The following is a 56,919-nucleotide window of genomic DNA, read 5'->3' as shown; positions in this document are numbered from 1 at the left end:
GCGGATGGTATAGCTAGCCTGACTGTATATATGTTCAAATCCCAATCTGATAACAGTGTCTCGCAGCGCATCATAGTTTTCTAACCTCGGAATGAAGCCCATGTCGGCATGAAAGTCGGTAGGAACGGAGATATAGTCTGCGAACAGAGACCAGTGCCTGTCGTCATACCCGGCGGTATAGTGTTGTGAATAAGAAACACCGGCACCTGGCTTTTCAGATACGCTTACGAGGGCTGTGCCCGTTATGGACCCCGGAATATTGGAGTAGTCGAACCCAATCCCCCCATTTCGCCCATAATTGGTTTTATCGGTTCCCGCTCCAGCAACAAAGCTTTGCCTGTTATGAAAATAGCCTTTGATGAGCGACCTGCTAAAAACACGTTGGTTAACGGCGACGGCTGTGTAATTCTGTGCTTCGGTGTCGTCTGTTTCCCTGGTTTGAATGTTCATAACGCCTACTCGCATGCGCTGTGTGAGGTTACCACTCAATCTGGCACCTGCCAGGATGGGGATCGGCCGGGCGTTTTCGTCGAGCCCTATTCGTCGGGAAAAAAAGGGACGATTCGGGCCACCACCGAAACCGGAAAACAGATCTGCATTTTCCAGAAAGAAGGTTCGCCTTTCAGGATAATTGAGACTAAAACGGGTCAGGTTGGTTTGTTGCACGTCGACCTCAATCTGGGAGAAGTCGGGCAATACAGTAAGGTCCAGGTTGAGGGAAGAGGTAATGCCAATTTTCGCATCCAAACCGCCCGCCAGGTCAGCTGAGGTGACAGGTACTTCGTCTTCCCGGTTGTTGTTGATGCCTCCAGTGACAAAGGGGATCACCGATAAGTTGGTTTTTACAGGGTCTGGGGCTTTGTCCCATACCATCGATCCGGTATAGCCCAAATCATAGCCGTCGAAGTTGATTGGGATATTGGTCCAGGCGTGGTATTGATTAGCTTTCACATCGTTGCGGATGAAGTTGATGCCCCACTCATCATTGTTGGCTTCAAATCGAAGCGTTTTGAAAGGGATGGCCATTTCTACTATCCAGCGGTCTTCATGCCTGGTTACTTCTGAGAACCATTTGTTGTCCCAGCTAAAATTGAGGTTGTTGGAGCTCGAGGCCAGCAGGTCTTCGGCCTGCACATTCATGGGACTTACACCAAAAAAGAAGCCGTTGGTTTTTTTATTGACTGGGTCAAGCACCACTGCGATGCCGTCGCCATCAAAGTACCGGATATCCCTTTTAAGCGTTTGTACCACGTAGTAGCTGGTGTCGTAGCACACGGCGCTTATGTACAGAAATTTCTCATCGTAGGCAGCACGCATTTCTGTTTGCCGGGGTGCTTTTTGGTCGTCTCTTGGAAATTTCATCCAGAAGTCAGTCGCTACATCGGCGGTTTGCCAGCTGCTTTCGTTAAGCTCTCCGTCGAGAACGATAGGGTCTTTGGCTCGTTCAATACGGAGCTGATAATTAGATTGAAATGCGGTGTTTTTCTTTTCGTTGGCTTCCTGGCACGTGGCGTCCAGAAAAAATAGATGTCCAAAAATGAACGTAAGTACTGTTTTGCGCATAAATCCGGTAGGTCGCTTGTAGGGTGTTGGTCGTCTAGTTCGCAAAGAAAGACGTTCGAAGGAAACAGTCAACCAAAGACTTGCTGGGCGGAGTGTAAAAGAATGTCACCGGACAAAAAAAGACGGCCACCTTTTCAGGTAGCCGTCTTTTTGCTTGCAAAAGTGATTCCATTGACTTTCCTATCATTCAAACCCAGTTTTCGATTTTCAGAGAAGTGACTCTTGTGAACTCTTTCTCTTTGTTGGTTTCAAGTGTCTGATCAAGGCTGAGTGCGTAGGCTGCCATCAGGATATCCAGGGGGCTAATGGGCTTTCCCTTGTTTTCGAGATCCGCTCTTATTTTGCCACAGCCATGGCGGCATCGATATCAAAGGGTAGGATTTCCAATGGAATAAGAAATTGAGCAAGCGCAAGCTTATTTTTCTCGGCCAGTGCACTGTTCATTACTCCGTAATTCAGTTCAGATAGGGTTATGGAAGAAATCCCAATTTCGCCTAGGGAAATAGATCGAAATCGTTCAAAAACATAAATGGGCTTTTGTTTGATTATATAGATGCAAATATTCGTATCGAGAATATACATCAATCAAACGACTCCCTTTTTTGCTGATCTGGTTGACCTTTCTCTGTCATGAAGTCGTCAGAAAACTCATTCACACTATCAATCAAACTCTTCCAGGGATCGTGGAAAGGGATAATATACAACACATTGCCAACCTTTTTGAGGTAGGCCTTGTTGTCATTAATCTTAAGGCTCTCGGGTATTCCAATCAACTGAGTGCCTGTAGAATCTTTTATATCAATTGTTTCGAAGCCCATGGCGTCATTTTCAACTAATGTACAAAATTAAAGAAAAAGGAAAACAAGGCAGGTTTCACCTGCTTTTCTTTATAACGAGAAAAGGCCACCCTTTCAAGTAGCCTCTCTATTATTTATTCCTCAGTAGCTGATTAAGCTAGCTGAGCTTGAATTTTCTGGTTCAAAACTGACTTGGGAACTGCACCAATTTGTTTGTCAACCACCTGGCCATTTTTGAAAACCAAAAGGGTGGGGATGCTGCGGATGCCAAACTTAGCGGGCACCTGTGGATTCATGTCCACGTCCATTTTGGCGATAACGGCTTTGCCTTCAAAATCACCAGCCAGCTCCTCTACGATTGGCCCAATCATTTTACAAGGCCCACACCATTCTGCCCAAAAGTCAACCAGAACGGGTTTGTCTGAGCTAATGATCTCCTCGAAATTAGCGTCTGTTACTTCTATTGCTTTACCCATTGTATGTATAATTTTTGTAATTGCTGAATACCTTACACAAATATAGATCAATAAGTTCTACATCCTTGTCAAAAAATCTCAATATGTATGCGTGCGGACAAAAGGGGATAAGCTGAGTGTTTGAGGAATCGAGGAATTGAGTTTCAGTCAAATACTCAACTCTTCAGTTCTTCAAATCCTCTTTTCTTACGTCATCACCTCATACTCCAAATCGCCCACTGCATCCAATTGCTTAATGAGTTCGCCTTTCGGCTCTACTTGTAGCTTTCTGGAGAATAGTTCCAGAGAAATGTTTTCCGAGGGGTCTTGCACCACCACCTTCAGCGGACAGGAGCCAGCATGGTCTATGGCCATTTGATGGAGGTCGTCAATCATCTGCTCGGTCAGGTTGTTGACATCCAGCTTCAGGATAAGTCCCTTGGCCATTTTGTCTCTGATGTCGTTCAATAGCTGGATTTCGCTGATTTTGAACTCAAGTTCTCCCACCCGAAATTTGGATGGCTGCATGAAGCCCTCTACAAACAAGTACCAGCCCACCATGTAGAACTGCTTGAATTTAACATAGGTGTCAGAAAACATGAAGAACTCGTAGGAGTCGGAATAGTCTTCCAATGTCAACACACCAAATGGATTGCCCTTTTTGGTTGTGCGGTGGTTGATACCACTTACAATGCCGCCAAGTCTGATAATGCCGCCATTGGCCAGGCTTTCGTCATTCTTGAGGTCAGTTAGCGTGGTGTTGCAGAAATGCTTCATTTCAAAGCTGAACTGATCGAGTGGGTGCCCTGATATATATAGCCCTACCACTTCTTTTTCTATGTTCAGCTTCCTGATGTCGCCAAAGGGTTCGATATCGGGTATTCGGGGTTTTGGCACTTCTACCTGCCCCGAGCCTCCAAAAAGTGACACCTGATCGCTGGCCGCCTCCTGCTGGAGTCTTTGCGAATACTTGGTAATGAGCTCTACCAGCGTCGATTCGCCATCGGCCGCTTCGAGGTACTGCCTGCGGTGGTACTCCTCGAAACAATCAAAAGCGCCGGACATGGCCAGGCATTCAAAGGTTTTCTTGTTAAAGCCGTTTTTCACCACCCGCACGCCGAAGTCCCAGATGTCCTGAAAGGGGCCGTTTTTCTCTCTTTCTTCTATGATAGACTGAACAGCGGCTTCTCCAGCCCCTTTAATAGCGCCCAGACCGAAGCGAATTTCGCCCTTTTTGTTCACAGCAAAGTTCACTCTCGATTCATTCACGTGAGGGCCCAGCACGGGAAGCCCCAGGTTGCGGCACTCTTCCATGAAAAACGACACCTTCTCGATGCTACTCTGGTTGTGAGTAAGCACCGCCGACATATACTCTGCCGGGTAATTCGCCTTCAGGTAGGCTGTGTGGTAGGCGACTACCGAGTAGCAGGTAGAGTGCGATTTGTTGAAGGCATATTGCGCAAAGGCTTCCCAGTCTTTCCAGATTTTGTCGAGCTTGTCTTTGGGATGTCCTTTCTTCGTGGCACCCTCAACAAACTTGCCTTTCATCTTATCCAGCACTTCCCGCTGCTTCTTACCCATCGCCTTTCGCAGCACGTCGGCCTCGCCTTTGGTAAAGCCGGCCAGCTTCTGCGACAGGAGCATCACCTGTTCCTGGTACACGGTGATGCCATAGGTTTCCTTCAGGTTGTCCTCCATCTCAGGGAGGTCGTAGGCGATGACTTCTTTGCCCAACTTTCGGGCAATAAAGTTGGGGATGTATTCGAGCGGACCCGGACGGTACAGGGCGTTCATGGCAATCAGGTCTTCCAGCCGGTCGGGCTTCAGGTTGCGCAAGTGTTTCTGCATACCCGGCGATTCAAACTGAAAAGTACCATTGGTTTGGCCTTTTTGGTACAGTTCGAAGGTCTTGGCGTCATCCAGCGGAATTTCGTCGGGGTCGATGGTGATACCATGCCGCAGCCGAATATTTTCAATGGCTGTTTTGATAATGCTGAGCGTTTTCAGACCCAAAAAGTCCATTTTCAGCATGCCCGCACTTTCTACCACGCTGTTATCGAACTGTGTCACCAGCAGGTCAGAATCCTTAGCGGTGGATACCGGCACGTGGTTGGTCAGGTCGTCGGGCGTAATGATGATGCCACAGGCGTGGATGCCAGTGTTCCGCACTGTTCCTTCAATAACAGCCGCTTTTTGCAGCACCTGGGCCTTCAGGTCTTTGCCATTTTTAAAGGCCATGAGCTCAGGCACTTCCCTGAAAGCCTGTGTGAGCGACGTGCCTGGTCGCTCAGGAACAAGCTTGGCCAAAATATCCGCATCCGACAGCGGCAGCTCCATTACCCTGGCGCTGTCTCTGATCGACGACTTGGCGGCCATGGTGCCGTAAGTGATGATTTGCGCCACCTGGTTTTTGCCGTATTTGTTCACCACCCACTCGATGATCTTGCCACGGCCTTCGTCGTCGAAGTCAATATCAATATCGGGGAGTGATACCCTGTCAGGATTCAGGAATCTCTCAAACAGTAGATCGTATTTGATCGGGTCTACATTGGTAATGCCGATGCAATAGGCTACTGCCGAACCCGCTGCCGATCCACGGCCAGGGCCAACAGAGACACCCATTTTTCTGGCCTCAGAGGTGAAATCCTGCACGATAAGGAAGTAGCCAGGGTAACCCGTTTTCTTGATAGTTTCCAGCTCAAAATCGAGCCTTTCCTGAATTTCCTGGCTGATCTCTTTATACCTCTTTTTTGCTCCCTCCAGGGTGAGGTGCCGCAGGTAGTCGTCTTCTGTTTCAAAGCCTTCAGGGATAGGGAAGGCGGGGAGAAGCACATTCCTATCCAGTTTGTAGCTCTCAATTTTTTCCAGCAGCCCGCCGATGTTTTCGATGGCTTCGGGCACATCGGCGAACAGCTTTTTCATTTCCTCCTCGGACTTGAAATAGAACTGGTCGTTGGGAAAACCAAAGCGATTGCCTCTGCCAGCTCCCTTGGGCGTTGACTGAACCTGCCCGTCTTTCACGCACAGAAGGATATCATGGGCATCAGCATCGGCTTTTTCGGTATAGAAGACATCGTTGGCCGCAATTACCTTGGTGTTGTATTTTGCTGCCAGCCCCAGAAGCACTTCATTCACGTGGTTTTCTTCAGGCAGGCCATGCCGGATCAATTCCACATAAAAATCGTCGCCAAAAACCTCTACCCACCACTTGAAAAGCTCTTCACCCTGGCTCTCGCCCTGGTTCAGGATGGTGTTGGGAATCTCACTGCTTAGGTTGCCACTCAGTGCAATCAGATTCTTGCTGTATTGCATAATCAGCTCCTTGTCGATCCGGGGATAAAGGCCATAAAGCCCTTCCATATACCCCAATGACGACAGCTTGATCAGGTTGTGATAGCCATCTTTGTTTTTGGCCAGCAATACCTGCTGGGTCATCCTATCCGGATTGTCTTTGGTGAACTTTCTGGTTTTACGATCTTCAGAGACATAAAACTCACACCCAACAATGGGTTTGATCCCCTGTACATGGGCTTCTCTTACAAATTTGAAGGCGCCAAACATGTTGCCAAGGTCGGTGAGGGCCACTGCCGGCATGTCATATTCTTTGGCTTTGCTCACCAGTTTCTTAATGTCAGCAGTGGCAGGCAGAATGGAAAACTGTGAGTGGACATGGAGGTGACAGAAAGGGCCTTTGATGTCAACAGCGACAGTTTTTCCAGGCGTCTTACCCTTGTCTTCCTTTTGAGCGAAGTTGGCTGCGGCCAGTTTAGGTTCTTCATAAACAATAGAGGCTGGATCAGCGCCATCAAGGGGCTTGATCACCTTTTCTGTAATCAGTCCGAAGAAACACTTGGTGGTGGCTGCCACGTCGTAGGCAGCATCGTGCGCCTCATCAAACCCAACGCCGAAGAGTTTTTTGTGCAACTCAGTGAGCGTGGGCCATTTGAATTTTCCACCTCTGCCGCCGGGTATGGCGCAGTATTCGGTAGACTCATTTTTCGTATCGATACTCTTGAGCGATGTCAGTGGACTTTCGATCTCTTTGCGGAGATACTCACAGCCCATGATATTGATATCGAACTCAATATTGTGGCCTACAACTACTTCGCACCTGGCCAGATCTTCGTTGAACTGCTGAAGTACATCTTCCAAAGGGAGGCCTTCTTCCAGTGCTCTTTTAGTAGAAATGCCATGTATTTTCTCAGCATTGAAGGGAATTTCGAAGCCTTCAGGCTTCACAATCAGGTTGTTGTTTGAAACGAGCTTTCCAGAGGCATCGTGCAGCTGCCATGCAATTTGCACCACCCTTGGCCAGTTGTCGAAATCCGTTAGCGGCGCATTATAGTTTTGGGGTAAACCGGTGGTTTCGGTATCGAATATGAGGTACATAAAGCTTAGGGAAAGTCAATGAGAACAACGACGGTGAAAGTAGAAAAATTCCGCAAACAGTTATCCACAATTTTTGACTAACAGATTAGTTATATTGACAGAGATAATTCCTAAAATCAGAATTTATGTTATTATCACAAGTATTTTTAGGCTAACTTTTAGGCTAATAATTAATCGAAACCAATCAATACTTCAACCGCATGTTTAAACTTAAAGCTAAACTCTTTCTCATTCTATGTATTTGCGCTTTGTTTTCTTTTTTAACACCGCCAGCTTCTGTTAACGACCTGATAGAGAAACTGGAGGCTTACCTGGCCTACTACACACCGGAAAAAGTGTATGTCCATCACGACAAGCCTTACTATTCGGCTGGGGATACCATTTGGTTTGCCACCTACCTCACCCATGGTATTTCGCACATGGCATCAGCCCCAAGCAAGCTGGTGTACGTGGAGGTGGTAAGTACCGATGGATCTATTGTGGCCAAAAGAGATATTTTTATTAGTGAAGGTAGTGGTAGTGGGGATATTGCTCTGCCAGACACACTGGTATCTGACACCTATGAACTAAGGGCCTATACTAGTTTTATGCGAAACTTTGACCATGACTTCTTTTTCCACAAGGAGCTTCGAATAGAAAATACGCAGTCGCCGTCGTTTGACGAGGCTGATGTCTCCGGCTCGACCGCACAATTGAGAAGTGAAGAAATGAAAAACTATTCAGATCTCGTCAGACTACAGTTTTTTCCTGAGGGAGGTGATCTTGTGGAGGGCCTTTGGAGCACTGTCGGCTTCAAAGCTACCGGCCCTGACGGAAAAGGGGTGGACATAGAGGGAGAAGTATCTGATAACACAGGCAAGAAGATCGCTGACATCAAAACCAGCAACTTTGGCATGGGGAAATTCCTGATGCAGCCAGTAAAAGGGGAAAGCTACAAGGTTACTTTTAAATTTGGTATGGAGAAGATGCAGGTGCCTTTACCAACGGCCAGGCCATCAGGCTATGTGATGACCATGACCAACGTGTCTCCAAAGTATGTAACGCTGAAGGTGGAAGGAGCCGGGGGTGAAAGCACAGATGGTGGAACCGTTGTGGGTCATGTAAGAGGAGTGGTGTTTTTGACGCTGCCCGCAAGTGATGGGCAGCCTTTACAAGGGTTGATACCCAAGGAGAATTTGCCTGAGGGTGTTGCACAGTTTACTTTTTTTGACAAGAAAGGGCAGCCACAGGCAGAAAGGATCGTGTATATCGATCAATCTGATAAGAGACCGGTTGCCAAAATAGATGGCCTTCAGCCTACCTACAATAAGCGTTCAAAAGTGGACTTCGCCATTATGTTAGCGGAAGGCGATGCTGCCAAAGCCTCTCATTTGTCGGTGGCTGTAGTGGACAAAACCAGGATTCAATTTGACCCTAATTCGGATGATATCGTTAGCTACCTGCTGATGAGTTCCGACATCAAGGGAGAAGTTGAAAGCCCCGGCTACTATTTTGATGAGGCCAACAAAGACAGGGTGCCGGCGCTGGATAATTTGATGCTGACGCAGGGATGGAGACGCTTTACCTGGAAAGACATTATGGAGGACAAAAAGCCGGACATCAATCACCTGGTGGAACCGGGCTTCAGTATTGCAGGTAGAGTGACCGATTTCTTTTTTCAGTCCAAACCGGTAAAGTCGAAAGTGACAATTACTGGCACTGAAGCAGACGGTGATTTGTGGTCAGCTGAAACGGAGGCGGACGACGATGGTTATTTCTTATTCACGGCTTTGGACATCGACGATACGGCACGAGTAGTTATTCAAACGCCTGATGAAAAGAAGATGGGGAAAAAGGGCGGCAAGAAAGATTTTGTTGAAGGGGGCAATGTAAACCTTGCAACCAAAATAGTTGTCAACGAAACGAAATCACCGGAAATTAAATATGGTGAAATGGCTGTGGATGAACTGGTTAGTAGTAAAGCAATAGCCGCCTACCTTGAGGAGGCCAGAAAGGTGAGGGAAATTGAAGCGGCATTTGCAAAGCAAGACGTAGTAATTTTGGATGAGATGCAAGTGGAAGGAGAGAGAGTGAGGACTGGCGAAAGATTTAATAAGCCAGGAATGACATACAAGAGGCCCACGAGAAGAGTTGACGTGGACTCTATAAGTAGAACCACTCAGTTTCTTAGCATTTTCGAAGTGTTTATAGGACGTACGCCTGGCGTTCGGGTAGTCGGGTCTTACCCTAATTATGATTTGATTATTAGAGGTGCTTCTAGTTTGCAGGGAGGAAGCATTAACCCCCTATATATATTGAATGGAAGTATCGTGGATGCAAGTTTTATCAATACCATTCCGGTTGATCGGGTTGATTTCGTCGACGTATTGACCGGCACGGGAGCAACCATGTACGGCTCAATGGGTGCTGGTGGAGTTGTTGCCGTTTATTTAAAGGATGGTAGCGAAGTCGACGAATCTTTCGTCCCCAAGGGGTCGCTCGGATTGATTCACCCAGGTTTTTATCACGCCCGGGAATTCTACACACCTGACTACAGCAGCAAAAAGCAATCCCACGTCCGCACGGATGTTCGGCCGACCCTTTACTGGAAAGGCGGATTGAAAACAGCAGAAGGAACTCCTGCCAAGCCGGAGTTTTATACATCGGATGTGGCTTCCACTTTTGAAGTGAGGATTGAAGGAATTACGGAAGATGGTCGGCCGTTTGTTAAGAAGGAGGAGTTTGTGGTGAACTAGCTAAAGCCTGATGAAGAGAAAACCAGCCATATACTTGATTGCTGTCTTGCTCTGTTCGTTTGCAGCAGTTGTGACCCAACCCGAGCAGCTCGTACAAAAGCTGGAAGACTACCTGTCGTACTACACCCCTGAGAAAGTTTATTTGCATACCGACAAGCCCTACTATGCGGCAGGTGACACCATCTGGTTCGCAGCCTATCTGACCCATGGTGTGTCGCACATGGCCACTGCTCCCAGCAAGATTGTCTATGTGGAGTTGATCAACGAAGAGAAAGAAGTGCTGGCAAGGAGAGATATTGGCATCAATCAGGGTACGGGTAACGGAGAGTTTGCCCTGGCCGGCACGTTACAGGGCGGCCAGTACCTGCTCCGGGGCTACACCAGCTTTATGCGGAATTTTGACCAGCGCTATTTCTTTCACAAGGAGATCAGGATAGAAGGACTGAGCTACGATGATGAAACTGGTCAGCCTACTCAGGTTTCGGCTAGCGGGCAGCAGGCGGGCTCCCTTTCAAAGCTAGTGAGTGTTCAGTTCTTTCCTGAAGGAGGCGACCTTGTGAGTGGGCTTTGGAGCACGGAGGGGTCTCAAAGTCACCAGCCCTGATGGAGAGGGCCTGAAGGTAACAGGCGAGGTAGTAAACAATGATGGAGCAAAAGTCGCTGATATCACGACAGGCGATAGGGGGATGGGTAAATTCAAATTACACCCCGAAAAAGGAAAAACGTACAAAGCCATACTGCATTTTGGGCAGGAGACGATAGAGAAGCCGATTCCAGCAGCAAAGGATAGCGGCTTTGTCCTAACTGCTTCTGCGCTGGGGGAGAAATACATCGCAGTTAAGGTTGAAGGAACGGCAGAGGAGGGAGCCAAAAAAGGGTTTCTTGTCGGCCATGTACGGGGGGCTGTTTTTATCACACAGGCAGCCAACGCCACAGTTCTGGAGGCCTTGATCGCCAAGGAAGACGTACCCGAAGGCATCGTCACTTTGACCTGGTTCGACGAGGAAGGGCGCCCACAGTGCGAGCGCCTGGTGTTCAACGAGAGACCGGATCTGGAGGTGGCGCTGGAGGTAAATGGCCTGCAGGACACCTACGGCAAAAGAGAGCTGGTTTCATTCAATATCCAGCCCGAATTAGGCGAGGAACCCAATATGATCATGTCTGTTGCCATAACGGACAAGGCTAAAATTCACCATGATGCTGACGGTAATAATATCAAAAGTTATCTGCTGCTGGACTCGGACTTAAGAGGGGAAATCGCTCATCCTGGCCATTATTTTGACGAGGGCAATAGCCACAGACTGGAAGACCTGGACAACTTGCTCCTTACCCAGGGCTGGAGAAGATTTACCTGGAAGGAGGTGATTGAAGCAACCCAAGACGCACCGATATTCCCGTTGGAAGCGTCCGGCTTTTCATTAAAGGGCATAGCAACTGACTTTTACAATACCCAGAAGGCTTTGGTTAAAGGTAAAATTACTCTGACTGCTACCGATAGAAAAGGAGGAATATTTCTGGCAGAGAGCATGACCGATTCCATTGGCAGCTTCGCTTTCGATTCGCTGGACTTTTACGATTCCACGAACCTCATTTTTCAAACGCCCAGGGAGCTAAAGGACAATAAGAACCTGAAGAAAAAGGTGGAAAGCGGGGAGGTGAATGCTTCCTCTAAAATTATTTTACAGCCTTACGTATCTCCTGAGGTAGGCTATGTATTTGAACCTAAAGACTTGGGAGGGGAGTCTATGAAAGCATTTCTGGAAGAAATGAAGAAGATCAGGGAAGTGGAGCTGGCCTTTGGGGGAGAGGATGTAGTGGTGTTGAAAGAGATCAAAGTAGAAAGCGGTCGGCTGATGGAGTACAAGCGATTTGAGCCTGCCGGGAAAATATACAGCCATGCCGATATCCGTCTGGATGTGGACTCTATGAGCCAAACAGGCCAATATAATTCGGTTTTTAATCTGTTTAATGGAATACCTGGTCTCCGGGTTATCGAGCTTACAACTCCAAACAGTGCCCAAACGGTATATGAAGTACAGATAAGAAGTAAGACTAGTTTAACTGGGCCTATTTTTCCTCTTTATTTGATCAATGGAGCGCCTGCTGATGTGGAGTTAGTAAAGGCGCTTCCGGTTAGCAGAATAGATTTTATAGATATACTAACTGGGGCAGGGGCAGCAATATACGGAAGTAGGGGAGCTGGAGGTGTTGTGGCTATTTATCTCAAAGATGAAAAAAGCCTTTCTGCAAACTATGAAGCCAAAGGCGTCGCTTCCTTCGTGCACTCAGGTTATTATCAGTCCAGAGAGTTTTATTCACCTGACTATAGTAGAAAGGCTGATGCACATTCACGACCCGATTTCCGCCCCACTTTGTTTTGGCGAGCGGGACTAACAACGTCAGAATTGGAACCGGCGTCTGTTGGGTTTTATACCTCTGACGTTGCTTCAGAATTCGAGGTGTGGATTGAGGGAATTACGCTAGATGGCAGGCCCTTTGTAAAAATAGAAACCTTTAAAGTGAACTAAGGCTGATAGTTGATCGGCATCAGGTCAGCTACCCTCAGAGAAGCCAGGTAGCCGTATACGGAGATGCTGTTGGGGTCAGTTGGTAAACCATTTTTGTTAATCAACACCCTGCTCGTGTTTGGGACAATCCATGAAATTTCGAACGGCACATCTCTGTACACCCGCTTCCTGGCGCTGATACGGTTGAAATGAACCTCCAGCATTTCAGGTAACTGCATCGATACCATGCCATTTGTCTTTTGAATGTTCAACTGCTCGGGTTCAATCACTACAACACGCTGCCCCAGCTCTTCTTCATAAAACCATTGCGTCTTTTGCATGTTCATCGTGCCAGGCAGCTGCTTATAGAGTTCAAGCCCGTTTTTCTTGGTAGCATTATCGATAATGGCCAAAAGCAAATGCTGAATGGACCTGTCATAGGCCTGTTCTCTTGTTTTTTTCCATCTTCTTGGATCACTTTTTCGTTCAGGCTCCAGCTCTGAAAAGAACGAATAACCCAAAATCCTAAATGAAGAATCCGATACGGCAAATTCCTTCAAATCGAAATTGACTTTGTAGCCCAGCGCTTTGTTCTCTATTTCCACAGGTGCTTTGGCATTGGCATAAATCATACTTCCTTCTGCCCTTAAATCGATCACCCATGGATTGAGAATTTTACTGTGGCTGGCATTAGCCGTTGAACCCAAAAAAGCTTTTTCGAACCTGTTGTACATGGCATCCCAAGCCTTGTCTTTCTTTGCCACCACTTCAACTTCACCCAGGTACTCTCCCGAAGGTTCCAACCTGATAACCAAATCCTGAATGTTGCCATCAACTATGGCCAATGTTTGGCGGTTACTGACATACCCCACGTAAGAAGTTATAAGCTCAATGTTTGCCGCCCCTGTAGTTTGGAGGGTGAAAGTTCCCAGCTGACTCGTGGTCGTTCCAATGGTGGAGTTGTTGATATATACATTGGCAAATGGCAGCGGTTGGCTCGTTGTGGCATCTACTACTTTTCCTGAAATGGCTTGGGCACAGACATCAGCGACAAAAAATACTAAAATGCAGGCTGCTGGAAGTATTCTCATTGAGAAAGGAGAAAAGTTGTAATAACCTTTAATATAGCTTGTCAGGCATTGACGAGCAATTAAGAAGGAAAGAAAGAACCTGAATGACGTTACGTACTCACCATCACCAGCTTCTTGGTTTCGAAAAACTCTTCCTTAAAAAAGTCGCTGAGGTCATGCACATGGTAGGGGTAATCGATCTCTGACAGTTCTTCGTCCAGATCGCCGCCTTCAAGGCATAGAATGCCGTTGGGGACGGAGTGCTAAGCTTGCGGCTCATTTTCGTATCAATACTGCTCAATACGTGCCATAAATCTCGACTTAGCCGAAATGTTGCCGCTTCAATTTTCCAAATCTGGGAAGGACGCTATCCTTAGATACTGGGCTGACAATTGAAAGCAGATCAGTCTTTGGTGGATTGAATGAGTACTTACTAAAATTCAACTAATTGTTATAATTTTGTTATTACTTTTACTAAATTTAAGAATGGTTAAATCTCTCACCACCGTAGGAAACAGTCAGGCTATTATTCTTCCAAAACACCTCATAGAAAAGTATCATTTGGAGAAGGTAACCCTTGAGGAAACAAGTGAAGGAATACTTATAAGGCCTCATAAATCTGCTGACAATCCATTTCAGAAGAAGGTAGAAGCGGCAAGAGCGTCAAAAGCCCAAATTTATGAGAGAATGAGGGCTGCTGCCAATGATCCTGAAATCATCGATTTCTATCAGCAGGAGAGCCAGTGGGCAGATATTGACTTAAACATTTCGGACGAATGACAGCAGGTGAGGTTTGGGAGGTTAATTTTTCGCCTCAGGTGGGCGATGAAATCAGAAAAACCCGGCCTGCTATTGTGGTCAACAACGATACGATGGGGGCACTCGACCTCAAAGTGGTAGTACCTGTAACTGACGGCTTAAAGGTGCCTAAGGAATGGCATGTCGTCTTGACACCCTCGCCTTCCAATGGGCTGACTAAACTAAGCATTGCCGATTGCTTTCAGGTGAAGTCGATCTCCCAGAAAAGATTCATCAGGAGGTTAGGCAAATTGAGCAACGATGAAATGGATGATATAAAGCTGGGCTTGATGAAAGTTCTCGATTTGCTGTAACTAGCCTTTTACACACTCACCATCACAAGCTTCTTCGTTTCGAAAAACTCTTCCTTAAAGAAGTCGCTGAGGTCATGCACATGGTGAGGGTAATCGATCTCTGAGAGTTCTTCGTCCAGGTCGCCGCCTTTAAGGCACAGAATGCCATTGGGGACGGAGTGCTTAGGCGTTTTACTAATTTTATTTTCAACCCATTCTATAAAGGGCTTCAGGCGAGTGACCGCCCGGCTTACGACAAAATCCCATTCGCCTTTCTGTTCTTCGGCTCTGCCGTGAATAGCCGTTACGTTTTGGATGCCTGCCCCTTTGCAGACCTCTTTTACCACCAATATCTTTTTGCCAATCGAGTCGACAAGTGTGAATTCGGCCTCAGGAAAGAGGATAGCGAGAGGGATACCAGGAAAGCCACCACCAGTGCCGACGTCTAAAATCTTTGTTCCTGGTTGAAATGAAACCAGTTTGGCAATAGCCAGCGAGTGCAACACGTGGTGAAGGTAGAGTTGCTCAATGTCTTTCCTGGAAACGACGTTGATCTTGGAGTTCCAGTCTTCGTAAAGAGGGTAAAGGGCTGTGAATTGCTCTTTTTGCCGAGGCGATAGATCAGGGAAATAGCGGAAGATGAGGTCTTGATTCAAGGTCTTGATTATTTTAAGTCTGTCAGGGGACAGACCAAGGGGGATTGAGGAAGCTCCCGTTCATTCCCATGGCCTGTCCCCTGACAGGCCTCACTAAAGTTCAGATATCATCCTCAGATATCATCCTCAGATATGATCTTTTTTCTCTTTCACCAGGTCGTACATCAGCTCCCGAGCCCTGTGCAGTTGCGCCTTCACTGTGCCCAGTGGTGCCTCAAGCTCCACGGCTATTTCTTCATAGCTTAGCTCGTCGAAATAGCGAAGACGCACCAGCTTCTGGTACTTGGCGGGCAGTTTGTTCACAAACATCTGCACAATCTCTATCTTTTGCGTTTTGATGGTTTCCTCTGCTGGGTTCAGGTTCTCATCCTGAACATCAATATTCACAGAGTCTCCACTTTCGTCAGTAAAACTGGTGTTGAGGCTATAGGTGTCCAGCTTCTTTTTCCTGATAAAGTCGATGGCATTGTTAGTAGCTATGCGAAACAGCCAGGTGCTAAATGTGTAGTCTTTCTTGAATTTGTGAAGGTTGCGAAAGGCCTTGGCAAATGCCTCAATGGTCAGGTCCTCAGCATCGTCAATGTTCCTCACCATTTTGAGGATCATGTGATAAACGGGCTTTTTGTATAGCTGCATCAAATCTGCATAGGCATGTTCCTCCCCGTCGACCGTGGCTTTGTCGATCAGCTTGAAATCCCGTAATGCTTTGTCAGAAAATTGTTTGTTTACGTCCATTTAACCCGTTTAGCAAATGTAGCCCTGCCACCAACAAGAAGCAGGTATACTCCATAAAATAAATCAATTACTGGTAGCGCCCAGTAAGAAAAACGATGTCCGGTTAGCCGATGGAAGTAACTCAACAAGCCCAAGGTCAATACTTCCCTGCCCAAAAAACCTCCCAAAGCCCAATAGGGTTGGGTATTTGAAAGGGCTAAAATAAGCAAAGTCACCCAAAATCCTATCTGGGAAAACGACCAGAGGCCTAAATTAATTTTATCCCCGGCATTATATCTTTTGCCCACCGAAAGGTGCCTTAGCTTCTGCGTCCAATAGGTGCCAAATGATTTTTTTGGGTGAGAGTAAACCAGTGCCTGTGGGTTCACAATGGCCACCGTGTTTTGCGAAGTGGCATGGGCATTTACGTACAAATCATCGTCTCCTCCGGTCACTTTCAAATGCGCATTGAAACCTTTGTTGTCAAGAAAGAACGACTTCCGGTAAGCCAGGTTGCGTCCAACTCCCATAAAGGCGCCACCCACACCAGCCGACCCGAGGTAGTTGATGCCCGTGATAGTGGTTTCCCACTGAATGAAATTATTAAGAAAGCCCTTTTCAGTGTAGTATGGGGAATACCCGAGCACGAATTGAATTTTTTCTGAGCTGAATCCTTTAGCCATTTCTGCCACCCATTGGTCGGAAGCCGGGCGACAGTCGGCGTCGGTGAGCAGCACAATGTCGTTGGCCGCTGCTTTTATCCCCAGTGTCAGGCCATACTTCTTGCCGTTGACATGGTTGGGTGAGCTGTCTACACGCACCATTTTGAGCTTGGGCGTGCTGTCTTTTAGCGCCAGCAAGTAGTCGTAGGTGCCATCATTGCTGCGGTCGTCCACAATGATTACCTCAAAGTTGGGGTAGTTCTGGGCCAGAAGGAGCGGAATAAGCTCCTTCAGGTTTTCCTCTTCGTCGTGAGCGCAAACAATCACGGAAACACCTGCTTCTGTTTTGGTGAGCTTTTTCTGCTGCGTATTGACTTTGCTTAAACCAATCCACCATTTGAATTGAAAGAAAAGATGAATGAAAAGAAAAAAACCACACAAGGCTGGTACTAAATACTCCATGTAGAACGCTCAAGTTTTCAAAAGCACCAAAGATAGGTTTTTTAGCCAATTAGATGATCGAATTGCAGGGCTAAATATGAAGTGATGATTTTCAGTAGTGGTGCACAAAAAAAGGAGCGACAGGTGCCGCTCCTTTTCAAACTCCAACAACGAACTATCAATTATTCAGAAATCAGTTACCTCTTGTGCTTAGCTGACGAGCCGTTGCGGTTGTCGCCGGCGTCACAGGTTGAAGACCTCTTCTGTAACCAGTACTTTCTGTTTTGCTATTAGTATCCGTCACTCTGCTTTCGCTGGCCTGGCCACGGTACTTATCATTTGAGCTGCCTTTTCCAGTGTTTTGGTTGTTGTCACGGCGCCCATCTTTATCATAACTCTTTCCATTCTGGCTATCACGGTATTGATTATTGTCACGACGGTCGTTATCATATTTGCCATGTTGCTGACCTTTCTGATGGTTGTTGTTGCCATATTTGTGGTCATTGCTATGATGGTACTTGTCATGATGACCCTTGCCGTGGGCGTATCCTTTGTTATAGTAATGATACTTGCTGGCAACCACTATTGGTCTTGGGCGGTAGTACCTCTCATAGTGATTAGCATGGAACCCACAGTAGCTGTCACAAATGTGATGAGCAAAGTGGGAGTTCACGATCTGCACCGAATTGAGGATTCGCCCGTAGTGATCAATATTCACTGACAGGAAGGTGCCTCTGTTTTCAAGGATTATTTCGAAGTCAATGAAACCTCTGTAAGGTACCTGCCGAACATGGACTACATCGTAGCCGTAGTAAGAGCGATTTATTTTGTACATCACTGCCTGCGGAACATTCCAGCTCAGCTGGTCACCGTAGCTGCTATAATAGAAAGCAAATGAAGGTTGTGAAACAGCTTCTGTAGTACTAACCAGTACCAGCAAGCTCAAACTCAGAATTAATGTAGAAGTTTTCATGACCGTAATTGTTTGGTTCTGGTCTGATATATGCAAATGGCGGGCCAAAAACACAAGTAGTTATATGTCAATTAGTTAAGTTCGTTTTGGAGGGCGGGTGAAGAATAGAGTGGAGTCATCGTACCTCCGAATCATATTGACATGAGGAAGACTGATTAGGAAAAGACCGGGAGTATTTCTCATTTTACCCCGAGTTTTTTGGTGTACATCGAAGTTTTTTGAGCGTTCGATGGGCGGGCTATTTCTTCGTGGAAATAATTAATCACAAAAACACAAGAAGATGAAAGCTAAATCGATTATAGGAATGCTTGCCCTGGTAATGGCGGCATCCTCATGCACTGTTCAGTCGTTGCACCCCTTGTACGATGAAAAAACTATGATCTATGAGCCCTTTTTGGAAGGAGAATGGATAGATGATGATGGCAATAGCTGGGTAATTAATAGAGCTCAAAGGCCGGATGCCAATCAACTGAAGAAGGAGTTGGTAAACCCCAAGGCCTATCAAATAACCTACCATGGAGATTCGGTTGAAACCAACCTCGATGCCTATATGGTGAAACTGGATGGGACCTATTTTATCGATCTGTTTCCAGCAGAAAACTATGACAAAGAAATAGGAAACGACATACTCCTGGGGAATTTACTTCCTGTTCATACCTTTTCAAAGGTGGAAACGCAGGATGACAGTTTATACATCTATCAGTTTGACAGTGAATGGCTCAGCGATCTGATAAAAAACAACCAGATCAGAATTTCTCATGAAGTGGTGAAAGCGCATGGTGCCGACAGGGTAGTGTTGACGGCGTCAACGAATGAGCTTCAAAAGTTTGTGGCGAAATATCACAATGACCCCAAAGCTTTCAGCGAACCTGATAAGTTTGTCAGAAAGCGCCAGTAAATGATGAAAAGTAGTAAGCAGTTGTTCAAAAAGACAGTATCCAACAGGTTGGTGCAGCACCTGGCCTTTTGGGTGCTGTCCTTTTATGTGTTGCTGCGGATTTTTTCTACCGACAGCGAGATTCGTAACATTGATTACATCTACGACGGGTTGTTTCATTTTACGCTGATCATACCCGTTTACCTCAATCTCCTTGTTCTGATCCCGAAACTGCTGGACAAGGGCAGGTACTTTCTTTACATCGGCCTTGCAAGTCTTTCTATTCTGATTTTCAGCCAGCTCAATATCTGGTTCTTCGATTATTTGGTCGACTTCCTGCTGCCCGGCTACTATTTCATCAGCTACTATGAGCTGCCTGACATTGTTCAGTTTTTTCTCGTTTACGTAGGTGTGAGCACTTTGTTGAAGCTATCGAAGGGCTGGTTTCAGCTAGCCGAAGCGAAGACCAAACTGGCAGAGACCCGACAAGAAAAGCTCGATGCGGAGTTGGAGGCACTCAAGTCGCAGGTCAACCCACATTTTCTTTTCAATAGCCTCAACAACCTTTATGGTCTTTCGCTGAAAGGGGATAAGAAGACGCCAGCCTCGATATTGAAGTTGTCGGAGGTTTTACGCTATATGATTTACGAAGCAAAAGATGAGAAGGTACGGCTTGAAAAGGAGATAGCTTTTATCGAGAATTACATCAACCTGCAACGGTTGCGATCCGATCACCATGCCAGGATATCATTAGAAATCGTTGGCGAGGTAAGAGAACAAAGAATTGCTCCATTACTGTTTATTCCATTTGTTGAAAACAGCTTTAAGCACGGCATAAAAGGGGAAACAGGCGATTCCTATGTTGATGTGAAAATGGAAGTTGGGGACGATTTTGTCGATTTTACTTGTCGCAATAATGTGGGAAGTATTGACGATGTGGAGCAAAAGAAATACGGGGGCATAGGGCTGGAGAATGTGAAAAAGCGGCTTGAGTTGATATATGAAGACCGCTATACCCTGGAGTTGGATGAAGCGGAGGACGAGTATAAAGTTCACTTAACAATAGAACTACGATGAAACTCAGGTGTCTTATTGTGGATGACGAACCACTGTCGCAAGAGGTAATTGAAGGCTATGTGACCGACACGCCACAGTTGGAATTGGTGGCCAAATGTAGCAATGCGCTGGAGGCTGCATCGGTACTGAAAAGCCAAACCATCGATTTGGTATTTCTCGACATCAACATGCCCAAACTGTCGGGTATCAGTCTGGTGAAATCCTTGACCAAACCACCAGCAGTTGTGTTCATCACTGCCTATCCAGAGTTTGCAGTGGAAGGCTTTGAGGTGGAGGCCGTCGACTATCTCCTGAAGCCATGTTCCTTCGAGCGGTTTCTGAAGGCGGTGGGTAAAGTTGAAAACTATTTGCAGGCCTCAGGAAGAAAACAGGAGACAGACTATTTTGTAGTCAAGGCTGATAAAAAGCTGCACAAAATAGCGCTGGAGGATATTCTTTATTTTAAGTCGATTGGCGACTATGTCAAGGTGTATACCCGTGACAAAGTATTAATCACCAACGAGATTTTAAGAAACATTGAGGAAGGTTTACCCTCAGCGAAATTTATCAGACTGCATAAATCCTTCATCGTTTCACTGTCAGCGATTCAGTACCTGGAAGGCAATCAGGTGAAAGTGGGAGAGGAGATGTTGCCGGTAGGCCTGACTTACAAGGATAAATTGATGGAGAGGTTGGGGGGGTAAGGTTAAAGCAAGCTGCCTGCTTCGTTGTCGACCATTATATATGCCTGCGGAGTCACATGCACGATGCTGGCAGGCAAACTCTCGATTGGCTGCGAGGCTATCACTTTAGCTATAATGCCCGCTTTCTTTTCTCCATTGGCCATAATAATGGGCAGCCTGGCTTCCTGAAAATGCTTCAATCCCATGGTGATGCCGGTAGAGAGTTTCGTTTCTCCAGGAAAGTATTTTTTGCCAACCGTGATGGTTTCTTCTGCCAGCTGGCTAATGTGGGCATACGTACCGAAGGCCGTGTTCGGCTCATTCATACCAATGTGGCCATTGAGGCCAATACCAACCAGCATCACATCCAGGCCCCCATGTTGGTGGATCAGCTCATTTACCTCATCACATTGCGCCTGCACGTTGGGTTGGGTGCCGTCAAAGAAAACGATTTGCTTTTCTGGAATGTTCAGCGGTTCGAACAGGTCTTCATCCATCATTTGGCGGCATGAGCCTTTGGTGGTGCCGTTCATACCATTCCATTCATCCAGGCCAACAAACGTCCAGTTCGAGGTATCCAGCTTGCCAGACTTCACGTCTTCCACGAAGCATTTGAAGACACCAATCGGCGTATGGCCTGAGGCCAGGCAGACCAGAGGATTGGACTTGTTCTTCACGCTTTCGATGATCAGGTCAGCGGTCTTGCGGGATAGCTCTTCGTAGGTGGTGTAGGTTTGGATGGTCATATCGTCTGAGGTGTTTTGGACTGGCGAAGATAGTGTGTCGAGCCTGGGTTACCAATATATGTCGTCCCGACGGGACTAAGGTCTCTCGATCTGATAAAACTGAAGGTGTTTCGCCTTTAAGATCACCAAACGGTTGTTCTGATCGGGGTAGTGCCGTTTCGGCCGATGTGATTACCGGAGTTTCCGAGTCCCGTAGGGACGAAATGTCGGTATAACTCGTAAGCTAGATGAAGAACAGAATCCCGTAGGGATGGCATATGGGTCTTAGGCTTGCGAGTTGGGATTTGCGACGATACTTGCATCGCATTCTCTCTCTATTGCCAATTATTACACTATTTTTGCACCTGTTTTTAAAAGGGATGCAATTTAAACTTCAAGCCACAGACAAAGGATCGAAAGCAAGGGCCGGACAGCTAAGTACAGGGCACGGTGAGATTCAGACCCCCATCTTCATGCCGGTAGGCACAGCGGGCTCCGTAAAGGGCGTGCACCAACGAGAACTAAAGGAGGATATCAAAGCACAGATCATCCTTGGCAACACGTACCATCTTTATCTCAGGCCGGGCCTGGATATTCTCAAGCCTGCCGGAGGGCTTCATGGCTTCAATGGTTGGACGGGGCCGATCCTTACCGATAGCGGAGGCTATCAGGTTTATTCCCTGGCCGATCAACGGAAAATCACAGAGGAAGGCGTAAAGTTCAAGTCACACATTGACGGCTCCAATCATCTTTTCACGCCTGAAAATGTGATGGATATCCAGCGCACCATTGGCGCTGACATCATCATGGCTTTTGACGAGTGCCCGCCTTTTCCCTGTGAGCTGGACTACGCAAAAAAGTCAATGGAGATGACCCACCGTTGGCTGGACAGGTGCATCAGCCATCTGCAAACGACAGAACCCCTTTACGGGCACGAGCAGGCGCTGTTTCCCATAGTGCAAGGCAGTGTGGACAAAGAACTCCGTACGGTTTCTGCAGAGTACATTGCTTCCAGAGGCATGGATGGCAATGCTATTGGTGGCTTGTCGGTGGGCGAGCCTGCTGAGTTTATGTACGAAATGACAGACCTTGTTTGTAATATACTACCTGCCGACAAACCCCGTTATCTGATGGGAGTAGGCACGCCAGCCAACATCCTGGAGTGCATTGCCCTGGGGGTGGATATGTTCGACTGCGTGATGCCAACCAGAAATGCCAGAAACGGCATGTTGTTTACTTCTGAGGGGATTATCAATATCAAAAATGAGAAATGGAAAGACGATTTTTCGCCGATTGACGAAACAGTTGGTGGGTATGCCAGCACGTTCTATTCCCGGGCTTACCTGCGTCACCTCATCATGAGCAAGGAAATGTTGGGGGCACAAATAGCTACGGTTCACAATCTTACTTTTTATCTTTGGCTGGTTAATACAGCAAGGGAAAAAATCATTGATGGTACTTTTGCCAACTGGAAAGATATTATGGTGAAGAAGGTAAGCCACCGTTTGTAGCGAAATGAAGCTGATCGACAAATACATACTCAAGAAATTTCTCGTCACATTCTTTTTTGTGATGGTGATGCTTGTGTCTGTCATCTGTGTAATCGATTTCACTGAGAAGAATGATAAGTTCATCAAAAATGGTTTGGAAGCTGCGATCATCTTCAAATATTACCTCACTGTTTTTCCTTTCTTCGCCAGCTTAATCACCCCCATCACTGTTTTCATTGCTACTGTATTCATCACAGCCAATATGGCCGCCCGGACAGAAATAATTGCCATTCTGGCCAGCGGCATCAGCTTCAAACGCATGCTTGTACCCTATGCTATAGGTGCTGTTCTTATCGCCATACTCACATTTTTTTTTAACGGATACATCATTCCTAATGCCAATAAATTCAGGATTGGCTTCGAAGTGGCCTACGTGAAAAAGGCATTTTATTTTGTTGAGAGAGATATTCACATGAAGGTAGGAGATGACACCTACCTGTACCTCCAGAGTTATAATAACAGCTCGGACGTGGCCTACAAAGTAACGCTGGAGAAGATAGAGGGAGATCAGATGAAAGCCAAGCTGGTAGCTAACCGAATGGACTGGGACTCAACAACCCACAAGTGGAAGGTAATCAACTGGCAGCTACGGGAGATTGATGGTTTTGAAGAGAAAATAACAGCAGGAACTCAACTTGATACGGCATTGAGCCTGTCTCCGGCGGATTTTACCAACAACTATGGTCGCCAGGAGACCATGAACATGAATGAATTGGAAGAGCACATTCAATTGCAAACCGCCAGAGGAGCGGAGGATGTGGTGATTTACAAAATTGAGAAATATATCCGCTATATGCAGCCATTTGCCGTCATCATCCTCACGTTTATAGGAGTGATTGTTTCAGCAAGAAAGTCGAGAGGAGGCACTGGCTACCTTATCGCCCTGGGCTTTGCCCTGGCTTTTTTGTATATCATTTTCTACACGTTTTCAAGGGCAGTTGCCGAAGCAGGCTCAATGGATCCCATACTGGCAGTTTGGCTGCCTAATATTGTATTTGGTACTATTGGAGGGCTCATGTACTTCACGCTTCCCCGATGACGAGTCAGTACACCAAAGACTATCTACAGCTCCATTTCATTGTTTTCTTATGGGGCTTCACAGCCATATTGGGCATGCTGGTGAGCATGCCGTCGGTGGAGCTGGTTTTTTACCGCACATTCATTTCAGCCATCGCACTGGCCATAATGCTGCTCGTTGGAAAGAAAAGCTTTGCAATAGGCACTAAGGACATTGTTAAAACGCTTGGTACAGGCATTATCATCGGCGTACATTGGATACTTTTTTTTGCCGCCGCCCGGCTCTCCAATATCTCGGTTTGCCTGGCCGGAATAGCCACCATTTCGTTATGGACTAGCCTTTTGGAACCTCTCATGACCAAAAAGCGTGTGAAGGGCTTTGAGGTTGTGCTGGGGCTGATGGCGATAGTGGGCATCGTTATTATTTTCAATGTGGAGTTCAAGTATGCCTGGGGCCTTTTCGTGGCCATAGTTTCGGCATTTCTGGCCGCCGTGTTTACGGTCATCAACTCCCAGTTCACGCAGCGGCATTACCATTTCACGGTCACGTTTTATGAAATGATTGGCGCCTCACTGAGCATCATTCTGTTCTTCCCGATCTATGGGGCTTACTTTTCCGATGGGGTTCAGCTTGGGTTGCATGGCTACGACCTGCTCTGGCTCACAATTCTGGCGCTCGCCTGCACGGTGTATGCCTATTCTGAGTCGGTGAAGCTGATGAAAAGGATTCCGGCCTTTGCCGTCAATTTAGCGGTCAACCTCGAGCCTATTTACGGGATTATTCTGGCGCTTGTGATTTTCGGAGAGCAAGAGAAAATGAAACCGGGATTTTATCTGGGGACACTTGTTATTTTATCGTCTGTGCTGGTGTACCCATGGATCAATAGGTACTACAAGAGAAAAGCACTGGAGACCGATGTGTTGCGGTGATTAGAGCATAGTGGTCCAGCTACTCATTTCACCTGCCAGTCTTGCTTTCGGTTTGTCTTCGAAAATTCCATACATCGTTGAACCGGAGCCTGTCATGCTGGCATAAACGGCCCCTTTGGCATAAAGCTTTTCTTTTACTTCCTTCAGAGCAGGGTGGTTGGGGAAGACAGATTGCTCAAAGTCATTTACCAACTGGCCTTTCCATTTTCCAATGGGCTGGGAAAGGATATCAGTGATGCCGTGCTGCTTATCATTGGGTTCTACACCAGCGTAGGCCTCTTTCGTTCCGATGTGAATACCAGGGAATACAAGCAGCAGATGGTACCCTTCGAGGTCAATAGGGAAGGGCGTTAGCTCAGTTCCCCGACCAAGCGCCATGGCCGGCTGGTTTTTCACAAAAAAGGGGCAATCACTACCAAGCTGAGCTGCGTAGTCTTCCAGCTGAGTGTCGCTCAGCCCCAGCGCAAATTTTTTATTGAGCATCACCAGCATAAAAGCGCCATCGGCAGAGCCGCCGCCGAGCCCAGCTCCCATAGGGATGGCTTTGTGGAGGTGGATGCTGATGGGAGGGAGTTGGAAATCCTTTTGAAGTAACTGATAGGCTTTCAGGCAAAGATTGTCGTCACTATTGCCGGGGATGGGCAAACCCGATGATGTAAATGACAAGGGTTTAGCTTCCACTATTTCTAACACATCCTGTAGCGGAATAGGCAGAAAGAGACTAGAAATGTCGTGATACCCATCCGTTCTTTTGCAAAGGATATGAAGTCCCAGATTGATTTTAGCGTTGGGGAAGGTGATCACTGAGGGCTTTGGTTGTAGTCCGAAATTCTTTGCAAGGCGTATTGATCAGGCAATGATAACCAACTGACAGGTAGTTAAACGGAGATGCCTGCTTTCGCAGGCACGACGATCCGTATACGCAAAGTTATTTCAATTACTTATTGAACATTTCAATCACCTCTTCAGAGATACCTGTGCTGGAGTATCCACCATCATGGTACAAGTTCTGCATCGTTACCATGCGGGTAAGGTCTGAGAAAAGCGAAATGCAGTAATCGGCACAAGCGCCGGCTGGTGCGTTACCCAATGGCGACTGCTTGTCGGCAAAGTCATAAAAGCTCTGGAAGCCGTCGATGCCTGACCCGGCTGTTGTTTTTGTAGGCGATTGAGAGATCGTATTCACCCTCACGTTCTTCGCTTTTCCCAGTCTGTATCCGTAGCCTCTGGCAATGGATTCCAGCACAGCTTTGGCATCGGCCATATCAGTGTAGAATGGGTACGTGCGCTGAGCGGCTATGTAAGACAAACCAACTATGGAGGCCCACTCGTTCAGTGCGTCCTGCTTCTCGGCCACGTGCATCATTTTATGAAAGGAAAGAGCGGAAATATCAATAGACTTCTGAAACCAGTCGTAGTTCAGCTCACCGTACGACTTCCCTTTGCGGATGTTAGGTGACATGCCGATAGAGTGCAGCACGAAGTCAATTTTTCCACCCAATATTTCTGTCGACTTGCTGAAAAGGTTTTCCAGTTCTTCCACAGATGTGGCGTCGGCTGGAATGATTTCCGCATTGCAGGCCTTGGCCAGGTCGTTTATTTTGCCCATTCGCATGGCGATAGGTGCATTGGTAAGGGTGAAAGTTGCACCTTCGGCGTGGGCTTTTTCAGCCACATGCCAGGCAATGGAGTTTTCATCCAATGCGCCAGAAATGATTCCTCTTTTTCCTTTTAATAGATTATAAGCCATAGTTCTTGTTTTAAGCGAATGTAATATGGGCAAAAATAGAAAAATTTAACTCAATCCTGCTGTAGTAGCTCCCGTGCGTTTTGCAGCGCCGATGCGGTAGGGGAGGCGCCGGCAATCATCTTGGCAATTTCGTTGACTCTTTCCTCTTCTTCCAGAAGTTTTACCTTGCTCACGGCTTTGTCGCTGCTGTTGTCTTTGTAAACAAAATAATGGGCATCGCCCCTGGCTGCAAACTGAGGCAGGTGGCTGATGGAGATTACCTGGTGCTTCATGGCCATTGTTTTCATCATTCCCACCATCTTGTTGGCGATCTCACCAGAAATGCCTGTGTCAATCTCATCGAAAATGATGGTAGGTAAAGCAGTTTTGTCTGTGAGGATATATTTGATAGCAAACATGAGCCGTGAAAATTCACCACCAGAGGCTACGTCTTTGAGTTCCCTTGGCGTAATGCCCTTGTTGGCGCTGAAAAGGAAGCCAATTTCATCAACACCCGACTCTGTTGGGGGCACCAGCTTGTGGCTTACCTCGAAAGATCCCAAAGGCATGCCGAGCTCTCTTACGATCTCCACTACTGCCTTCGAGAAACTGGCGAAAGCAGACTTTCTATGCTCACTCAACTTAGTAGCCGCCAACGCCAATTCCTTTTCCGCATCATCAAGCTCGTTTTTGGCATCGGTAAGTGTGTCGTCCAGATTTTGGACAAGCCTCACCTTTGCTTCAAGGTTTTGCTGAATAACGAGCAGCTCTTCAATAGAGGCCGCTCTGTGCTTCTGCTGCAGCTGATTGATCAAATCAACCCGCTCTTTTGTCAATTGTATTTTCTCAGGATCGTACTCAATCTGATCGTCTTCTTTTTTTATTTCCTCGCCAATATCCTGTAGCTCAATCACAGCGCTTTCCAGCCGCTCTCTGAGGGCATTGATTTTACCTGAAAATTTACCAGCAGCAGAGAGGGCATGCGTTACCTGCGCCAGTTGGCTTTCAATAGAGAATTCTGCCTCGCTAAGCAACTGCAGGCTTTCATTGAGCCTTAGCTTGATTTCTTCGGCGTGCTCCAAAGTGGCGAGTTCATCCTCCAATTGTTGCTGCTCGTCTGCCTTCAAGGCTGCTTTTTCAAGCTCGGTGTAAAGAAACAGGTTGTATTCCGCCTCCTTTTGCAGCTCAGCACTTTCGGTCACCAATTGCTCGTAAGCTTTCTTTTTCTTTCTGAAGTTTTTGAAAAAGCCGGTATAGCCATCTATCAACGACTGACTGCCAGCATAGGCATCGATCACACCCAGCTGAAACTTATTAGAAGCAAGCAGCAATGTGTCGTGCTGTGAATGGATATCCATTAAATGATCTCCCAGCGACTTGAGCACATCCAGCGTTACGGGTGTGTCGTTCACAAAGGCCCTCGATTTGCCGGAAGGGCTGATTTCCCTTCGGATCAGCGTTACTGCCTCGTAGTCAAGTTCATTTTCCTCAAAAAGCGGGGCCAATCTGTAGGCGGAAACATCAAAAGAGCCTTCCACTACACACTTTTCATTTTCGTTGTAGAGCGACTTGGTGTCGGCCCTGTTGCCAAGCAGCAGGCCAACGGCTCCCAGCATAATGGACTTACCTGCGCCAGTTTCACCTGTTATCATGTTCAGCCTGGGCGATGGCGTCATCTCCAGGTGTTCAATGAGTGCATAGTTTTTAATGAGCAAGTGTTTTAGCATGGTTGCCGGTTACTCCCTATTGTCTTTGCGTTAAGGAAGCCAAAAATATAAGTTTAAATGTTTTGAAAGCCGAGTTGAGTGGAGAATTCTTTAAAAGAATCCCTCACTTCCAACGCTCAATTCTTGAGGATTGCCTGAAGCTTATCGTTTTCTCCCGGGTCTAGTTTGGTCAGGATGTCATAAGCCTGTTGCCGAACCGATCTATCTCCCTGTGAGTAAATATTTACCAGCTCATCCAGTTTGGCATCCATGAAAGCGATGGGGTAAATACTATTAGGCCTTACGGCTTTTACTTGTTGGATTTTTTTTAGTGTCTCGAGCATCGCCACCCTGGATTCGTTTGGCTTTTCCTGAAAGAGGTCGAGACCTTTCAGATGGTAGTCGTAGGATGCTTCACGTAGGGGGATCATGGCAGCATTCATCAGGTTTTCTGTGAGCCAGTAGCGGTTTCGGTTGTTCCCAAACTGATCCCAGCCAACGGCTCCCGACTGCTGGGCATTGTTAACAACAAGAAACGCCTTTTCGAAATAAGGCGTGCCTCCCATTTTTGAGTACGTGTCGTAGTCCATGCCCAGAATGATGTAGGCATAGTAGGCCAGCATTGATGTGATGTTACTTGTAAAGGCGTTCTCGTTGAACTGCAGGGGCTGCGACTCCGTGTAGTCAAACTGCCAGTCCCGGTCAGCAAAGTTGAAAACAAGCGATTCATACCCCGAATTATATACTGGCCGGGCCGACAGCACTTGCACAGCTGCCTTGAAGTTGCCAACGGAGGGCATTTCCTCCATGTTAATGATGATGTTGCAGTTGATCCGCTCTTCTTGCTTGTAAACGTCGTTCGTCCATTTGCGGCTGTTGAAGAACTGGGTAAATGCCTGCTCCATGTCAGAAAAGATCCGACGTTCGGTGGTTTGCACCTGCTGTGCGTTCACTGTCACTTTGCAATTGAGTTCCTGGGCGTTGGCACTCACTGTCGCACACAAAACGCATGCTATTGCCAGGCTATAAGCCCATTTTTTTGCAAACCACGTCAACAATGTCATTGGCCACTTCCTGTTTAGATTTAAGGTCAAATGTGCTGCTTCCATCATGGTCTAAGATAGTAATCTTATTTGTATCGTGGGCAAATCCCGCTCCCTGGTCTTTCAACGAATTGAGAACGATGAGATTGAAGTTTTTCTTGTGCAGCTTTTCCTTCGCATAAGCTATTTCGTTGGTCGTCTCCAACGCAAAGCCGACAGTAAATTGCTTTTTCTTCTTTTTACCGAGCGTAGCTGCAATGTCCGGGTTCTTCACCAGGTGCAAAGTGAGCGTGTCATCGCTCTTCTTAATCTTTTCCTGTGCGGGTGTGTCGGGGCGGTAGTCGGCTACAGCGGCAGCAAAAACGGCGATATCAACATCGTTAAACAGCACCTCGCAAGCTGTCAGCATTTCTTCAGCCGAACGAACTTTGGTGACGTTAATGGCAGCATGGGAGGCGGAAAGTGACGAGGGACCACTCACTACTTCCACTGTCGCTCCCTGGCTGGCAAACTGCTCTGCCAACGCAAAGCCCATTTTGCCCGTGGAATGATTGCCTATGAAACGAACCGGATCGATTGCTTCGTGTGTTGGGCCAGCCGTGATGAGGACTTTTTTCCCGGCCAGGCGCTGTGTTTTGCTGAAGTACTCCTCCAGATGCTGCACAATATGCTCTGGTTCAGCCATGCGACCCACACCTCTCAGGCCACTGGCGAGCTCGCCATCTTCGGCATCGATGAGCTTATTACCGTAGGACAGAAGCGAGTTGATATTGGCGGTGGTAGATGGATGCTTGTACATGTCGAGATCCATGGCAGGGGCAAAGAACACGGGACAGCGGGCAGAAAGGTAGGTGGCCAGCAGCAGGTTATCGCAAATGCCATTGGCCATTTTCGCCAGGGTGTTGGCACTTGCCGGTGCTACTACCATGGCATCAGCCCATAAGCCAAGCTCTACATGGTTGTTCCAGGTACCGTCGGTCGAGTGAAAGAAGTCGGAATAAACTGCTTTCTTAGAAAGTGTGGAAAGCGTAAGCGGGGTGATGAAGTTTTTGGCGTCGGCAGTGAGAAGTACTTGCACCTCTGCGCCTTGTTTAACGAGTAAACGGGTGAGAAGAGCCGATTTATAAGCGGCAATGCTGCCACAAACACCCAGAAGGATTTTTTTACCTTGAAGCATGTTAATGTAATTGAAAAACTATGAAGCGGCCAAATTCATAACCAAAGGTCAGTTTCAGCCGCTTCATTTTCAAATTAACGCTTTTCAGGCTATTCGAAATGAATTTGGTTGAAGGAAAAGCTAATTAAGCTGTTTCCTCTTCTTCGTTTCTTCTGAAATAAAGCTTTCCTTCCAGAAACTCATCTGTTGCCACGATGGTAGGCTTAGGCATCTTCTCATAGAACTTAGAGATTTCGATCTGCTCTCTGTTCTCGAAAATTTCCTCCAGGTTGTCTACGGTAGAAGCGAATTCAGCCAGCTTATTGCTAAGCTCCTCTTTCATTTCTGCAGAAAGCTGTCTGGCTCTCTTACCAACTATTACTACAGACTCATAAATGTTGCCTGTGGGTTTAGCCAGTTGCGCATTATCACGGGTGATAATAGATGCCTGCGAATTTGTTTTGTTAACTGCCATATCTTAGTTACTTGAAATACTTGCTAATTCACGTACCTGCTCCAGGCTGATCGTGTACATATCCTGGGCCTGCCGTACAAATTTACCTTCTGGAAATTTGTCTATAAACTTCTGGTAATAAACAATTGCTTCTCTGTATCGTTCCTCCTGCTTGCTCGGGATACTTTGCTGAGCATATTCGAACTGACATTTAATACGAAGAAATGATCCCTCTTCATTAAACTCAGAATCTGGAAAATCTACTTCAAAATTATTGAATGCCACAACCGCCGATTTGTACCTCCTGAGTTGGTAGTACAGGCGGGCATTGTCAAAAGATTTCTTCTCTAATTTTAGCTGAAGATCGTCAATGATCTGCTGCGATTTATCTTTGTATTCGCTGTACGGGTACTTATTTATAAAGGTTTGCATAGATGCAATGGCCTCATAGGTGCTGCTTTGGTCGAGGTCAGTTACCGGCGACTCAAGATACAGCGAATAGGCATTCATATATTGCGCTTCCATGGCATGCTCACTTCTGGCGTAGGTAGTGGCAAATGTTTTGAAGTAGTGGGAGCTTAATATGTATTGCTTCTGATAATAGTAAGAATAAGCATAGTAGTACTCCGCCAGCTCAGCTTCTTTGGTTCCTTTAATGATAGGGATGATATCTTCAAAAAGCACGTTGGCTTTGTAGTACTCTTCCTCCTCATAATATTTCATTGCCGCATCATACTTCCTTTTCCAGTCAGTGCTCTTCTGGATTTTTCGAAATTCGCTGCAAGAAACTGTGATGAAACCTATCGAAAGGTATAAAAGCGTTACTAAAAGCCGGGTTTTGAACATAAGCTCGCAAAATTAAGTGATGGTCAGCTAATTACCAATCTATTGTTGGCTGTTTTCTTTCTTTTTGACACCAGATGTGCCGTTAGGGTTGGGTTTTTTTGTCGGAACGGCGGTTTTAGATGGTAGAGTACCTCTTGCGTTGTTTGGCAAACCTCCTGCTGCACCTTTCGCTGAACTTGAAGTAGTGCTCACACCGCTTTTTCGGACAGGTTTTGTAGGAGAAGGTTTCTTGATGGCATTGCCCAGGCTGTCGGTTGTGATTTCTTCCGGCGGAACGGGGCTGAGTACCTGTAGAAGAGTAGGCCGTTCACTGGCCCGCCAGGCAAACCCATCCAGCTTTGTGAGCTCGGGCGTAATTTCGTGTGGCGGGTAGAATGTGGCCTCCGGTTTCATGTAGAACGAAATATTATTTAGGTCATTTCCCTTGAACCGCATGGTGATATTGCTGCATAGTATCCGGTTCATGCCCATCAGCAGGCTGTCGCCGTCGCTTAACACATAGTAAATGCTCTCACCGTTGCCATTTACGTCCACTCTCTTGATGGAATTATCAGCAAAGTAAGCCCTCATGTTTCGTCCCTTGACTTGATTAAACTGTTTGAGTGTATCCTGCGAAACGATGAATGCGTCTTTCTGCATGTACATCTCGTCGATCACGTTGTTTTTTAGATACAAACTGATCGTGTCAGATTCTATCTGATTCTTGAAGTTCCACAGCACCGGATCGAAATAGTAGGTGATACTGGAATCGGCAATGAAATAGGCCAGCGAATCTGCTTTTCCCTGCAAATTAGACCTGAACATTCTCACATGGTTGTAAGCCAGTATCCTTTTCAGGGAGTCTACATTATCTTCTATTGAGATCAGGGTGTCGGCAGCCAGGTAAAAGGTATCCGCCTGCATCATTTTTTTCATGACGGGATTGCCAAACACCTTCGACAAACCTTTGTTTCTCCAGTAAACTCCCTTTTCGCCAGTGATGATGACATCATTGTTTTTTGCTGTCATTTTCACATGACCAGTAGCGGTGTAGTATTTATTGATGTCGTCAAAAAACAGCTCGTCACCCTCCAGAATATAGTCTCTGGTGTCTATTTGACCTTTGATAAATGAAGACTGCTCGGGAATAGTTTTGAACTCTCCACCTTTAGAATAAAGCATGGTGCTGTCGGAGGTGATAATCTCCGTTCGCCCGTCGGTGATGGCAATTTTGGTAATGGTGTTGTACCTGAGTGTATCGGAATGTAGTGTGTATTCCGGGCTTAATAGTTCGACTTTGCCGTAGAAAGTGGCCCGGTCTTCAAAACCGTAGAAATAGCCCCGGCGGCTCGAAAGGGTGTTATTCAAATCTACCAGCTTACCATTGTTAAAGTAGTTGGCCACACGGGTGTCTAGTTCATAGTCCAGAAAGTCGGTGTAAAGCCTGTTCTCGCCACTGGTGTACACCACATTTTCCCGCATCTGCGCTTTTCTGGTATTACCATCGTAAAAAAGCTTGTTGCCGGTAATGGTCACGGTGTCGTTGTCAACAATTCTTACGTGCCCAAAAGCCTCCATGGAATTGGTGGATTTCAGCATCACCGCCGAGTCGCAATAGATGATAGTATTCTTCTGTGAGAAGGTCACATTTTCCCACAACCTTTCATATGAGCCAGCTTTGTCTCTCACCACCATGCCATGCTCTGCCTTGTATTTGAGCTTCTCCTTGCGCTGCGCCTGGGCGGGAAGCGAGATGCCCAGCAGGAAGAAAAAGATGATGAGTATTTGAAAAGAGAATTGCCTCATTGTTTTTGTTAGTGCGTGGCAAAAATAGAGAAAGAACCTTTACTTGCGTAAAGTTCCTTTAGCTGCTTAAACGGCAGGGCCACCAAATGCGGTATGGATATCGAAAAAAAACTCCATGAATTAAGAATTTTTATCCGGAAGTACGACCTTTTCAGTGCTGAGGGGAAGATTTTCCTGGCGATTAGTGGGGGAGTCGATTCGGTGGTGATGGGCAGATTGATGATGGAGTTGGGGCAATCTTTCGGTGTTGTGCACTGCAATTTTAAGTTGAGAGGCGAAGCTTCCGATGGCGACGAGGCCTTCGTGAAACAATTGGCTAAAGAATGGAAAGTGCAATTTTTCTCCACTTCGTTCAACACGACGGCTTTTGCAGAGGAAAACGGTGTATCGATTCAAATGGCGGCCAGAGAGCTCAGGTACGGCTATTTTTCCACCCTAAGTCAGCAATACGGCAACGCAAAAATTGCCACGGCGCACCACGTCAACGATGCGCTGGAAACCATTTTGCTCAACCTCACACATGGGACAGGCTTTCGGGGACTTTCCGGCATTACACCGGCCAGGGACCATTTTGTGAGGCCTATGCTGGCATTTACGGGCGAAGAAATAAGAGAAATAGCCGGTGCGCTGGCCCTGAAGTGGAGAGAGGATGCCTCGAATGCAAAAGATGACTACGAGCGAAACAAGCTGCGACACCGTGTAGTGCCGGTGTTGGAAGAACTAAATCCTTCGCTCGGGGGCACCCTGAAGGACACGCTGGCCAGGCTTTGGGCAACTGACGTTGCCATTAAGGGTTCGCTGGAAGTGTGGCGGAGCCAGCAGGTGGCGGAAAAGGGTGACTACACCGAAATAGCACTGAAGGGAGCCGGGGAGCATTCCATATTTTACCTCTTTGAGTACCTGAAGGCAAAAACTTCGCTAGCCTACAAGTCTTTCAAGCAATTGGAAGCGAGTATTGAAGAAGGCACTTCTGGCAAACTTTTTTTGACTGATACCCATCAAATCAATTTGGACCGGGGCCGACTTATTATAAGCAGGGTAGGTGGGGATGAGGGTGATGAACCGATTCTTATTGAAGCAAATGACAAGGAGATAACATTTCAACTCGGAAAGCTTAGCTGTGAAAGGTTGGCTATGCCTGTAGCTATTGACAAATCACAGAACCTAGCTTTGTTAGACGCTGACTGCCTGCAATTTCCCCTGGAACTTCGGCGCTGGAGGGAGGGAGACAGCTTTGTGCCACTGGGCATGAGCGGCCAAAAAAAGATCAGCGATTTTATGATTGATGCCAAAATTCCAGTAAACTTGAAAAGCAGGGTATATGTCCTGTTGTCGGGCGGCGAAGTGGTCTGGGTGGTTGGCAAAAGGATTGATGACCGATGTAAGATTACTTCTTCCACAAGCAGGGTGTACAAACTAAGTGTATGTTAAAGAGCATATTGAATCCATTCAGAAGGTCTTATAACTCAGAGGAACTCAACCTTTTTGGCTTTTTGCAAAAAGTAAGGCTGTTCGAGCGCCTGAGCTATGAGGAGATGGCGTTGTTTGTCCCTTATCTGTATCTCAGGCAGTATAAAAATGAGGAAGCTGTTTTTTTTAGAGGTGACCCCAGTCATGCGCTTTACATCATTAAGAGTGGGGAGATAGCGTTGAACATCGATGTGAAGGATAAATTCGAGGAGTTGTCCCGGATCTATCCAGGCGATGCTTTTGGAGACAATACTGTGATTGAAAATGCCACCCGAATATTTACCTCCGTTGTGGTGAGCGACAACGCTGAACTGTATGTCATCCCACAGGTAAACTTATTGCAGATCATGAATGATAACACGGTGATCAGGGCTAAGGTGATGACCTCGTTTGCTGAGATTTACAACGCCTATTCTGCTAATCTTGTGAAGTCGTACCGAAATCACTTCGGCTTTTTTGACCTGAGCCTGGCTTACAAAAGACGCTAGATATTTGCCGCACATATTTGTTAGCTACCGGGCAGGCCAATTAGTCAAAAGCTTGTTCGAATAATAGCTTGTATTTTATAGCTTTGTCCCGATTATTAAATGGTTCAACTCCTAAAAAAATAGACATATGAAAATTACCGTTGTTGGCGCTGGAAACGTCGGGGCCAGTGTAGCTGAGTACGCAGCCATGAAAGAACTGGCTGACGAAATTGTGATCCTCGATATCAAAGAAGGCTTTGCGGAAGGCAAGGCAATGGACCTCAACCAATGTGCAACACTCAATGGATTCAATTCGAGAATCATCGGTACTACTGGCGATTACAGCAAGACAGCCGGTTCGAAGGTAGTAGTGATCACGTCAGGCATCCCAAGAAAACCAGGCATGACCCGTGAAGAGTTGATTGGCACCAATGCCGGCATTGTTAAGTCGGTAACTGAAAATGTGCTCAAGCATTCTCCAGAGGCGATCATCGTGGTGATCAGCAACCCGATGGACACGATGACCTATCTCGCTGTTAAAACAAGCGGTATACCTAAAAATCGCATTATTGGCATGGGCGGCACCCTTGATAGTGCTCGTTTCCGCTACAGGTTGGCCGAGGCGTTGAACTGCAATGCCAATGATGTGCAGGGTGTTGTGGTTGGCGGACATGGTGATACCACCATGATTCCTTTGACTCGCCTGGCTACTTACAATTCAACTCCTGTATCCAACTACCTGTCAGCAGAGAAGCTTGAAGAAGTGTCGAAAGCTACGATGGTGGGTGGTGCCACACTTACCGGCCTGTTGGGCACGTCTGCCTGGTACGCTCCGGGAGCATCAGGAGCAGCGGTGATTGAGGCCATTGTGCGTGACCAGAAAAAACTAATGAGCGCTTCGGTGTATCTCGAAGGAGAATATGGTCAAAAAGACATCTGCGTAGGCGTGCCTGTGATCATCGGTAAAAACGGATGGGAAAAAGTGGTGGATTTCAAGCTCAACGCTGAAGAAAAAGCCAAGTTTGAGGCCAGCGCAGCAGCTGTTCGTAATATGAACGATGCTCTAGCACTTTAGTCTTCCTTCAAATAGCAAATATAAAAAGGCACCGGAGAACTCACTCTGGTGCCTTTTTTATGACCCATTCAGGGCATTCAATTGTTTAAATCGCTTTCAGCGCACCTTCATAATTAGGCTCCTGCCCAATCTCCGGCACAAGTTCGGTATATGCTACCCGGCCTGTTTCATCTATCACTACTACAGCTCTTGCGTCGAGCCCCTGGAACCCACCGTCGATAATTTCTACGCCATAGGCTTTGCCGAAAGCGTTTCCGTCTCTGAAGTTAGACAGCGTGATTACGTTGTCCAGTCCCTCAGCGCCACAAAACCTTTTGGCGGCAAATGGCAAGTCTTTGCTAATACACAAAACGACTGTATTGTCGAATGATGATGCTTCTTTGTTGAACGTCCTTATCGAGGTGGCACAGACCCTGGTATCTACGCTTGGGAAGATGTTGAGGATCACTTTTTTTCCTTTGAAATCAGACAAAGATGCCTCCGACATGTCTGCTTTTACTAATTTAAAATTTGGTGCTGAAGACCCTACTACCGGAAGCTCGCCAATAGTGGTGCATGGATTTCCACCTAAAGTAATTCTAGCCATTTGAATATTCTGTTAACGGTTTATGTGAGTAACTAAATAATGAATGCTTTGTTAGAATACCGAGATGAGGTGAAAATAATTCCTCATTTTTATTCTTTTAGTTGGTTTTCGAAAACAACATTAAAACAACTAGTAAATCAATAAGGGCGTGCATGCCAATGGCGTAGACGATGCCCAATCGGATACGGATAAGGCTGAAGAGGAAGGCGTAGTTGAAGTATGGGAGCAAAACAACAGGTAGCAATAGAAGGGCTTGATCGTTCCAGTGATAGTTAGGGATGTGTAAAATCGAAAAAATTGTGGCCGAGATGTAAAAAATTCCTTTAAATGCCTTGTTCCAATTCTTCTCCAGATACCCCGAATGTAGATTGGATCGGCTTAGGGGGGTATAAATAACAACCGCAAATCCAGCTATTACCAAATAGGCCAGAACCAAATTTTCCGTCGGGCCAAGACTAGTAGGGGAGTACATAGGCATGATAGCAGAGAAGACCCGAACTAGCAAGAAAGAAAAAATCAATGAAAGAGAGATGTCGAGGTACTTTTTGTTGAAATTGGTTAGCAACAGTCTACAGGTTAGCTCTTCCATCAGCCCAACAATTAGAGGCATAAAAATGGTGAAAAGTACAAGATCTGTCGCTTTAAAATCGCCAGCCTCAATGACTGGCCGGCTATCGGGAAAGCGAAGTTCCAATACGCTTAATAACGGATTCAAAAGCATGAGGGAGAGTAGGTAGAGGACAAAGGCATTGAGGGAGAACTTCAATGCAAAAAGAATTTTTTTTCCAGTGGAGGAATGAATCTGGTGAAAGTCGGGAAATGCAATAAACCGGAGGTAATGTTTGAAATGCCTAAAGCTCCTCTTCTTTCTTTTCTTCTGTTTAGCTTCTGTAGGTTGTGCGACTACAAGGGGTGCGTCTACCACTTCCTGCCTTTCCTTCAACACCGTCACGGCGGCTTCAATAGCCTCAGCAGTATACTTCTGACTCTCAGCGATCACCTGCTTAAGGTCTTTGGTAGAGCGCTTGTTCATGCTCGCCAAAAATGGATTGATCATTTGCTAGCTGTCGGATAATCGTTATTTCAAATAGCGCCACTCTTCAAGTGATATTTCCTTCATTGTACAAGGCTACTCTCTCAGGTTAATTTCTTTCTATATTAAAGAAAAAAAAACGAATGAGGAGACTTACTACTTTTTTAACCCTTGTGGCTTTTGGCTTGTCTGCCACTGGTGCTTTTGCCCAGGACAAAGCCGTTATGGGCTTCAAAGATCCGGCTACTGAGCTGGAACTGGAGAAAAAATTTGATCAGCAATTGAAGGCTGAAAACCTCGATCAATGGTTAAAGCGTATGTCGTCGAGGCCACACCACGTGGGGTCGCCTTTTGACAAAGACAATGCTGATTTTATGGCTGCGATGTTTAAATCGTGGGGCTACGACGCTGAGGTAGTGAGCTACGATGTGCTTTTCCCCACGCCCAAAGTGAGGCTGCTGGAGATGACAGGCCCCACTCGCTTTAAGGCAGGGCTTGTTGAGCCAGCACTTAAAGAGGACGCCACATCCGGGCAGACCAAAGAGCAACTGCCCGTGTACAATGCCTACTCTGCCGATGGCGATGTGACTGCCGAGCTGGTCTATGTCAACTACGGCGTGCCAGCCGACTACGAGGAGCTTGAAAAGGCGGGTATAGATGTAAAAGGCAAGATTGTGATAGCCAAATACTATGGCTCATGGCGGGGCATCAAGCCCAAGCTGGCGGCTGAAAAAGGTGCCATTGGCTGCATCATCTATTCTGACCCGGCCGACGATGGCTATGTGCAGGGCGATGTGTACCCTGAAGGGCCTTACAGAAGCGAGCAGGGTGCTCAGCGTGGCTCGGTGATGGATATGCCGCTGTACCCTGGTGACCCTTTGACGCCAGGGATTGGTGCAACGAAGGACGCAAAAAGGCTCGATATCAAGACGGCGCCTACATTGACTAAAATTCCCGTGATTCCGATTTCTTACGGTGATGCAAAGCCGCTACTTGATGCTTTGGGAGGCCCTGTAGCTCCGGCTTCCTGGAGAGGTGGCCTTCCTATCACTTATCACATAGGCCCTGGCCCGGCAAAGGTTCACCTGAAACTTGAATTCAACTGGGATATCAAGCCTGCTTACAATGTAATAGCCAAAATGAAAGGCAGCGAATTTCCTGATCAATGGGTGATTCGTGGCAACCACCACGATGCGTGGGTAAATGGAGCTGCCGATCCCGTCAGTGGCATGGTGGCTTTGATGGAAGAGGCAAGAGCTGTTGCTGAGCTAACCAAAACCGGCTGGAAGCCCAAAAGAACGCTGGTTTATTGTGGCTGGGATGCCGAAGAGCCAGGCTTAATTGGCTCTACCGAGTGGGCTGAAGATCATGCTGCAGAGCTGAAAGAAAAGGCGGTTGCTTATATCAACACCGACGGAAATGGTAGAGGATTCCTTTTTGCAGGTGGATCTCATACGCTGGAAGAGCTGGTGGGAGAGGTAGCGGCCTCGGTCACCGATCCGCAAAAAGGTGTGACGCTGGCTGAAAGGAGAAAAGCGTTTGATATAGTAAACTCTGGCAACCCCGACCATAAAGGTTTTCAAATAAGCGCATTAGGGTCAGGGTCTGACTTTACCCCGTTTATTCAGCACTTGGGTATCGCCTCGCTCAACGTCGGCTTTGGTGGTGAAAGCGGCGGAGGAGAGTACCATTCCATTTACGACTCTTACGACCACTATTCCAGGTTCCAGGATCCTGGGATGGTGTATGGAGTAGTGCTGGCACAGGTTTGCGGGCGTTTGACCATGAGGCTTGCCAATGCGGATATTCTTCCTTTTGAGTTCGATCATTTCTATAGTACCGTTGCCACCTATGCCGATGAGGTAATGAAGCTGCCGGAGCAAATGAGAAAGGAAGCAGAAAAGATCAACGGCATGCTAAAGCAGAACTACTACGACCTGGCTGCCGATCCGAAACAACCCAACTACAAGCCGCTCCCCCCCAAAGGAGTACCTTATCTTAACTTTAGCCCATTGCAAACTTCACTTGCAACGTTGAAAGAAAAGGCATCTGCGGTGGAAGGCTTGCTCAAAGCCGGAAGCATTGCGCCTGCCAAATGGGCCAGGGTCAATGAGTTGCTCTATCAGTCGGAAAGGACATTAATCGACGAGAGCGGGCTGCCAAGAAGGGATTGGTTTAAGCACGAGATTTATGCTCCCGGTTTTTACACAGGATATGGTGTGAAAACACTTCCAGGAGTGAGAGAAGCTATAGAGCAAGAGGAATGGGCAGAAGCTCAGGAAGAGATAATCACTTTGGCTGCAACGCTTGACAAGTTCAACAGCCACCTCGATAAGATCATTGCCGCTGCAAAGTAATTGCCCCCCGGCAGCATCCTCGCCATAGGATGCTGCCGGATTAATGTGGGAAACCACAATTTTTAAAATATTATTTGGCTAGCTCCGTGAAATCTGCTCAAAGATTTCAATCTTTAAGAATTTACTATCAACCCTAGTCAGTATGAGACACCTATTCTACAGGTTCATTGTGATCTCTGTAATTTTTATTGGCATTGTAAGCTATTTCTGGCCCCCCATGTTGTGGGCATTTATCGTTATTGGCCCATTGATTTTTGTGGGCATTATGAACAGGCTTCAGAAGAGCCACACTATCCTCCGAAATTTCCCAATTCTGGGATACTTTCGTTATCTGTTTGAGTTGATTTCTCCTGAGATTCAGCAGTATTTCATTGAAAAGTCAACGGATGGAAAGCCATTTAGCCGCAATCACCGTGCGCTGGTGTATCGCAGGGCAAAAAATGTGAACGCTACTCACCCTTTTGGCACTCAACTGAATATCAACGATGAACACTATGAAGGTATCAGGCACTCAATATATGCCACAGAGCCTGTGAAGGAGTTTCCGAGGGTAGATATAGGAAGTAAATTTTGTAAGCATCCCTATAGTGCTTCTGTGCTCAATATCTCGGCTATGAGCTTCGGGTCGCTGAGCAAGAACGCCATTCTTGCCCTGAACAAGGGGGCAAAAAAAGGCAACTTCTACCATAATACTGGCGAGGGTGGTCTTTCACATTACCACCTCGAAGGAGGAGGAGACATTACCTGGCAGATAGGAACCGGATACTTTGGCTGCCGCACACACGATGGAGATTTTGATCCCGACGAATTCAAGAAAAAGGCTGCTACTCCCCAGGTAAAGATGATTGAAATCAAGCTTTCGCAAGGGGCGAAGCCTGGCCACGGTGGTGTGTTACCCGGATCAAAGAATACCGAAGAAATTGCAAAGATCAGAGGTGTGAAGCCTCATACCACTATTATTTCACCCCCCAGCCATAAGAAATTCAGCGATGCAAAAGGCCTGGTTCATTTTATCGCCGAGCTACGTGAACTTTCCGACGGGAAGCCGATCGGTTTTAAGCTTTGCGTGGGACGGACGGAAGAGTTCATTGAGCTATGTAAGGAAATGAAGGAAGAGGGTGTTTGGCCAGACTTTATTACTGTTGATGGGGCAGAAGGCGGCACTGGAGCAGCTCCACTTGAGTTCTCAGACTCCGTGGGCATTCCGCTTGAGCCTGCACTGATATTTGTGCACAGCACGTTGAAAAAGTTCGGATTGAGAGAAGAAGTAAGGGTAATTGCCAGTGGCAAGGTGCTTACCGCTTTTTCTATTCTACGGATGAAAGCATTGGGAGCAGATATTTGTAATTCTGCCAGGGCGTTTATGTTCAGCATCGGCTGCATTCAGGCGCTGCGTTGCAATACCAACGATTGCCCCACGGGAGTTGCTACACAAGAAGGTGAACTGGTCAAAGGCCTAGTGGTCACTGACAAGGCTGAAAGAGTATACAACTTTCATCATAATACTATTGAAGCGGTGCTCGAGTTGCTGGGAGCTTGTGGCTGTAAGCATACTGAGGAAATCAACATTAGCATGTTTGTGAAAGGAGACGAAATGGTGGCCCTTACTAACCGCTATTTCCCCGATTCGGTATTGAACAGGGTAGACGAATAAGGAAGAGGTTGAAAGCTAGAACTTAGTCACCTTCAGAGCGACCAGCTGAGTGGGGGTGCGGTTGCCCTTGTTGCCGAAATTGTTGTCCGAAACCAGTAGAAGGTATTGGCCGTCAGGGGTGAAGGTGGCCCCCTCTATATTATTGACTTTGTAGGGTTGTCCGCCCAGCTTGAGGTCTTGACTGAATGAGAAAATCTTTTCAGGCACCAATACCGGCTCTCCTGACTGTGGACAGTCAGAGTCATTATTTTTGGATGCTTCAATCAACGTAATCTTGTAAATATTCACTTCGTTGCGATCCTCTGCCTTCAGGTAGTCCCGCTCGATGACCAGCAACTCATAGTCGCTCAGAGCCACCAAAGAGCTAATGCCGTTGCCTTTGGTATTCCATTGCATTTCATACCAGTATGTTTTGGTGCTATGATCTGCCAATGAGTACTCAAGAATTGGTAAGATGCTCCGGCACCCGCTTGTTGGCAGCGCCCTTTCCATAGCCAGGAAAAGCTTCTTGCGATCGGGACTGATGGTGAGCCCCTCAAAGCCGCTATTGTCGTACATTTCTCCATAGTATTTGACGGGCAGGTCTTTGATGTTTTGGAGTTTTCCTGAAGCGTCGGCTTGCCACACAAGTGTCTTTTCTATATTGTCAATATCCCTCTCATCAGACACAAACATGCTTGATCCAGAAAGCGCCATTCCCTCACCACGAATTTGGCTTTCCGCCAGATAGTATACGTCTTTGTAAACGATGCTCAGGCTCTTTATTGGGTCGATGCTAAATGTGTAGTACCTGGCTGGAAGGCCATCGGACAGTAAATAGTAGTCACTTTCGTGCCCGGAATATGTGATGGCAGAAATGCCTCCAAAGGGCTTTTCCTGGCCTTCAAAAACACCCGATGTATCGAACGGTATTTCAATAAAGAATGAGTGTTCGGTGTCAAAAGAGACTTGTGCGTTTACCCAATACGAGATACAAAAACAATGGAAAAGGAAAGCGAGTGAACAGGTTAGTCGACGGGTTAATTTCATCGCTCCAATTTATATATATCGAAACCGATTATTCCAATTTATTGCGGAATTCTTCGAGCGCCTGGGTGTTTCCAATCACTGTAATTACGTCGCCCAACAATAACTGTGTATCCCCGTGCGGGATGAAAATCTCGTTGTTTCGACGGAACATCACCAGAGAGCCCGAGGGAGGAAAGGCTATTTTTTTTACTTTCTGTCTGTCGTGTTGAGAATTGCTCATGAGAATCTCCTCCACCCTGTATAACCCGAAACTCTCTGAAAAGGCCTCGTAGGAATCGGGCCTCATGATTAGGTTTTCCACATGGCTGGCAAGCGTGTCTTCAATGTTCACCAGCTTCACTCCGGATGTCTCACCAAAGAGTGTGGAGTGCTTGTCCTTGGTAAGGGTAATGGTTTTTTTGTGATTCAGTTCTTGCTCCAGAAACAAAGCCAGGTTTTTGTTCATGGCGAATGAATCGGTCAAAATAACGACCTGGTCGGTGGGCCGTATCTTCAGTTTGCTGAGGTAGTAGGTGTCCAGGTTAGGCACATAGGCTGCTTGAATTCCTTTTTCCTTTAAAGCTTCGACATCTTCTGCGGTGGTTACCACGGTAAAGAGGTTCAAACCATGCAATTTCAAACGCTCTGCGAGCAAAAGACTTGCTTTGCTGCCTCCAAACAAATACAAATTGAAATTCACTTCGCCTTCGCTGTGAAGCAATTTGTAAAGCATAGGAGCCAAAACGGATGCGAGGATCGAAGCAGCTACAATGCCGGAATTTGTAGACTGGCTGATCACGCCAAGCGAGAGGCCTATTTGAGCAGTAGCTATACTCAGCCCCATTCTCGATGACAACAGGAGGCCTCCTGAAAGGGCTTTTTTCCATCCAAATATCTTTGCCATGGCAAAAGCAGGCAATACCTGAGTGATAAAGAATCCGGCCAAAATAGACAGGGTTAATGGGATTGATCTTTGAAATTCACTCAGGGCAGAGATGTCGAGATTGACGCCCACCATCACGAAGAAAATGGGAATAAAAAAGCCATAGCTCATCCCATCAAGCTTAAACATGAGAGCGGATCGCTGCTTGTTCAAAAACATGGAGAGGAGAGAGCCTGCAAAGAAGGCACCCAATACAAGTTCTGTTTTGATAAGGTAGGCCACCACCACGAAGGACAGCAGTAACGCAACGGTACCACGAATTCTGATTTGGGAGGCGGCGTGTTCAAGGGTGTAAAGTAATTTTTGAAACGTACGTATCCCTATCAGCCATCTCCCTGTTTTGTAAGCAACAAAGAAAACCACAAAGATGACCAGGAAGAGAAGAAGCTCAGACTCAAACCCATTCTTCAGGATTCCTGAATAAATGGAAATGAGAATAATACTCATGATGGTGGCAATGGCACCGACCATCAAAATGATTTTTCCAAACTTTCGGCTGAGCTCGCCGTCAGCCTTAATAATAGGGACGATAACACTTAGCGCCACTGTCGGAAGAAGCATGGAAAAGAAAACGATGTCGGTGTCGAAAAATAAATGCAAGAGCCATGAAAATGGGATGGCGAATAAAAGTGATCCCGTGTAGATGGTAATAGCCAGCAACATTGAATTGCTTACCAGATCTATTTTTCTGATTTTTTTTGGAATCGAGCGGTATATTTCTCCAAGGTCAATTTCGAGCCCCGAAAGAAATATAAGGAACAGAAAGCCCGAGTAAGCTAGAAACCGCATATAGGGAGTTTCTTCAATCCAGTCAAGCACGTAGGGGCCAATGATAACGCCGACAATGATCTCGACAATGACGGCCGGAATTTTGGTTACCCGTCCCCAGGTCAATGCCATAGGCACCAGCCAGGCTACCACCATGATTATAAAAAGAGGAAGGTAATTAATGCTGTTTTCCATAATGCAGGTTGACTTTTGGGTTAGGTCGACCCCCAATATAACAACCACAGACTGTAATCAGAATTTTCCCGGCCCGAAATCGGCGGCAGGGTTGGTGGTGGCAGCCGAATATGCTTTTTTCTTCAGGCGCCCCAATAAGGAGCCTTTTCGCTTTTTGGCGCCAGGAAGATTAAGCGTTTAATGAATTTACTATAGATGCGCTGCATAAAAACGCTCATTGCTGTTGTTCTTATTTGGTCGGTGACCAGCACAATAAAGTGTTTCATTTCAACCCAATTTCTGCTACTTTTCTTTTTGGTGGATTAAATCAACTCTGCATGTCAAATCCGTTGTGGGTGCTTACCGTCCTTGTCGTCAATATCCTGATCAGTGAATGGCTTGAGAACCATACTTTTCTTAAGCACATGGGTACCACGCTGCTCGTAATTATTCTCACGGCAGTGGTTGCTAACCTGGGAATTATTCCGTCCGCCACCGAGTCGTCCGTTGTTTATGAAGGAATTTTTGCCTTCATCGCTCCACTTTCAGTGTTCTTTTTACTGCTGGATGTGAGATTGGTTGATTTGAAAAAGGCAGGCCTGCCTATGCTCAGCATGTTTCTTCTGGGGGCTGTCGGCACAAGCCTGGGAGCGCTGATGGCCATTTGGGTCGTGAACGGGCCGGTGGTTTTTGGAGAGCATTATAAGGCACTGGCAGGCATGATGACGGGCACTTATATAGGGGGAAGCCTCAATTTTAATGCGATTGCTTTACATTATGGCGTAATGAAAGAGGGTGGTTTGTACGCCGGAACCGTTGCGGTGGACAATATTCTCACTGCGACGTGGATGGTGGCTACCTTACTTTTGCCACGAATGCTCGGTAAAATATGGAAGAGGGTGGGCAACCGAGCTTCAGCCAAAGATATTGAGGGAAAACTGCCTGAAGCAAGGGAAATGGTTTCTATTTGGTCGCTGGCTGTACTGTTGGCGTTGGGCGGCGGAAGTTTGCTATTTGCAGATTGGCTGGCTGTTGCGTTGAACGAAGCGTATGGGTGGAATTTCCCTTCCATATTGATAGTGACAACCATTGCTCTTGGACTGGCGCAATTCAAAGGCATAAGAGAATTACAGGGCAGTCGTTTACTCGGGCTCTTTACAGTTTATTTGTTTCTGGCTGTTATTGGTGCTTTTTGCGAGTTGGCCGCCCTCAAGGGGATTGGCGAACTGGCGATTTACATCGGTCTGTTTACGCTGATCATTGTAGCTGTGCATGGGCTTGTTATTTTTGGTGTGGGTGGAATGCTTCGGCAGGATTGGGATGTGGTAGCCATTGCCTCACAAGCCAACGTAGGCGGGCCGTCATCTGCCATGGCGCTTGCCAAAAGTTTGAACAGAGAAGACCTGCTTTTGCCTTCTATAGTTATAGGATCCCTTGGAACTGGCTTGGGTACCTACATTGGCTTTTTGGTGGCGGAGGTGCTTTTGTGATGCCGCTCCGATCAGTTCTTTAGCCGAAGATTGTAATCTGGCGTGAGCGTTTTCTTTGCCTTTTCCACATCTATATAGCGCTCAAGCCCTTTCATAGAGAGTACTTTATAGCCGTTTTCGGATAGGTACTTCAAGTATTCCTCAAATAGCTCTGGAGGGGTAGTCACCCAGGGGTGCTCCACATCAGGTACACCGTGAATGGTAAGCACAGCGATCTTGCCGTCTTTGGCCTCATTAAGTGCCTGCATGACTTCATCTCTATTTGTGCTGTCCATGGCCCAGCTGGGAACCAGCAACGGGTGATCCTTCAACGGGTCGTATGGGCGGCCACCGCCAGCACGGGCAAATGCATAACCCTGTTCGTCAAGTGTCTCAGCGACCAACGGGCTGAGGCTGTAGCCTGGGTAGGCAAAGTTAGCTGGCTTGGCTATTCCCAGGGAATCACACTTGGTTTCGATATAGGTAAGCTCTTTGATCAATTGAGGTTTGGTAAGACTGGCCACCCTGGCATGCGACCGGGTGTGGCTGGCGATCTCAAACCCCATTTGGTCGAGCTCCCTGATCTGCCTCCAGTTCATGTAAAGTGAGCTGTCTTTGTAGTTTGGAGGAAACTCACAGACGAAGAAGGTGGCATCAAAGCCATATTGCTGAAGCAGAGGAGCTACCACCGAATACTGGCTTGCCGGGGCATCGTCAAAGGTCAGCACCACGGTTTTGTCCTCGATGGGTTTTTTGAGGATTTGAGCTTTGACTGGCAAAAAACTGCAAAGCATTATGACGAAGACCAATGGTTCTTTCATGGAGCGGCGGCGGTGATAGGTTTTTGGGTGAAAGTTAGCAAAATCAAATCCAACTGCTACCTAACTTTCAACATCGAAAACACCATCTTTCCAAACAAGGACAATACATTTCTCACCTGAGGCATCACTTTCTTCACAAAGCGTGATGTTTTTCCCTTTGCGTGGAAGATGGAAAATAAATTCGCAAGGGTCGCAATCGCTTGGGTACTTGGCTATCAGTAGCGGTTTTAAAGTGTCGAATGTGGGGATGATGTCCGAAGTTTTCTGAATAGAAGATATGCCATTGAAATATTTTGAAAAATGAATTTCAGACTCGCATACAGGACCACAGCCTTTTTCAACCTTTGCTATTAGTTTTGTGCCATCCTTTAAGTTCCAATACGTCATACTATAGGTGACTTCGGCACCTCTTGGAGCATATTCGATATAACCACCTGTTTTATCCAAGGCAATTATTTCATAGGTCTGCAACCAATCAGTTGAGCTGGCCAGAATGTTATTGACCCGATCAAAACTGCCGTCGTTGGCATGCTGTAAGAGGCTGGCAAACAGGTTGAAATTATTCTCTACTGCAAAACGTTCTATACCAGTCAGTTGATTGATCAGGCCATTGATGTGCAATGAATCGGAGGACGAAATGGGGATCAACTCCTTACTTCCATCGCCATCTTCCCGGCTGCTTGAGGCCTCACTAGTCGTTTCTTGACCTTTGTCCTCGTTTGGACGTGTTTTATCCTGGCAGGACGTGCATAGGAAGTAGCAGCAAAACCAGAGCAGTAGGTGGATAGGTTTCATAGATATATTGATGTTCTATACCAAGTTAGCTGAAAGAAGTTGAATATCAGAGAGGCCGATAGAATGTGCTTGTTAAGCTCGGCTTGTGTGACGTAACTTTCTATGATATTGCTTGTGATGGATTGCTTACCACCAGCTGACGAGAATCTTAGGAATGAATGACGCTAGTCAGCTACAAGAAAGGCGCCCCATCAGATATTTACAGTGATATTTTGGAAAGCAATTAGAATACACACATAAATGGCATTTATAGACTATTACAAGCTTCTTGGGATAGAAAAAGGAGCTACAGAGAAGGAAATAAAGAATGCCTATCGCAAACTGGCAAGGAAGTATCATCCTGACGTAAATCCCAACGATAAAGAGGCGGAGAGGAAGTTCAAGGAAGTGAACGAGGCGAACGAAGTGCTGAGCAATGCGGAAAACCGCAAGAAGTACGATGCTTACGGCAAGGATTGGAAGCATGCGGAAGAATTTGAAAAGGCGAAAGCGCAACAGCAGCAGCAAAGGAGAGGAAGTACCCAGCAGCAGACTGCGGGAGGCTTTGGCGGAGAAGACTATTCAGATTTTTTTGAATCAATGTTCGGAGGCGGTGCCGGTAGAACGGGTGGGCGCAGTGTGAAATTCAAGGGACAAGATTATCATGCTGAATTACACCTGCGTTTACGTGATGTGTACAATACGCAGAAGCAGACATTGACCGTTAATGGCAAGAAGATAAGATTGACAATCCCTGCCGGAGTTAAAGACGGGCAGGTAATCAAGATCAAAGGCCATGGAGGTGATGGAATGAACGGTGGGCCAAAAGGCGACCTCTACATCACCTTTGCTATTACCAACGATACCAAATTCAAACTCGATGGCGATAACCTTTACTCTATGGTTGACCTCGATTTGTACACAGCGATGCTGGGTGGCGAAATCACCATTGATACGTTCGATGGAAAAGCGAAACTGAAGGTGCAACCGGAAACCCAAAATGGATCGAAGGTGAAACTGAAAGGAAAGGGCTTTCCTGTCTACAAAAAGGAGGGAGCGTTTGGCGACTTGTATGTGACTTATCAGATTTCCATACCCACGAACCTGACCAGCAAAGAGAAGGAATTGTTGAGCGAACTTGCTAAATTGAGAAGACCATGAAAACCGATACCCACATACCAATAGAAACACTTTGCGAGCACTATAAAGTGGAGACCACCTTCTTTATTGGCCTGGGAGAGATTGGGTTGATCGAGATCGAGACGCTTGAGCAAACGCAGTATATTCATGAAGACCAAATGAATGCCGTCGAAAAGATGATCCGCATGCATCATGAGCTGGATGTCAACATAGAAGGCATCGATGTCGTATTCAATTTGCTGAACAAGATTGAGGCGCTGCAGACGGAACTCAGCCAGGTAAGGAGTCGACTGAAGCTATATGAAGACTAGCTAGTCTGGCAAGGCAAAAGCGACGTACCTGTCTCCTGAACGACTTCTCAGCTTGCCACCGCCGCAGGCAATCACCAGGTATTGCTTTCCATTTACTGAGTAAGTGGATGGCGAAGCATAGCCTGCCGCCGGAAGATTAGTTTTCCAAACCAGTTCACCAGTCAGTTTATCAAACGCCCGAAATTTTTCATCGGGGGTGGCCGCTATGAAAATAAGGTCTCCGGTCACCAGCGGCCCGCCGTAATTGTCAGTGCCTGTTGGTGGAAATCCCTGCTCACTCAGCGTTGGGAATTCACCAAGTGGTACCTGCCATTTTCTCCTTCCCGAAGCCAGGTCAATAGCAGTGAGGGTTCCCCAGGGCGGCGTGTTGACGGGGTAGCCGTCCTCCGAGTACCACCGGTTATAGCCAGTATGTTTGTAAGGCGAAGAGCGGGAGTCAGTTGAGGCTGTCAGGGTCGCATCTCCAATGCCCATGATGTAGTCGGCAATGGCTTTCTTTTCAGCGTTGCTCAGTTGAGTAAAAGCAGGCATCATCCCCCGGCCTCGCTCTATGATGCTATATGCCTCGGAAGCTGTGCGTCTCTTGCTAAAGTCTTTAATAGCAGGGTAGGCACCGCTGTGATCGCCTGTCATGTCTTTGCCATGGCAGGAAGCGCAATGAATTTGATACAAGGTGCTGGAGGAGGTTAGAGCCTGCTGCTGAGGTGCGTTGGTAAGCGAAGAGTATACCGGAACTTCCTTGGCGGGCACATACATCACGCCTTCGGAATCAACGGCCGCACCACCCCACTGACCGCCTCCATCAGTACCCGGAAAGAAGATGGTTCGTTGTTCAGTCAGGGGGATATAGGCCCGTCCTGTTTTTGCTTCGCTGAGTTGACGGAGAATCTCCTCCCGGTCGGGAGCATCGGTTCGCACATCAGCTAACGTAAACGACTGCCTGGTGAAAGGCTCGGGCAGGGCGGGGAAGGGCTGGGTAGGACTTACTTGCTCATCGGGCATTCCAACTGTAATCATGGGCCTTTCTTCTATCGGGAACAGTGGCTCCCCGGTGAGGCGGTTGAACACAAAAACGTAGCCCTGCTTTGTAATTTGGGCCACTGCTTGCATTTGCTGACCGTCTTTTTCCAGCGTGATCAGGTTGGGCGGAGCGGGGAGGTCTCTGTCCCAAATATCGTGGTGCATGGTTTGAAAATGCCAGAGGCGCTCGCCTGTTCTCGCATTGAGGGCGAGGAGGCAATTGGCAAAGAGATTGTCGCCTGCCCGGTCGCCACCATAGAAATCAAATGCAGCCGAACCGGTGGGCACATACACTATTTCATTTTCCCTATCGATGGCCATGCCCATCCAGGAGTTGGCACCGCCTGTATTTTGCCTGGCGTTGGGTGGCCAGGTGTCGCTACCAAATTCACCGTTTTCCGGAATCGTTTTGAAAGTCCAGGTCAGCTCACCTGTGTGAACGTCAAAGGCCCGCACATCGCCCAACAAGGCTGCGGAGTTTTCCTGCACACGTGCACCAGTAATCAACAGGTTTTCGAAGATGACACCGGGCGTGTTGTACACGACGTAATCGTCGGCAGTTGGGCGTTCCAAACCTTGCTTCAGGTCGATTTTTCCACTGTCTCCAAAAGAGGAAATAGGCTTTCCAGTTTTTGCGTCGAGACAGTAAAGCAGGTGCCCATAGCCGAAGAAAATCCGCTTTCCTGTTTCGTCAGCCTGGTACGTAACACCCCGGCTGGTCATGGAAAAGGTTTTGTCATTGAAGTTGGTTTTCCATAATTCCTGCCCTGAAGCGGCATCTAACGCAAAAGCCTGCGAACCTGCCGAAACGCCATAGAGTATGCCATCAATGATGACGGGGTTGCACTGAATCTGCGTTTGATTTTTGGTGGTGTCGGCGCCACCTGAGCTGTATTCCCATGCCTTTTCCAGGCGATTGATGTTTTCTTTGTTGAATTGGGTTAGTTCAGAGTAGTGATTCCGATCAGGGCCACCATTGTATTCAGGCCAGTTGATATCTGACTGTTTTTTTGGAGAGCAGGCCACGGTGGACAATATCAAAGTAAGCCATGAAAGGCATTTTGGTAAACTAGTTGGTAGGGTGTATCGATCCATTGAGATGAAGATACAAAGTAGATGCTGAAAAGTGGGAGGTGAATTATCTGGGTGGAACCAGGAAGGGTTTATCAGCTAGGTTTTTAAACAACCTTAAAAATTTCTTGAGTCTCTATGTCAAGGATCAAAAACCCCTCACTTTCTGAGTCCATTTTTTCCAGTAGAATGCCATCAGAGTTCCATACGGCCGATCCACCGGCTCCCACGAAATCGTCGCTTGGCCCCACCGAATTGGCCATCAAAACCGTCATGCCATACTTTGCAGCAATGCCAGACAGGGTTTGGTGGGCTGCTTTCACTCCGTTAGCGGATTTGGCTACGCTGGCCAGGTAGATTTTGCCGCCATTTTTGCCGGCATTGGCCGAATGCTCAGGTACCGATATTTCGTAGCAGATAGCTAACTCAACGTTCGAGCCTCTTATGCACGTGGCGTTATTTTCCCCGCTTACGAAGAACGGTTCTTCATCGGCGTGGAGGTATTTTTTGGAATAGGTTTGCCTTTGTGCATTGGGGTGAAAAAGTACCATTGTGATGTTGATGCCATCACCACACTTCATTGGGATGCCTGCTCCGATAATTATCGCATGCAGGTCGGCTAACTGCTGTAAGCTGTCAAGTCTTGTATCACTGGCGTCCATAGCCAAGCCCTTGACCAGGGTTGGTTCATAGCCAATGACCGATAACTCAGGGAAAACGATAACATCTGCCTTGCCATCAATAGCCAGGTGGATGAGCTTTTTGTGCTGCTCAATATTGGCAGCGATGTCGCCTTTGATGGGCCTGGTTTGCGCTACACAAATCCTCATTTCATTTTTTGATCACACGTAGGTATAGCTGCTCCACTTTCTCTCTTGCCCAGGGCGTTTTTCTCAGGAAGGCAAGACTCGACTTAATGGAGGGATCGTAGTTAAAAGAGCGAATGTTAATTTTTTTACCCAGTTCTTCCCACCCAAGTTTGGCTACCAGTTCTTCCAAAATAGCATCCAATCTTACTCCGTGGAGTGGGTTGTTCCGTTGTTCTGAATCCTTCAGTTTTGTCACCCTTCCAGCCAGACCGTCTTTTTTTGGATCTTTGCTTATCATCTGTTTTTTGCCTGGTTTTCGGTTCTATATGGCAACAAAGTTAACGATATGGCAACAAAGTTAACGATTCCCGGCCATTGACAATTCACATTCAAAGGCGCCTAACCAATTAGCACGCACGATATGAATGTTAAATCATGCAAATACTATCATCGCAGAACGTCCAAATTAACCAATTTGTTGGTCTGTTGCATGGGTTAGGCTGCCGCCTGCCGCCATATTTTCTTCAACCTTCTATTGGGGTTGATGAACGTTTTAGTAGGGCAGACAGCAAAATAATTCCTCAGTGACAATCTCGTACTCAAAAAAATATACCTATAGTATTGATATATCATATATCTATGTATTATTGTGCTATGTATTCGAAAGAACTATTAAAAGGCACTATCGACATGATCATTTTGAGATTACTCAGTGAGCATGGCAGAATGTACGGTTACGAAATTTGTCAAAAGGTGAAGGAGCTCACAGGAGGTAAGATATTACTAAAAGATGGCTCGTTGTACCCGGCCCTTCACAAAATGCTGGTCGACGGCACGGTAACTACCGAAGAAGTGAGCATAGGTAAGCGGGTCAGGAAGTATTACACACTCACCAAAAAAGGAAATGAAGCCAAGAGGGAAAAGGTTTCGGAGTTAATGGACTTTTTGAAAACCATTGAGAGCATCATGTTTGAACCAGAAAGTAAAACAGCCAGGGCATGATTAGTGACGACCAATTAGACTTTATCACGAATAAAGTGAAGGAAAGCAGCATTTCCAGCAAAGAAGTGCAGGACGATCTCATTGACCATTTTTACTGCCTCATTGAAGAAGACATGAATCAGGGGATGTCTTTTGAGGCTGCCTATCAAAGGGCATTTCAGCAAACCACACCGAACGGTTTTGATGAAATACAGGAGGAAGTATTCTTCATTCTCAACTTTAATAAAATCACTAATATGAAACGAATTACTTATTTAACCGGATTCATTTCCTCATTGGGACTTACATTGTCCGTCGTGTTCAAATCATTGCATTTGCCAGGCGCTTCTATTTTGCTGTTCGGTAGTATTATGGTGACAGCATTTTTGTTTGCTCCGCTCCTTTTGGTAAGCCATTTGAAGACTAGCGGGACTTATTCGCCATCGGAAAAAATGAAATGGATAGTAGGAGCTGTGGGCTTTATGATGCTGGCACTTGGCAGTATTCTCAATATGCTTCATTTGGAAGGTTCAGGGGCGGTGCTTATTAGCGGAGGCTTTCTTTTTGGGTTCGGCTTCCTGCCTTTTCTTTTTTACACTTTGTACAAGCGATCAATTGAGGCCGTCTAGAAAAAAATAGACGGACTGCTGAAACGAAGAAATCACAGCATAGTAATAGTGGTAGATAAAGGTGAGAGGAAGCTCTCGCCTTTTTTTATGCGGAAGTGGAATTTAAGTGCAATACAATAAGAGATTGTTGCCAAGTTTAGTCTGGAAGATGTAACTTTAAAAATAGCCCGTTTTTCAAATAACACCACTATGAAACGCCAACTGCTGTCTGTCACCGTCCTTTTCATACTCTTGTTCGCTACCGCCTGGGTGATGCCTGTGGATCATTTATCAACGAAAGTGTTACCAGCCGGAGGAACAGGGCATTTTTTGTATGTGGCTACTCCCGGCATCAGAGACTATCTAGGCTACGGCGGACATGGCTTGCTTGTCTTTGACGTGGACAATAACCATAAGTTTGTTAAACGCATTAAGACGCAGGGTTTTCATGAAAACGGAACCCCTTCCAATGTCAAAGGCATTGATGTAAGTGTCCAGCTCAATAGTGTCTATATCTCCACCCTTGAATCCATGCAGCGAATTGATTTGGCAACAGAAAAAGTAGTTTGGGAGCGAAAATACGAGGGCGGTTGCGACCGCATGTCTATTTCCCCTGATGGGATGACGATGTACCTACCGTCGCTGGAAAAAGACTTCTGGAATGTGGTAAGCTGCGAAAGCGGTGACATAATAGCCAAAATAAAAATACACTCAAGAGCGCACAACACTATTTATGGGCCATCTGGCAAAAAGGTATACATGGCCGACATTGGGTCGCCTGAACTTCATGTAGCCGACCCTAAAACCCATACAGTAGTTCAAAAGATCGGGCCCTTTAGTGCCGGCATCAGGCCTTTTACGGTAAACAGCGATGAATCGCTGGTGTTTGTGAATGTCAACGACTTGCTGGGCTTTGAGGTGGGCGACCTGAAAACGGGGGAGAAACTGGCCAGCGTGCAGGTGCTGGGCTGGGACAAAGGCCCTGTGCGTCGGCATGGTAATCCTGCCCATGGAATCGCACTTACGCCTGATGAAAAAGAAATTTGGATCAGCGACGGGCACAACATGCGCATTCATATCTTCGGCGGCAAGTCTCCTTACCAGCAATTGACAACCATTCCGTTGAGCGACATGCCCGGCTGGATTACCTTTAGCGTCGACGGTAAATATGCCTATCCTTCCAGCGGAGAGGTGATAGATCCGGTGAAAAGAGAAGTACTGTATTTTCTGAAAGACGAAACTTACAACACTGTTTCAAGTGAGAAGATGGTGGAGATTTTTATGAAAGATGGCAAGGCCACCAAAGCTGGCGATCAGTTTGGGTTGGGCAGGAAGAATGAGATGGGGAGGTGAGTGGAATCTCAAGCTTTTTTGAAAGCGGCTCTGTATATGAAAGGTGAGTGGAGACATTCGCCTGAACCCGTCGTGAGCGGAGACACTCGCTTTAAAAACGATACACCCATCCAAACAGGAAACGCTTATTCTTTTCTCTCCGGCGCATTGAAATACCTATGGTCGACTATCTTCCATTCGCCTTTTACATTCTCCATGTAGTCGCTTTTGGAGACGTCTATGAAGGTGCCTTGTGACGTGTTGGGGGTTTGCAGGCAGCTGGCAAAAGCGGTGTTTCAATTTACCTTATGCCCCTTCAGCAAACGCTCATGTATTGGGGTTGGACTTACCATCATAATTCTGAATCACTCTTTGTGCATCTGCCTTCACAGCTGCGTAACGCTTAGTCATTTTGTCGTTCGAAGGCCCTAACTGAATTTTCTCAGACTCCATTAAGCAGGAGAGATAAGCCTCCAAATCAGGGTCTCTGTTCAGCGCATCTACTTCTCTCTCGATCAACCTCCTTAATCGTCTCTTCATCTTTGGCTGTCTTGGCATTTTGGGCATAGCTGTAGTTGATGATAAGAATTGAAAATAGTGGTGGTAGGCAAGAAGCTTTGCGCATGAGGGAAAGATATGTGGTGTCGTTTTTCTTTTTGTTGAAAGAACTCACTTTCGCTGGAAGAAAGCAGCCACTATGTGCTAAAAGTCACTGACTTAAATCGTGGATTGGTAGAAATTTAGCATTAGCAAATTAAAAAAGAAAAGAAAATTGACCCGGCAAAAAAGGAATCAGCCAAAACGATGGTAGCCATTATAGTTGGGTGAGTGTTCTTTTCAACTATCGCTCACAAAACTTTACGATCATGAAAACAATAATGAAATTCTTAGGTGTTCTGATGCTGGTTACAATGATGTTTCCGGCTCAGGCACAGGTGAAAGATCAGGACAGATTACGTCTGCAGGAACATTTGATGCTTCAAGATGGCAACATGTACCAGATCAGAGATCAGGAAAGGGTGCAACTCAACGAGTCACTGCAACTGAAGAACGGCGGCGCAATTACCCCTGATGGAATGTTGCGTTTGAAAAACGGAAAGCAGATCAGGCTTCGAGACGGCGAATGTCTGGACATGGATGGCAAACGCTACAAAAACGAGTCGCTGTTCCGCAATAAAATGGAAAAGCGAATGCAAAAAATGGACAGGGGTATGAAAGGTAACCAGGATATGAAAGGTAACAAGATGAAGGAAAAGGGTGGAGGCAATAAAGGCAGGAATGGGTAAACCTGCCAAACGAGACTGTTCAGAAAAGTGTGTCATAAGTATAAGTAAAAATAAAATGAGAACTTATGACAGAAATGGAATCAAAGAGACCACCTCGGAGTGAGTTGGAGCAACTTTTCGAGGAAGCATTACAGACACTTAAGTCGGGCAAA

The 56,919-nt window shown here is 46.7% G+C and carries 53 protein-coding genes (1 of these 53 only partly in view); 23 read left to right on the top strand and 30 right to left on the bottom strand.

The features are described 5' to 3' along the window. From RIG68_RS25595 to dnaE, 5 genes are all read right to left on the bottom strand, one after another. A protein-coding gene (locus tag RIG68_RS25595) for a carbohydrate binding family 9 domain-containing protein (protein WP_350129172.1) crosses the window boundary here: on the bottom strand, positions 1 to 1,563 show its 5' portion. Its footprint begins 663 nt before the window's first position; only the first 1,563 of its 2,226 coding nucleotides appear in the window; its start codon is at positions 1,561 to 1,563; its stop codon lies off the left edge, out of view. Between the two features lie 336 nt (positions 1,564 to 1,899). Continuing rightward, positions 1,900 to 2,145, bottom strand: coding sequence for a PIN domain-containing protein (locus tag RIG68_RS25590; protein WP_350129209.1), 246 nt, complete (start codon positions 2,143 to 2,145; stop codon positions 1,900 to 1,902). Continuing rightward, the gene (locus RIG68_RS25585; RefSeq protein WP_350129169.1) at positions 2,145 to 2,381 is read right to left on the bottom strand and encodes an antitoxin; all 237 of its coding nucleotides are present in this window, start codon (positions 2,379 to 2,381) and stop codon (positions 2,145 to 2,147) included. Before RIG68_RS25585 ends, RIG68_RS25590 begins: the two co-directional genes overlap by 1 nt. 131 nt (positions 2,382 to 2,512) lie before the next feature. Then, positions 2,513 to 2,836: a thioredoxin gene (trxA, locus tag RIG68_RS25580; protein ID WP_151997507.1), complete on the bottom strand. Its 324-nt coding sequence runs from the start codon at positions 2,834 to 2,836 to the stop codon at positions 2,513 to 2,515. Between the two features lie 186 nt (positions 2,837 to 3,022). Continuing rightward, the gene (gene dnaE / locus RIG68_RS25575; protein WP_350129166.1) at positions 3,023 to 7,204 is read right to left on the bottom strand and encodes a DNA polymerase III subunit alpha; all 4,182 of its coding nucleotides are present in this window, start codon (positions 7,202 to 7,204) and stop codon (positions 3,023 to 3,025) included. A 200-nt stretch (positions 7,205 to 7,404) separates the two neighbouring features. On the opposite strand from dnaE, the gene RIG68_RS25570 reads away from it, so the two are divergent. Genes RIG68_RS25570 through RIG68_RS25560 form a run of 3 tightly spaced genes read left to right on the top strand, consistent with a single transcriptional unit; the run spans position 7,405 to position 12,467 of the window. Next, complete coding sequence (locus tag RIG68_RS25570; protein WP_350129163.1) at positions 7,405 to 9,939, top strand: TonB-dependent receptor; 2,535 nt, start codon at positions 7,405 to 7,407, stop codon at positions 9,937 to 9,939. Between the two features lie 10 nt (positions 9,940 to 9,949). After that, complete coding sequence (locus tag RIG68_RS25565; protein WP_350129160.1) at positions 9,950 to 10,543, top strand: hypothetical protein; 594 nt, start codon at positions 9,950 to 9,952, stop codon at positions 10,541 to 10,543. Then, complete coding sequence (locus tag RIG68_RS25560; protein ID WP_350129157.1) at positions 10,500 to 12,467, top strand: TonB-dependent receptor; 1,968 nt, start codon at positions 10,500 to 10,502, stop codon at positions 12,465 to 12,467. Before RIG68_RS25565 ends, RIG68_RS25560 begins: the two co-directional genes overlap by 44 nt. Here the strand turns inward: RIG68_RS25560 and RIG68_RS25555 are convergent. After that, a complete protein-coding gene (locus RIG68_RS25555; RefSeq protein ID WP_350129154.1) occupies positions 12,464 to 13,537 on the bottom strand; it encodes a carboxypeptidase-like regulatory domain-containing protein in 1,074 nt (357 codons plus the stop codon). The genes RIG68_RS25560 and RIG68_RS25555 overlap by 4 nt on opposite strands. A gap of 465 nt (positions 13,538 to 14,002) precedes the next feature. On the opposite strand from RIG68_RS25555, the gene RIG68_RS25550 reads away from it, so the two are divergent. Then, complete coding sequence (locus RIG68_RS25550; RefSeq protein ID WP_350129151.1) at positions 14,003 to 14,296, top strand: AbrB/MazE/SpoVT family DNA-binding domain-containing protein; 294 nt, start codon at positions 14,003 to 14,005, stop codon at positions 14,294 to 14,296. Beyond that, positions 14,293 to 14,628 carry a type II toxin-antitoxin system PemK/MazF family toxin gene (locus tag RIG68_RS25545; RefSeq protein WP_350129148.1) on the top strand — a complete coding sequence of 112 codons (336 nt, stop codon included), beginning with the start codon at positions 14,293 to 14,295 and terminating at the stop codon, positions 14,626 to 14,628. Before RIG68_RS25550 ends, RIG68_RS25545 begins: the two co-directional genes overlap by 4 nt. Positions 14,629 to 14,636: 8 nt before the next feature. On the opposite strand, the gene rsmG is transcribed toward RIG68_RS25545, so the two are convergent. The 4 genes from rsmG to RIG68_RS25525 all read right to left on the bottom strand — a co-directional run bounded on the left by rsmG (position 14,637) and on the right by RIG68_RS25525 (position 18,053). Next, positions 14,637 to 15,263, bottom strand: coding sequence for a 16S rRNA (guanine(527)-N(7))-methyltransferase RsmG (rsmG, locus tag RIG68_RS25540; protein ID WP_350129145.1), 627 nt, complete (start codon positions 15,261 to 15,263; stop codon positions 14,637 to 14,639). A gap of 126 nt (positions 15,264 to 15,389) precedes the next feature. Continuing rightward, positions 15,390 to 15,998, bottom strand: a complete 609-nt coding sequence (locus RIG68_RS25535; protein ID WP_151997501.1) for an RNA polymerase sigma factor — start codon at positions 15,996 to 15,998, stop codon at positions 15,390 to 15,392. Continuing rightward, positions 15,989 to 17,101 (bottom strand): glycosyltransferase, encoded by a 1,113-nt coding sequence (locus tag RIG68_RS25530; protein WP_350129142.1) that lies wholly within the window; start codon positions 17,099 to 17,101, stop codon positions 15,989 to 15,991. Before RIG68_RS25530 ends, RIG68_RS25535 begins: the two co-directional genes overlap by 10 nt. Before the next feature lie 172 nt (positions 17,102 to 17,273). Next, a complete protein-coding gene (locus RIG68_RS25525) occupies positions 17,274 to 18,053 on the bottom strand; it encodes a hypothetical protein (protein ID WP_350129139.1) in 780 nt (259 codons plus the stop codon). Positions 18,054 to 18,333: 280 nt separating this feature from the next. Here RIG68_RS25525 and RIG68_RS25520 point away from each other — a divergent pair, with 280 nt between their 5' ends. From RIG68_RS25520 to RIG68_RS25510, 3 genes are read left to right on the top strand one after another with little or no spacing between them, the layout of a single operon-like run. Further along, positions 18,334 to 18,951 carry a hypothetical protein gene (locus RIG68_RS25520; protein WP_350129136.1) on the top strand — a complete coding sequence of 206 codons (618 nt, stop codon included), beginning with the start codon at positions 18,334 to 18,336 and terminating at the stop codon, positions 18,949 to 18,951. Beyond that, positions 18,952 to 20,007, top strand: a complete 1,056-nt coding sequence (locus RIG68_RS25515; RefSeq protein WP_350129133.1) for a sensor histidine kinase — start codon at positions 18,952 to 18,954, stop codon at positions 20,005 to 20,007. After that, positions 20,004 to 20,690, top strand: coding sequence for a LytR/AlgR family response regulator transcription factor (locus RIG68_RS25510; RefSeq protein ID WP_350129131.1), 687 nt, complete (start codon positions 20,004 to 20,006; stop codon positions 20,688 to 20,690). Before RIG68_RS25515 ends, RIG68_RS25510 begins: the two co-directional genes overlap by 4 nt. 2 nt (positions 20,691 to 20,692) lie before the next feature. On the opposite strand, the gene RIG68_RS25505 is transcribed toward RIG68_RS25510, so the two are convergent. Next, entirely contained in the window at positions 20,693 to 21,415 is a 723-nt protein-coding gene (locus RIG68_RS25505; protein WP_350129128.1) for a glucosamine-6-phosphate deaminase, read from the bottom strand. Positions 21,416 to 21,774: 359 nt separating this feature from the next. Between RIG68_RS25505 and tgt the strand changes: the two genes are divergently transcribed. Genes tgt through RIG68_RS25490 form a run of 3 tightly spaced genes read left to right on the top strand, consistent with a single transcriptional unit; the run spans position 21,775 to position 24,891 of the window. Next, positions 21,775 to 22,905: a tRNA guanosine(34) transglycosylase Tgt gene (gene tgt / locus RIG68_RS25500; RefSeq protein ID WP_350129125.1), complete on the top strand. Its 1,131-nt coding sequence runs from the start codon at positions 21,775 to 21,777 to the stop codon at positions 22,903 to 22,905. Positions 22,906 to 22,909: 4 nt separating this feature from the next. Then, the gene (locus RIG68_RS25495; protein WP_350129122.1) at positions 22,910 to 23,983 is read left to right on the top strand and encodes an LptF/LptG family permease; all 1,074 of its coding nucleotides are present in this window, start codon (positions 22,910 to 22,912) and stop codon (positions 23,981 to 23,983) included. Beyond that, positions 23,980 to 24,891, top strand: a complete 912-nt coding sequence (locus RIG68_RS25490) for a DMT family transporter (protein ID WP_350129119.1) — start codon at positions 23,980 to 23,982, stop codon at positions 24,889 to 24,891. The genes RIG68_RS25495 and RIG68_RS25490 overlap by 4 nt, the downstream gene beginning before the upstream one ends. Here the strand turns inward: RIG68_RS25490 and ispE are convergent, their stop codons facing one another. From ispE to RIG68_RS25450, 8 genes are all read right to left on the bottom strand, one after another. Continuing rightward, positions 24,892 to 25,695 carry a 4-(cytidine 5'-diphospho)-2-C-methyl-D-erythritol kinase gene (gene ispE / locus RIG68_RS25485; protein ID WP_350129116.1) on the bottom strand — a complete coding sequence of 268 codons (804 nt, stop codon included), beginning with the start codon at positions 25,693 to 25,695 and terminating at the stop codon, positions 24,892 to 24,894. A gap of 133 nt (positions 25,696 to 25,828) precedes the next feature. Beyond that, the gene (locus tag RIG68_RS25480; protein WP_151997489.1) at positions 25,829 to 26,641 is read right to left on the bottom strand and encodes an enoyl-ACP reductase FabI; all 813 of its coding nucleotides are present in this window, start codon (positions 26,639 to 26,641) and stop codon (positions 25,829 to 25,831) included. A 50-nt stretch (positions 26,642 to 26,691) separates the two neighbouring features. After that, positions 26,692 to 28,347 (bottom strand): DNA repair protein RecN, encoded by a 1,656-nt coding sequence (recN, locus tag RIG68_RS25475; RefSeq protein ID WP_350129113.1) that lies wholly within the window; start codon positions 28,345 to 28,347, stop codon positions 26,692 to 26,694. 116 nt (positions 28,348 to 28,463) lie between these two features. Continuing rightward, positions 28,464 to 29,390, bottom strand: coding sequence for a type IX secretion system protein PorD (gene porD, locus RIG68_RS25470; protein WP_350129110.1), 927 nt, complete (start codon positions 29,388 to 29,390; stop codon positions 28,464 to 28,466). Then, complete coding sequence (gene coaBC / locus RIG68_RS25465; RefSeq protein WP_350129107.1) at positions 29,350 to 30,546, bottom strand: bifunctional phosphopantothenoylcysteine decarboxylase/phosphopantothenate--cysteine ligase CoaBC; 1,197 nt, start codon at positions 30,544 to 30,546, stop codon at positions 29,350 to 29,352. Before coaBC ends, porD begins: the two co-directional genes overlap by 41 nt. Positions 30,547 to 30,670: 124 nt before the next feature. Next, positions 30,671 to 31,000 carry a DNA-directed RNA polymerase subunit omega gene (locus RIG68_RS25460; RefSeq protein WP_151997485.1) on the bottom strand — a complete coding sequence of 110 codons (330 nt, stop codon included), beginning with the start codon at positions 30,998 to 31,000 and terminating at the stop codon, positions 30,671 to 30,673. Between the two features lie 3 nt (positions 31,001 to 31,003). Then, positions 31,004 to 31,825, bottom strand: a complete 822-nt coding sequence (locus tag RIG68_RS25455) for an outer membrane protein assembly factor BamD (RefSeq protein WP_350075379.1) — start codon at positions 31,823 to 31,825, stop codon at positions 31,004 to 31,006. Between the two features lie 39 nt (positions 31,826 to 31,864). Further along, positions 31,865 to 33,610, bottom strand: a complete 1,746-nt coding sequence (locus tag RIG68_RS25450; protein ID WP_350129104.1) for an OstA-like protein — start codon at positions 33,608 to 33,610, stop codon at positions 31,865 to 31,867. Positions 33,611 to 33,703: 93 nt separating this feature from the next. Between RIG68_RS25450 and tilS the strand changes: the two genes are divergently transcribed. The 3 genes from tilS to mdh all read left to right on the top strand — a co-directional run bounded on the left by tilS (position 33,704) and on the right by mdh (position 36,622). Continuing rightward, positions 33,704 to 35,041 (top strand): tRNA lysidine(34) synthetase TilS, encoded by a 1,338-nt coding sequence (gene tilS, locus RIG68_RS25445; protein ID WP_350129101.1) that lies wholly within the window; start codon positions 33,704 to 33,706, stop codon positions 35,039 to 35,041. Continuing rightward, the gene (locus RIG68_RS25440; protein ID WP_226940392.1) at positions 35,035 to 35,568 is read left to right on the top strand and encodes a cyclic nucleotide-binding domain-containing protein; all 534 of its coding nucleotides are present in this window, start codon (positions 35,035 to 35,037) and stop codon (positions 35,566 to 35,568) included. The genes tilS and RIG68_RS25440 overlap by 7 nt, the downstream gene beginning before the upstream one ends. Before the next feature lie 127 nt (positions 35,569 to 35,695). Then, a complete protein-coding gene (gene mdh / locus RIG68_RS25435; protein WP_350129098.1) occupies positions 35,696 to 36,622 on the top strand; it encodes a malate dehydrogenase in 927 nt (308 codons plus the stop codon). 85 nt (positions 36,623 to 36,707) lie between these two features. Here mdh and tpx read toward each other — a convergent pair whose 3' ends face one another. After that, positions 36,708 to 37,208 (bottom strand): thiol peroxidase, encoded by a 501-nt coding sequence (gene tpx / locus RIG68_RS25430; RefSeq protein ID WP_350129095.1) that lies wholly within the window; start codon positions 37,206 to 37,208, stop codon positions 36,708 to 36,710. A 97-nt stretch (positions 37,209 to 37,305) separates the two neighbouring features. Further along, positions 37,306 to 38,265, bottom strand: a complete 960-nt coding sequence (locus RIG68_RS25425) for a type II CAAX prenyl endopeptidase Rce1 family protein (protein WP_350129092.1) — start codon at positions 38,263 to 38,265, stop codon at positions 37,306 to 37,308. A 119-nt stretch (positions 38,266 to 38,384) separates the two neighbouring features. Here RIG68_RS25425 and RIG68_RS25420 point away from each other — a divergent pair, with 119 nt between their 5' ends. Both RIG68_RS25420 and RIG68_RS25415 read left to right on the top strand, forming a co-directional pair. After that, positions 38,385 to 40,598, top strand: a complete 2,214-nt coding sequence (locus RIG68_RS25420) for a M28 family metallopeptidase (protein ID WP_350129089.1) — start codon at positions 38,385 to 38,387, stop codon at positions 40,596 to 40,598. Positions 40,599 to 40,740: 142 nt separating this feature from the next. After that, positions 40,741 to 42,252: an FMN-binding glutamate synthase family protein gene (locus tag RIG68_RS25415; protein WP_350129087.1), complete on the top strand. Its 1,512-nt coding sequence runs from the start codon at positions 40,741 to 40,743 to the stop codon at positions 42,250 to 42,252. A 15-nt stretch (positions 42,253 to 42,267) separates the two neighbouring features. On the opposite strand, the gene RIG68_RS25410 is transcribed toward RIG68_RS25415, so the two are convergent. The 3 genes from RIG68_RS25410 to RIG68_RS25400 all read right to left on the bottom strand — a co-directional run bounded on the left by RIG68_RS25410 (position 42,268) and on the right by RIG68_RS25400 (position 45,432). Beyond that, positions 42,268 to 43,281 (bottom strand): esterase-like activity of phytase family protein, encoded by a 1,014-nt coding sequence (locus tag RIG68_RS25410; RefSeq protein WP_350129084.1) that lies wholly within the window; start codon positions 43,279 to 43,281, stop codon positions 42,268 to 42,270. A 28-nt stretch (positions 43,282 to 43,309) separates the two neighbouring features. Beyond that, positions 43,310 to 45,166, bottom strand: coding sequence for a cation:proton antiporter domain-containing protein (locus tag RIG68_RS25405; RefSeq protein WP_350129081.1), 1,857 nt, complete (start codon positions 45,164 to 45,166; stop codon positions 43,310 to 43,312). Positions 45,167 to 45,288: 122 nt separating this feature from the next. Continuing rightward, entirely contained in the window at positions 45,289 to 45,432 is a 144-nt protein-coding gene (locus RIG68_RS25400; protein ID WP_350129078.1) for a hypothetical protein, read from the bottom strand. A 51-nt stretch (positions 45,433 to 45,483) separates the two neighbouring features. Here RIG68_RS25400 and RIG68_RS25395 point away from each other — a divergent pair, with 51 nt between their 5' ends. After that, the gene (locus RIG68_RS25395; protein ID WP_350129075.1) at positions 45,484 to 46,635 is read left to right on the top strand and encodes a DUF819 family protein; all 1,152 of its coding nucleotides are present in this window, start codon (positions 45,484 to 45,486) and stop codon (positions 46,633 to 46,635) included. Between the two features lie 11 nt (positions 46,636 to 46,646). Here RIG68_RS25395 and RIG68_RS25390 read toward each other — a convergent pair whose 3' ends face one another. Both RIG68_RS25390 and RIG68_RS25385 read right to left on the bottom strand, forming a co-directional pair. Further along, positions 46,647 to 47,435 (bottom strand): polysaccharide deacetylase family protein, encoded by a 789-nt coding sequence (locus tag RIG68_RS25390; protein WP_350129072.1) that lies wholly within the window; start codon positions 47,433 to 47,435, stop codon positions 46,647 to 46,649. A 60-nt stretch (positions 47,436 to 47,495) separates the two neighbouring features. Further along, positions 47,496 to 48,230 (bottom strand): hypothetical protein, encoded by a 735-nt coding sequence (locus RIG68_RS25385; protein ID WP_350129069.1) that lies wholly within the window; start codon positions 48,228 to 48,230, stop codon positions 47,496 to 47,498. Between the two features lie 240 nt (positions 48,231 to 48,470). On the opposite strand from RIG68_RS25385, the gene RIG68_RS25380 reads away from it, so the two are divergent. Both RIG68_RS25380 and RIG68_RS25375 read left to right on the top strand, forming a co-directional pair. Continuing rightward, complete coding sequence (locus tag RIG68_RS25380; protein WP_350129066.1) at positions 48,471 to 49,370, top strand: DnaJ C-terminal domain-containing protein; 900 nt, start codon at positions 48,471 to 48,473, stop codon at positions 49,368 to 49,370. After that, positions 49,367 to 49,660: a chaperone modulator CbpM gene (locus RIG68_RS25375; protein WP_151997470.1), complete on the top strand. Its 294-nt coding sequence runs from the start codon at positions 49,367 to 49,369 to the stop codon at positions 49,658 to 49,660. Before RIG68_RS25380 ends, RIG68_RS25375 begins: the two co-directional genes overlap by 4 nt. Here the strand turns inward: RIG68_RS25375 and RIG68_RS25370 are convergent, their stop codons facing one another. The 3 genes from RIG68_RS25370 to RIG68_RS25360 form a co-directional block, all read right to left on the bottom strand. After that, positions 49,661 to 51,775 carry an outer membrane protein assembly factor BamB family protein gene (locus RIG68_RS25370; protein ID WP_350129063.1) on the bottom strand — a complete coding sequence of 705 codons (2,115 nt, stop codon included), beginning with the start codon at positions 51,773 to 51,775 and terminating at the stop codon, positions 49,661 to 49,663. Positions 51,776 to 51,858: 83 nt separating this feature from the next. Next, a complete protein-coding gene (locus tag RIG68_RS25365; RefSeq protein ID WP_350129060.1) occupies positions 51,859 to 52,581 on the bottom strand; it encodes a carbon-nitrogen hydrolase family protein in 723 nt (240 codons plus the stop codon). A gap of 1 nt (position 52,582) precedes the next feature. After that, positions 52,583 to 52,858 (bottom strand): VF530 family protein, encoded by a 276-nt coding sequence (locus RIG68_RS25360; RefSeq protein ID WP_151997467.1) that lies wholly within the window; start codon positions 52,856 to 52,858, stop codon positions 52,583 to 52,585. 356 nt (positions 52,859 to 53,214) lie between these two features. Between RIG68_RS25360 and RIG68_RS25355 the strand changes: the two genes are divergently transcribed. From RIG68_RS25355 to RIG68_RS25345, 3 genes are all read left to right on the top strand, one after another. Then, positions 53,215 to 53,562, top strand: coding sequence for a PadR family transcriptional regulator (locus RIG68_RS25355; RefSeq protein ID WP_350091507.1), 348 nt, complete (start codon positions 53,215 to 53,217; stop codon positions 53,560 to 53,562). Beyond that, a complete protein-coding gene (locus RIG68_RS25350) occupies positions 53,559 to 54,170 on the top strand; it encodes a hypothetical protein (protein ID WP_350129057.1) in 612 nt (203 codons plus the stop codon). Before RIG68_RS25355 ends, RIG68_RS25350 begins: the two co-directional genes overlap by 4 nt. 189 nt (positions 54,171 to 54,359) lie before the next feature. Continuing rightward, positions 54,360 to 55,502, top strand: coding sequence for a YncE family protein (locus RIG68_RS25345; protein ID WP_350129054.1), 1,143 nt, complete (start codon positions 54,360 to 54,362; stop codon positions 55,500 to 55,502). A gap of 306 nt (positions 55,503 to 55,808) precedes the next feature. Here the strand turns inward: RIG68_RS25345 and RIG68_RS25340 are convergent, their stop codons facing one another. Then, entirely contained in the window at positions 55,809 to 56,021 is a 213-nt protein-coding gene (locus tag RIG68_RS25340) for a hypothetical protein (RefSeq protein WP_350129051.1), read from the bottom strand. A 326-nt stretch (positions 56,022 to 56,347) separates the two neighbouring features. Between RIG68_RS25340 and RIG68_RS25335 the strand changes: the two genes are divergently transcribed. Then, complete coding sequence (locus RIG68_RS25335) at positions 56,348 to 56,767, top strand: DUF6799 domain-containing protein (RefSeq protein ID WP_151997462.1); 420 nt, start codon at positions 56,348 to 56,350, stop codon at positions 56,765 to 56,767. Positions 56,768 to 56,919 lie beyond the last annotated feature (152 nt).

The organism is Imperialibacter sp. (genome assembly GCF_040222385.1).
GTDB lineage: Bacteria > Bacteroidota > Bacteroidia > Cytophagales > Cyclobacteriaceae > Imperialibacter.
Note: the sequence above shows the minus strand (reverse complement) of the source record. Positions and strands in the feature narration are given on the sequence as shown.

Excerpts from the sequence above, each read along its gene's own strand:
- RIG68_RS25590 (WP_350129209.1), bottom strand. The coding sequence starts at position 2,145 with ATGTATATTCTCGATACGAATATTTGCATCTATATAATCAAACAAAAG.
- RIG68_RS25585 (WP_350129169.1), bottom strand. The coding sequence starts at position 2,381 with ATGGGCTTCGAAACAATTGATATAAAAGATTCTACAGGCACTCAGTTG.
- trxA (WP_151997507.1), bottom strand. The coding sequence starts at position 2,836 with ATGGGTAAAGCAATAGAAGTAACAGACGCTAATTTCGAGGAGATCATT.
- dnaE (WP_350129166.1), bottom strand. The coding sequence starts at position 7,204 with ATGTACCTCATATTCGATACCGAAACCACCGGTTTACCCCAAAACTAT.
- RIG68_RS25570 (WP_350129163.1), top strand. The coding sequence starts at position 7,405 with ATGTTTAAACTTAAAGCTAAACTCTTTCTCATTCTATGTATTTGCGCT.
- RIG68_RS25565 (WP_350129160.1), top strand. The coding sequence starts at position 9,950 with ATGAAGAGAAAACCAGCCATATACTTGATTGCTGTCTTGCTCTGTTCG.
- RIG68_RS25555 (WP_350129154.1), bottom strand. The coding sequence starts at position 13,537 with ATGAGAATACTTCCAGCAGCCTGCATTTTAGTATTTTTTGTCGCTGAT.
- RIG68_RS25550 (WP_350129151.1), top strand. The coding sequence starts at position 14,003 with ATGGTTAAATCTCTCACCACCGTAGGAAACAGTCAGGCTATTATTCTT.
- RIG68_RS25545 (WP_350129148.1), top strand. The coding sequence starts at position 14,293 with ATGACAGCAGGTGAGGTTTGGGAGGTTAATTTTTCGCCTCAGGTGGGC.
- RIG68_RS25535 (WP_151997501.1), bottom strand. The coding sequence starts at position 15,998 with ATGGACGTAAACAAACAATTTTCTGACAAAGCATTACGGGATTTCAAG.
- RIG68_RS25530 (WP_350129142.1), bottom strand. The coding sequence starts at position 17,101 with ATGGAGTATTTAGTACCAGCCTTGTGTGGTTTTTTTCTTTTCATTCAT.
- RIG68_RS25525 (WP_350129139.1), bottom strand. The coding sequence starts at position 18,053 with ATGAAAACTTCTACATTAATTCTGAGTTTGAGCTTGCTGGTACTGGTT.
- RIG68_RS25520 (WP_350129136.1), top strand. The coding sequence starts at position 18,334 with ATGAAAGCTAAATCGATTATAGGAATGCTTGCCCTGGTAATGGCGGCA.
- RIG68_RS25515 (WP_350129133.1), top strand. The coding sequence starts at position 18,952 with ATGATGAAAAGTAGTAAGCAGTTGTTCAAAAAGACAGTATCCAACAGG.
- RIG68_RS25510 (WP_350129131.1), top strand. The coding sequence starts at position 20,004 with ATGAAACTCAGGTGTCTTATTGTGGATGACGAACCACTGTCGCAAGAG.
- RIG68_RS25505 (WP_350129128.1), bottom strand. The coding sequence starts at position 21,415 with ATGACCATCCAAACCTACACCACCTACGAAGAGCTATCCCGCAAGACC.
- tgt (WP_350129125.1), top strand. The coding sequence starts at position 21,775 with ATGCAATTTAAACTTCAAGCCACAGACAAAGGATCGAAAGCAAGGGCC.
- RIG68_RS25495 (WP_350129122.1), top strand. The coding sequence starts at position 22,910 with ATGAAGCTGATCGACAAATACATACTCAAGAAATTTCTCGTCACATTC.
- RIG68_RS25490 (WP_350129119.1), top strand. The coding sequence starts at position 23,980 with ATGACGAGTCAGTACACCAAAGACTATCTACAGCTCCATTTCATTGTT.
- RIG68_RS25480 (WP_151997489.1), bottom strand. The coding sequence starts at position 26,641 with ATGGCTTATAATCTATTAAAAGGAAAAAGAGGAATCATTTCTGGCGCA.
- recN (WP_350129113.1), bottom strand. The coding sequence starts at position 28,347 with ATGCTAAAACACTTGCTCATTAAAAACTATGCACTCATTGAACACCTG.
- porD (WP_350129110.1), bottom strand. The coding sequence starts at position 29,390 with ATGACATTGTTGACGTGGTTTGCAAAAAAATGGGCTTATAGCCTGGCA.
- coaBC (WP_350129107.1), bottom strand. The coding sequence starts at position 30,546 with ATGCTTCAAGGTAAAAAAATCCTTCTGGGTGTTTGTGGCAGCATTGCC.
- RIG68_RS25460 (WP_151997485.1), bottom strand. The coding sequence starts at position 31,000 with ATGGCAGTTAACAAAACAAATTCGCAGGCATCTATTATCACCCGTGAT.
- RIG68_RS25455 (WP_350075379.1), bottom strand. The coding sequence starts at position 31,825 with ATGTTCAAAACCCGGCTTTTAGTAACGCTTTTATACCTTTCGATAGGT.
- RIG68_RS25450 (WP_350129104.1), bottom strand. The coding sequence starts at position 33,610 with ATGAGGCAATTCTCTTTTCAAATACTCATCATCTTTTTCTTCCTGCTG.
- tilS (WP_350129101.1), top strand. The coding sequence starts at position 33,704 with ATGGATATCGAAAAAAAACTCCATGAATTAAGAATTTTTATCCGGAAG.
- RIG68_RS25440 (WP_226940392.1), top strand. The coding sequence starts at position 35,035 with ATGTTAAAGAGCATATTGAATCCATTCAGAAGGTCTTATAACTCAGAG.
- mdh (WP_350129098.1), top strand. The coding sequence starts at position 35,696 with ATGAAAATTACCGTTGTTGGCGCTGGAAACGTCGGGGCCAGTGTAGCT.
- tpx (WP_350129095.1), bottom strand. The coding sequence starts at position 37,208 with ATGGCTAGAATTACTTTAGGTGGAAATCCATGCACCACTATTGGCGAG.
- RIG68_RS25425 (WP_350129092.1), bottom strand. The coding sequence starts at position 38,265 with ATGATCAATCCATTTTTGGCGAGCATGAACAAGCGCTCTACCAAAGAC.
- RIG68_RS25420 (WP_350129089.1), top strand. The coding sequence starts at position 38,385 with ATGAGGAGACTTACTACTTTTTTAACCCTTGTGGCTTTTGGCTTGTCT.
- RIG68_RS25415 (WP_350129087.1), top strand. The coding sequence starts at position 40,741 with ATGAGACACCTATTCTACAGGTTCATTGTGATCTCTGTAATTTTTATT.
- RIG68_RS25410 (WP_350129084.1), bottom strand. The coding sequence starts at position 43,281 with ATGAAATTAACCCGTCGACTAACCTGTTCACTCGCTTTCCTTTTCCAT.
- RIG68_RS25405 (WP_350129081.1), bottom strand. The coding sequence starts at position 45,166 with ATGGAAAACAGCATTAATTACCTTCCTCTTTTTATAATCATGGTGGTA.
- RIG68_RS25400 (WP_350129078.1), bottom strand. The coding sequence starts at position 45,432 with ATGAAACACTTTATTGTGCTGGTCACCGACCAAATAAGAACAACAGCA.
- RIG68_RS25395 (WP_350129075.1), top strand. The coding sequence starts at position 45,484 with ATGTCAAATCCGTTGTGGGTGCTTACCGTCCTTGTCGTCAATATCCTG.
- RIG68_RS25390 (WP_350129072.1), bottom strand. The coding sequence starts at position 47,435 with ATGAAAGAACCATTGGTCTTCGTCATAATGCTTTGCAGTTTTTTGCCA.
- RIG68_RS25385 (WP_350129069.1), bottom strand. The coding sequence starts at position 48,230 with ATGAAACCTATCCACCTACTGCTCTGGTTTTGCTGCTACTTCCTATGC.
- RIG68_RS25380 (WP_350129066.1), top strand. The coding sequence starts at position 48,471 with ATGGCATTTATAGACTATTACAAGCTTCTTGGGATAGAAAAAGGAGCT.
- RIG68_RS25375 (WP_151997470.1), top strand. The coding sequence starts at position 49,367 with ATGAAAACCGATACCCACATACCAATAGAAACACTTTGCGAGCACTAT.
- RIG68_RS25370 (WP_350129063.1), bottom strand. The coding sequence starts at position 51,775 with ATGGATCGATACACCCTACCAACTAGTTTACCAAAATGCCTTTCATGG.
- RIG68_RS25365 (WP_350129060.1), bottom strand. The coding sequence starts at position 52,581 with ATGAGGATTTGTGTAGCGCAAACCAGGCCCATCAAAGGCGACATCGCT.
- RIG68_RS25360 (WP_151997467.1), bottom strand. The coding sequence starts at position 52,858 with ATGATAAGCAAAGATCCAAAAAAAGACGGTCTGGCTGGAAGGGTGACA.
- RIG68_RS25355 (WP_350091507.1), top strand. The coding sequence starts at position 53,215 with ATGTATTCGAAAGAACTATTAAAAGGCACTATCGACATGATCATTTTG.
- RIG68_RS25350 (WP_350129057.1), top strand. The coding sequence starts at position 53,559 with ATGATTAGTGACGACCAATTAGACTTTATCACGAATAAAGTGAAGGAA.
- RIG68_RS25345 (WP_350129054.1), top strand. The coding sequence starts at position 54,360 with ATGAAACGCCAACTGCTGTCTGTCACCGTCCTTTTCATACTCTTGTTC.
- RIG68_RS25340 (WP_350129051.1), bottom strand. The coding sequence starts at position 56,021 with ATGAAGAGACGATTAAGGAGGTTGATCGAGAGAGAAGTAGATGCGCTG.
- RIG68_RS25335 (WP_151997462.1), top strand. The coding sequence starts at position 56,348 with ATGAAAACAATAATGAAATTCTTAGGTGTTCTGATGCTGGTTACAATG.